The 57671-nt window shown below is 43.7% G+C and carries 40 protein-coding genes and 1 other RNA gene (1 of these 41 running past the window's edge); 26 read left to right on the top strand and 15 right to left on the bottom strand.

Annotated features, from left to right (window positions below; genetic code table 11):
• From QME03_RS01625 to QME03_RS01570, 12 genes are all read left to right on the top strand, one after another.
• Window positions 1–738 carry the 3' portion of a SpoIID/LytB domain-containing protein gene (locus QME03_RS01625; protein ID WP_281723259.1) on the top strand. 594 nt of this gene lie to the left of the window's left edge, so 738 of the gene's 1332 nt are visible here — the last part of the coding sequence; its start codon lies off the left edge, out of view; the stop codon is at window positions 736–738.
• A gap of 155 nt (window positions 739–893) precedes the next feature.
• Entirely contained in the window at window positions 894–2207 is a 1314-nt protein-coding gene (locus QME03_RS01620) for an MFS transporter (protein WP_281723258.1), read from the top strand.
• Window positions 2208–2421: 214 nt separating this feature from the next.
• Window positions 2422–3984, top strand: a complete 1563-nt coding sequence (locus QME03_RS01615) for a capsule assembly Wzi family protein (protein WP_281723257.1) — start codon at window positions 2422–2424, stop codon at window positions 3982–3984.
• Between the two features lie 77 nt (window positions 3985–4061).
• Complete coding sequence (locus QME03_RS01610; protein ID WP_281723256.1) at window positions 4062–4478, top strand: lipocalin-like domain-containing protein; 417 nt, start codon at window positions 4062–4064, stop codon at window positions 4476–4478.
• Between the two features lie 398 nt (window positions 4479–4876).
• Window positions 4877–7405 (top strand): SLBB domain-containing protein, encoded by a 2529-nt coding sequence (locus QME03_RS01605; protein WP_281723255.1) that lies wholly within the window; start codon window positions 4877–4879, stop codon window positions 7403–7405.
• Window positions 7406–7427: 22 nt separating this feature from the next.
• Entirely contained in the window at window positions 7428–8465 is a 1038-nt protein-coding gene (locus QME03_RS01600) for a chain-length determining protein (protein ID WP_281723254.1), read from the top strand.
• 5 nt (window positions 8466–8470) lie between these two features.
• Entirely contained in the window at window positions 8471–9379 is a 909-nt protein-coding gene (locus tag QME03_RS01595; protein ID WP_281723253.1) for an AAC(3) family N-acetyltransferase, read from the top strand.
• Window positions 9369–10706 carry an oligosaccharide flippase family protein gene (locus tag QME03_RS01590; protein WP_281723252.1) on the top strand — a complete coding sequence of 446 codons (1338 nt, stop codon included), beginning with the start codon at window positions 9369–9371 and terminating at the stop codon, window positions 10704–10706. The genes QME03_RS01595 and QME03_RS01590 overlap by 11 nt, the downstream gene beginning before the upstream one ends.
• A complete protein-coding gene (locus tag QME03_RS01585; RefSeq protein WP_281723251.1) occupies window positions 10703–12034 on the top strand; it encodes a hypothetical protein in 1332 nt (443 codons plus the stop codon). The genes QME03_RS01590 and QME03_RS01585 overlap by 4 nt, the downstream gene beginning before the upstream one ends.
• 253 nt (window positions 12035–12287) lie before the next feature.
• On the top strand, window positions 12288–13403 hold the full coding sequence (locus QME03_RS01580) for a glycosyltransferase family 4 protein (RefSeq protein WP_281723250.1): 1116 nt from the start codon (window positions 12288–12290) through the stop codon (window positions 13401–13403).
• The gene (locus QME03_RS01575) at window positions 13393–14187 is read left to right on the top strand and encodes a polysaccharide deacetylase family protein (protein ID WP_281723249.1); all 795 of its coding nucleotides are present in this window, start codon (window positions 13393–13395) and stop codon (window positions 14185–14187) included. The genes QME03_RS01580 and QME03_RS01575 overlap by 11 nt, the downstream gene beginning before the upstream one ends.
• On the top strand, window positions 14184–15398 hold the full coding sequence (locus QME03_RS01570; RefSeq protein WP_281723248.1) for a glycosyltransferase: 1215 nt from the start codon (window positions 14184–14186) through the stop codon (window positions 15396–15398). The genes QME03_RS01575 and QME03_RS01570 overlap by 4 nt, the downstream gene beginning before the upstream one ends.
• A 64-nt stretch (window positions 15399–15462) precedes the next feature.
• On the opposite strand, the gene QME03_RS01565 is transcribed toward QME03_RS01570, so the two are convergent.
• Together QME03_RS01565 and ssrA are read right to left on the bottom strand one after the other, a co-directional pair.
• The gene (locus tag QME03_RS01565; RefSeq protein ID WP_281723247.1) at window positions 15463–15918 is read right to left on the bottom strand and encodes a hypothetical protein; all 456 of its coding nucleotides are present in this window, start codon (window positions 15916–15918) and stop codon (window positions 15463–15465) included.
• Window positions 15919–16107: 189 nt separating this feature from the next.
• Window positions 16108–16508, bottom strand: a transfer-messenger RNA (tmRNA) gene (ssrA, locus tag QME03_RS01560).
• Between the two features lie 214 nt (window positions 16509–16722).
• Between ssrA and QME03_RS01555 the strand changes: the two genes are divergently transcribed.
• Window positions 16723–17478, top strand: a complete 756-nt coding sequence (locus tag QME03_RS01555) for a glycosyltransferase family 2 protein (RefSeq protein WP_273146816.1) — start codon at window positions 16723–16725, stop codon at window positions 17476–17478.
• Window positions 17479–17849: 371 nt separating this feature from the next.
• On the opposite strand, the gene QME03_RS01550 is transcribed toward QME03_RS01555, so the two are convergent.
• The 3 genes from QME03_RS01550 to surE form a co-directional block, all read right to left on the bottom strand.
• Window positions 17850–18950, bottom strand: a complete 1101-nt coding sequence (locus tag QME03_RS01550) for a hypothetical protein (protein WP_281723246.1) — start codon at window positions 18948–18950, stop codon at window positions 17850–17852.
• A 1802-nt stretch (window positions 18951–20752) separates the two neighbouring features.
• Window positions 20753–21928 carry a lipid-A-disaccharide synthase gene (lpxB, locus tag QME03_RS01545; RefSeq protein ID WP_273146818.1) on the bottom strand — a complete coding sequence of 392 codons (1176 nt, stop codon included), beginning with the start codon at window positions 21926–21928 and terminating at the stop codon, window positions 20753–20755.
• 223 nt (window positions 21929–22151) lie between these two features.
• Complete coding sequence (surE, locus tag QME03_RS01540; protein WP_273112481.1) at window positions 22152–22955, bottom strand: 5'/3'-nucleotidase SurE; 804 nt, start codon at window positions 22953–22955, stop codon at window positions 22152–22154.
• 303 nt (window positions 22956–23258) lie between these two features.
• On the opposite strand from surE, the gene QME03_RS01535 reads away from it, so the two are divergent.
• From QME03_RS01535 to cls, 7 genes are all read left to right on the top strand, one after another.
• Window positions 23259–24023 carry a ParA family protein gene (locus tag QME03_RS01535; protein WP_025816838.1) on the top strand — a complete coding sequence of 255 codons (765 nt, stop codon included), beginning with the start codon at window positions 23259–23261 and terminating at the stop codon, window positions 24021–24023.
• Between the two features lie 128 nt (window positions 24024–24151).
• Window positions 24152–24298, top strand: coding sequence for a hypothetical protein (locus QME03_RS01530; protein ID WP_273146821.1), 147 nt, complete (start codon window positions 24152–24154; stop codon window positions 24296–24298).
• 49 nt (window positions 24299–24347) lie between these two features.
• The gene (locus tag QME03_RS01525) at window positions 24348–25241 is read left to right on the top strand and encodes a ParB/RepB/Spo0J family partition protein (RefSeq protein WP_273112485.1); all 894 of its coding nucleotides are present in this window, start codon (window positions 24348–24350) and stop codon (window positions 25239–25241) included.
• Between the two features lie 16 nt (window positions 25242–25257).
• Window positions 25258–25992, top strand: coding sequence for a DUF5683 domain-containing protein (locus QME03_RS01520; protein ID WP_281723245.1), 735 nt, complete (start codon window positions 25258–25260; stop codon window positions 25990–25992).
• 60 nt (window positions 25993–26052) lie between these two features.
• Entirely contained in the window at window positions 26053–27408 is a 1356-nt protein-coding gene (locus tag QME03_RS01515) for a lytic transglycosylase domain-containing protein (protein WP_025816835.1), read from the top strand.
• 321 nt (window positions 27409–27729) lie between these two features.
• The gene (locus QME03_RS01510) at window positions 27730–30003 is read left to right on the top strand and encodes a RelA/SpoT family protein (protein WP_025816834.1); all 2274 of its coding nucleotides are present in this window, start codon (window positions 27730–27732) and stop codon (window positions 30001–30003) included.
• 3334 nt (window positions 30004–33337) lie between these two features.
• Window positions 33338–34762 carry a cardiolipin synthase gene (cls, locus tag QME03_RS01505; RefSeq protein WP_281723269.1) on the top strand — a complete coding sequence of 475 codons (1425 nt, stop codon included), beginning with the start codon at window positions 33338–33340 and terminating at the stop codon, window positions 34760–34762.
• A gap of 55 nt (window positions 34763–34817) precedes the next feature.
• Here cls and QME03_RS01500 read toward each other — a convergent pair whose 3' ends face one another.
• A complete protein-coding gene (locus QME03_RS01500) occupies window positions 34818–35483 on the bottom strand; it encodes a SprT-like domain-containing protein (RefSeq protein ID WP_281723244.1) in 666 nt (221 codons plus the stop codon).
• Window positions 35484–35555: 72 nt separating this feature from the next.
• Window positions 35556–36650 carry a metallophosphoesterase gene (locus QME03_RS01495; RefSeq protein WP_281723243.1) on the bottom strand — a complete coding sequence of 365 codons (1095 nt, stop codon included), beginning with the start codon at window positions 36648–36650 and terminating at the stop codon, window positions 35556–35558.
• Between the two features lie 138 nt (window positions 36651–36788).
• Here QME03_RS01495 and QME03_RS01490 point away from each other — a divergent pair, with 138 nt between their 5' ends.
• The gene (locus QME03_RS01490; protein ID WP_281723242.1) at window positions 36789–38249 is read left to right on the top strand and encodes a calycin-like domain-containing protein; all 1461 of its coding nucleotides are present in this window, start codon (window positions 36789–36791) and stop codon (window positions 38247–38249) included.
• Between the two features lie 265 nt (window positions 38250–38514).
• Window positions 38515–39609 (top strand): SGNH/GDSL hydrolase family protein, encoded by a 1095-nt coding sequence (locus tag QME03_RS01485; RefSeq protein ID WP_410521745.1) that lies wholly within the window; start codon window positions 38515–38517, stop codon window positions 39607–39609.
• A 1396-nt stretch (window positions 39610–41005) separates the two neighbouring features.
• Here QME03_RS01485 and dnaG read toward each other — a convergent pair.
• The 6 genes from dnaG to QME03_RS01455 all read right to left on the bottom strand — a co-directional run bounded on the left by dnaG (window position 41006) and on the right by QME03_RS01455 (window position 49253).
• A complete protein-coding gene (gene dnaG / locus QME03_RS01480) occupies window positions 41006–42988 on the bottom strand; it encodes a DNA primase (protein WP_273262524.1) in 1983 nt (660 codons plus the stop codon).
• Window positions 42989–43333: 345 nt separating this feature from the next.
• Window positions 43334–43753, bottom strand: coding sequence for a SlyB protein (locus QME03_RS01475; RefSeq protein WP_273116261.1), 420 nt, complete (start codon window positions 43751–43753; stop codon window positions 43334–43336).
• Between the two features lie 140 nt (window positions 43754–43893).
• On the bottom strand, window positions 43894–44517 hold the full coding sequence (gene udk / locus QME03_RS01470) for a uridine kinase (RefSeq protein ID WP_273146838.1): 624 nt from the start codon (window positions 44515–44517) through the stop codon (window positions 43894–43896).
• 69 nt (window positions 44518–44586) lie between these two features.
• Entirely contained in the window at window positions 44587–45162 is a 576-nt protein-coding gene (locus QME03_RS01465; protein ID WP_025816824.1) for a uracil-DNA glycosylase family protein, read from the bottom strand.
• 47 nt (window positions 45163–45209) lie between these two features.
• A complete protein-coding gene (locus QME03_RS01460; RefSeq protein ID WP_281723240.1) occupies window positions 45210–46262 on the bottom strand; it encodes an endonuclease/exonuclease/phosphatase family protein in 1053 nt (350 codons plus the stop codon).
• Between the two features lie 528 nt (window positions 46263–46790).
• Entirely contained in the window at window positions 46791–49253 is a 2463-nt protein-coding gene (locus tag QME03_RS01455) for an outer membrane beta-barrel protein (RefSeq protein ID WP_281723239.1), read from the bottom strand.
• Between the two features lie 302 nt (window positions 49254–49555).
• On the opposite strand from QME03_RS01455, the gene dxs reads away from it, so the two are divergent.
• The 4 genes from dxs (at window position 49556) to QME03_RS01435 (ending at window position 55514) form a co-directional block, all read left to right on the top strand.
• A complete protein-coding gene (gene dxs / locus QME03_RS01450; RefSeq protein WP_281723238.1) occupies window positions 49556–51439 on the top strand; it encodes a 1-deoxy-D-xylulose-5-phosphate synthase in 1884 nt (627 codons plus the stop codon).
• Window positions 51436–52779, top strand: a complete 1344-nt coding sequence (trkA, locus tag QME03_RS01445) for a Trk system potassium transporter TrkA (RefSeq protein ID WP_273116230.1) — start codon at window positions 51436–51438, stop codon at window positions 52777–52779. The genes dxs and trkA overlap by 4 nt, the downstream gene beginning before the upstream one ends.
• Window positions 52780–53023: 244 nt before the next feature.
• Window positions 53024–54481 (top strand): TrkH family potassium uptake protein, encoded by a 1458-nt coding sequence (locus tag QME03_RS01440; protein ID WP_281723237.1) that lies wholly within the window; start codon window positions 53024–53026, stop codon window positions 54479–54481.
• A gap of 70 nt (window positions 54482–54551) precedes the next feature.
• Complete coding sequence (locus QME03_RS01435; RefSeq protein WP_281723236.1) at window positions 54552–55514, top strand: type I phosphomannose isomerase catalytic subunit; 963 nt, start codon at window positions 54552–54554, stop codon at window positions 55512–55514.
• 406 nt (window positions 55515–55920) lie between these two features.
• On the opposite strand, the gene QME03_RS01430 is transcribed toward QME03_RS01435, so the two are convergent.
• Together QME03_RS01430 and QME03_RS01425 are read right to left on the bottom strand one after the other, a co-directional pair.
• Entirely contained in the window at window positions 55921–56301 is a 381-nt protein-coding gene (locus QME03_RS01430) for a hypothetical protein (RefSeq protein ID WP_281723235.1), read from the bottom strand.
• 81 nt (window positions 56302–56382) lie between these two features.
• Complete coding sequence (locus QME03_RS01425; RefSeq protein WP_281723234.1) at window positions 56383–56901, bottom strand: hypothetical protein; 519 nt, start codon at window positions 56899–56901, stop codon at window positions 56383–56385.
• Between the last annotated feature and the right edge of the window lie 770 nt (window positions 56902–57671).

The following is a 57671-nucleotide window of genomic DNA, read 5'->3' as shown; positions in this document are numbered from 1 at the left end:
AAGGCCACTAGCAAACATGTGGCAGAGGCAGTGCAAGCCACTCGTGGCCTGGTGTTGTTATCCGACGAGGGTATATGCGACGCCCGCTTTAGCAAATGCTGTGGTGGAATGGTTGAAGAATATCGTTATTGCTGGGAAGACGAAGACAAACCCTACCTTAAAGTGGTGCGCGACAATGCCAACGCAACGGTAGACGTAGACCTAACCAACGAGTCAAATAGCGATGATTGGATACGCTCTAACCCCGACGCATTTTGTAACACCCACGATGCACGCGTACTTTCGCAGGTGCTAAACGACTTCGACCAAACCACAACCGACTTTTATCGCTGGCGTGTGGAATACACTCAAGAAGAAGTGGGACAGCTGCTCAAAAAGAAATTGGGCATTGATTTTGGGCTTATTACTGCCTTCGAACCGCTTGAAAGAGGGAAAAGCGGCCGAATATCGCGCCTTAAAATCGTTGGAACAAAACGCACACTCGTATTGGGAAAAGAACTGGAAATACGCCGCGCACTTAGCGAAAGCCACCTATATAGTTCGGCATTCGTGGTGGATGTGGCCGAACGCGATGCCCAAGGGCAGCCCCTACGCTTCGTATTTATAGGTGCAGGATGGGGCCACGGTGTGGGACTGTGCCAAATAGGCGCCGCCGTAATGGGCGAAAAAGGTTATCCTTTCCACGAGATTTTGGCCCACTACTATCCAGGAGCCGAACAAAAACGCCTCTACCCATAAACAACACAAAGGCGCGGGAGAAGCCTTGCAACAAGTGCTTCCCCACCCTTTGCAATAAAGCCAACACCAAAGGCAATCTGCACACAAAGCATAACGCCTAAAGTGCAAACAAACAATCCTGCTAAAGCAGGTGGTATCAAGCAACAACACCGCATATGACCACAGCCAAAGAAACCCCATGGAGATGGCTGCCTACAACCTATATAGGCACAGGAACGGCACAAGCCGCCATCGCCACACTTGCACTTTTGCTTTATAAGCAACTGGGATTGGGCAATGCAGAAATAACCTTTTACACGGGCTGGTTGTTTCTGCCTTGGCTATTGCGCCCATTGTGGTCGCCATTTGTTGGACTAATACGCACCCCCCGATGGTGGATTGTGGCCATGCAACTAATGCTTGGCGTGGCTTTAGGCGGCGTAGCATTCACCATACCCACAGCCCATTGGCTGCAAGGCACATTGTTTTTTCTAGTGCTTTTAGCCTTTGCTTTAGCCATTCACGAAACCGAAGCCGACATTTTTTACCACGACACCCTAGGAAAAGACATGCGCACGGGGTTAGCAGGTATGCCAGGCATATTCCGCTTGCTAGCCTTTATCTTTGTGCAAGGCTTCTTGGTGATGGTGGTTGGCAACTTGCAATTGCTTTATCGCAACAGCATAAGCCTGTCGTGGAGTTTGGTATTCTATTCTGTTGCAGGCCTTTTTATTCTTGCTTGGCTATGGCATCGCACAGCATTACCCACCCCTTACAACGAGTCTATCCACCTTCTACGCAAACAACAGCGATGCGAACAGATGACCGAACGATGGATGGAGGTAAAAGAGCAAGTACAAACGCTATTTACACAGCACACCCGTCAACAGCTGTTGGCCGTGTTCTTTTTCACCTTTATCTTCTTATTTCCCGAAGCACTCACTTCTAAGGTGGTGATGCTCTTTCTTGTTGATGCCAACCACAACGGCGGTTTAGGACTTTCGCCACAAGAATTTGGGTTGGCCTTTGGTACGGTTGGCGTTGTAGCACTTATTGCTGGCAGTTTGATTAGTAAAAATCTCATTACCACGAAAGGCTTGGCTACATGCATCTTGCCAATATCTGCAGCACTGTTGTTCACCAATGCATTCTATATTGCGCTTAGTGAGACGCAGCCAACGAGTTTGGGAGTCATCGCCATCAGCATTCTTTTGGGACAAATGGGCTTAGGAATGGTGCTAAGTGTTTTCCACGAGGCTTTGAAAACCTTAGCCAACAAACTAGCCCAGCCAGTGACGCTGGTGCTGCTCACTTCTGTTTTGGCCTTAGGTCAAATGCTTCCAAGCATGTTTTCGGGTGCGCTACAAGAGTGGTGGGGCTACAACAATCTCTTTCTTGCTGCCTTTATATGTGGTATTATCTCGCTAGCGGGATGCTTTTGGATAAAACCCATGCTACAACATGAACACAATGAAAACAAAAAAAAATAAAAACGGTTTGGAGTTTTTTAAACTAAAACTCACTGCAGAAGGTTAAAGAGGTATAGAAAAATAAGCCTATATCCTACACCCACAGACGAAAAAGGCACTATCGGCACAATATGCCAAGAAAAAAACAACCCAAGACTAGCGCCATAAGTCTATAAAAGCAAAATAATGCTAGAATAATGAAATAACTTCAAACATCGTGCGTTATAAATATAATATGAAACACAAATTCGCCGTATTAATTTGGGCATGCCTTACGCCCGCATTTGCCATGCAAGCGCAGGTGTGGCGCGAAACAAACGAACACGGAAAAATAAATTTAGGCAAAGACTTGGGCTACACAGTAGAAGCCCAAGCAACAGCCTCTAGCGGACAAACACCCCTTTGGCTCAATGCCAACAAGCACGGACTGAGTTCGCTTGAGAAAACCAACGCCTACCTTATGGCGGGCATCGAACGCCCACTATCTACCGACTCGGTGCGAAAATGGGCCGTGGGCTATGGCCTTAATGTGGCCCTTACGCATGGCTTCACAAGCAGACTGGTGGTAGACCAAGCTTTTGTGCAGGCACGTTGGCTCTACGCCACGCTCACCGTTGGCAGTAAACGCCATCATATGCAACTAAAAAATGAGACACTAAGCACAGGATCACAGTTGCTGGGCATCAACGCTCGCGCGATACCACAGGTGCGTTTAGCCTTAGAAGACTATTGGATGTTGCCCTTTGGCAATGGCTGGCTACACCTAAAAGGACATGTGGCATATGGTAAAACCACCGACGACAAATGGCAAAAGGAGTTTTCGGGCCAACAAAGTCAATACACCGAAAACGTACTCTTTCACAGCAAGGCTGGCTATTTGATGATTGGTAACCCCGAACGCTTTGCTCCCATGTCACTTGAGCTGGGATTGGAGATGGCTTCTACTTTCGGCGGAACATCTTACACACCACAACCAGATGGCACAGTGAAGACAATACACGGACGAACCGGACTAAAATCGTATTGGAAAGCATTCTTGCCAGGCGGTGGAGACGTGGGCGAAACAACCTATCAAAACGCCGAAGGCAACCAGCTGGGTGCATGGCTAGCAAGGGTAAATTATGATGCAGACACATGGCGGTTTTCTATTTATGCCGACAAATACTTCGAAGACCACTCGTCGATGCTACAATTGGACTACGATGGCTACGAAACAGGCGAAGACTGGTTGCAAAAAAAGAAGCGGAAATTTTTGATGTACGACTTTAAAGACTGGATGCTTGGAACCGAGTTGAGTTTTAAATACGGACGATGGATTTCGGGGTTGGTACTCGAATATCTCTACACCAAGTATCAAAGTGGGCCTATCTACCACGACCATACCGCTACCATTGCCGACCACCTTGGCGGACAAGACGAGTATTACAACCACTATATATACACGGGCTGGCAACATTGGGGGCAGGTAATGGGCAACCCCCTTTATCGTTCGCCACTCTATAACACCAATGGCAACATCAATGTAGCCAACAATCGCTTTGTGGCTTGGCATCTTGGCATAAGCGGACAGCCCACAGACGACTTGAGTTATCGCCTACTTGCCACCTACCAAAACGGACTTGGCACCTACGCTAACCCCTTTGAGAAAAAAGAATATAATGTAAGCCTTCTGCTTGAAACCCGCTATCAACTGCGCAATCAATGGCAAGTTACAGCAGCCCTTGGGGCCGACATGGGACGCATATTGGGCTACAAATGGGGTGCACAGCTAACCGTGGCCAAGAAAGGACTCTTTTAAATAAGACAAAGACAAACAATATGCAACAAATAATAACCAACATATATAAGAATAAGGGCATAACAACAATGACCCTTATGACACTTATAACACTGGCGTTTTTTGCTAGTTGCCAATTAGAAATGTCGCGTAACAAAAAGCTAGACGGCTATTGGCGACTACAACAAATAGACACCATCGGCACGGCTGGTGTGAACACAATAGAGGGCATGCGCATATTTTGGGCTTTTCAACATAAGCTGCTCGAGATGAAAGATATTAACGACAGAGTATCAAAATGCCTGTTGCGCTTTGAAAGAGAAGGAGACAGCTTGCTACTTTCGCAACCCTATCTATACGATCGCGAACATGGAGACCAGCCTATAATCAACACAGACGTATTGAAATACTACGGTGTAAACAGCCTGAACGAACATTTCAGAATAGACAATCTCACTAGTTCGCGCATGGTTCTTAGTTCGCGCAGATGCAGACTGCACTTCGTTAAGTTCTAAAGGCGTAACAACGCAACACCAGTGGATAACAAAAGGCAAAAATACGCATAAAAGAAAAGAATGCAACTTTTTCTTCGTACCTTTGCAAACCAAGCAAACATGGCCTATACATGCCACTTGCCTTACATCCACAAGCAACAAAAACAATAACAAAAACAATCTTAAGGCGAAAAGAATGTAATAAAACGCCTTTTCAAGAGTTTATAAAATGGCACTTAGGCTGCAATACAGTTCAAGCAAGAAAACATCTTTGCACACCATAAAGCGCCATCACAATCAGGACAAACAAAATAAACGTTGTGACAGAAGCCATAAAAGGTGCTGACAATAAATGCATCAGCCACAAAAAAAACTATGGCACAGACTGCACAATGAGGTAAAAAACATAAAAACGGGAGATGAAAAGAAGTGTTTTACTTGTGCTGCTAGTTACCCTTTGCTCGTTAGGGCTAAGGGCACAATCATCAATGACCGACTCGCAGGTGATGCAATTTGTGCTTAAAGAACACGAAGCAGGAACTTCACAAACGCAAATCGTAACAAAATTGATGCAGCGCGGAGTTGACATACAACAGATTAGGCGCGTGAAATCTGCTTACGAACGTGTGGCAAAAAACAAGGGACTGGGCCAGGTGAGTAACAATACCGACAAGGGCATACCCACGGAAGAAGGCCGTATGCGAAAAAACAACGGCGAAAACAAAAGCGAAACGAAAAACGACATGATGGTAAAGGGCGTGCAAATAAACGAGCGCAAACAACTATCCACCACACATAACAATACCGAACATAAGCAAATGATGCTAGAGTTGGACGAGTTTATGCCCGACTCGACCACCTTATTTGAACGTGAAAGACTAAAACTCTTCGTGGGCAAGATGCATAAAAAAGTGTTTGGACGAGATATTTTTAACCGCAAAGACCTCTCGTTTGAGCCTAACATGAACATCGCCACACCCCAAAACTATCGTTTAGGACCTGGAGATGCCGTGCATATCGATATTTATGGCGCATCGCAAAAATCGGAACAGACAACCGTTTCGCCCGATGGCGATGTGATAATTGAGGGATTTGGACCAGTACAGGTAAGCGGACTAACTGTTGCCGAGGCCAATGCTCGCTTGCGTTCAACACTAGGGGCGCGCTATAGTAGTTCGCGTGTACGCCTTACAGTGGGCCAAACACGCACCATCATGGTAAACGTTATGGGCGAAGTGAAACAACCCGGCACATATACGCTATCGGCTTTCGCGTCGGTTTTCCATGCCTTGTACATGGCAGGCGGCATTAACGACCTTGGAACACTTCGCAATATTAAAGTGTACAGGCAGAACAAACTGGTTACGGTGGTAGACATATACGACTATATACTGAACGGAAAGCTAACTGGAAACGTAAGACTAGCCGATAACGATGTTGTTGTGGTTGGTGCCTACGATTGCCTGGTGAACCTAACGGGTAAAGTAAAACGCCCAATGTACTACGAAATGAAACGTAACGAAAGCGTTGGAACACTGCTAAAATACGCTGGAGGATTTACTGGCGATGCTTATACCAAGGCTGTTAGACTGGTGAGAAAGACAGGACGTGAATACTCAGTGTTTAATGTAGACGAGTTCGATTTCAACACTTTCCATCTCGCAGATGAAGACTCGGTGAGTGTAGATTCAATCTTACCACGCTTTTCAAACATGGTGGAGGTGAAAGGAGCCGTGTTCCGCCCTGGAATGTACCAGGTGGGCGGTTCTATCAATAGCGTTCGCACGCTGATAGAACACGCAGAAGGCATTACAGAAGAAGCCTTTACGGCTCGCGCAGTGATGCATCGCATGCGCGCCGACCGCACCCTAGAGGTGATACCAGTTGACATCGAAGGTATCATGAATGGCAAAGTAGCCGATATCCCCCTGCAAAAAAACGACGTGCTGTTTGTTCCCACAAAGGGCGAGATGATGCAACAGCAAACCGTAACCATACATGGAGAAGTGATGTATCCAGGCATTTATAAGTTTGCAACAAACGAAACGCTAGAAGACCTGGTGTTACAGGCAGGTGGTTTGAAAGAGTCGGCCTCAACAACAAAGGTGGATGTGGCTCGCCGTATAGTAAACCCAAAAGCCCTTAGCACCGATTCTGTGATTTCGCGCACCTACACCTTCGCCCTAAAAGACGGTTTTGTGGTAGACGGAGAAGCAGGCTTTACGCTACAACCATTTGATGAAGTGTATGTTAGAAAAAGCCCAGGCTACAACATACAGAAAAACATCTCGGTGCAAGGACAGGTGATGTTTGTGGGAACCTACACGCTTACGAGCAAAAACGAACGTCTTAGCGATGCCATCAAGCGAGCAGGAGGCGTAACCGATTTGGCTTATATTCGCGGAGCGCGGCTAGAAAGACGCATTACCCCCGACGAAAGACTACGCATGGAAACCGTTTTGCGACTGGCAGACATGCAAAACGGCAAGAAAGACACCTTAGAGAAAGAACGTCTTGACCTTGGCGACACGTACTATGTGGGCATAGAACTAGAGAAAGCATTGGCAGAACCAGGTGGCGACGCCGACTTGGTGCTACGCGAAGGCGACAAACTCATTGTGCCCGAGTACAACGGAACAGTAAAAATTAGCGGCAACGTAATGTATCCCAACACCGTGGCCTACGAGAAAGGTCGCCGACCTGCATGGTATATCAACCAAGCAGGCGGATTTGGAAACCGAGCAAAGAAAAGCAACACCTATATCATATACATGAACGGAACCGTGGCTCGCATGGGGCATAATGCCAAAATACTTCCCGGTTGCGAGATTATTGTGCCCACAAAGCCCGAGAACAATGGTAAGACACTAACCCAATGGCTCTCCGTTGGAACAACAATGGCCGGACTAGCAACTTTGATAGCCACGATTGCGAATTTGATAAAGTAACAATACACATTATATAGACAATATGGAAAACGTGGAAAACGATAAGAATGTAGTAGACCTACGCTCGTTGTTCAGAAAGATATGGATAAAAAGGATAAGCTACACAAAAGTCTTGTCAATAACCTTTATCCTTTCTTGTCTGTTTATTATCGACTATCCTCGCTATTACGAAACGGATACAAAGCTTGCACCTGAAATAGAAACGCCTGGCAAGGGGGGAGCATTGGGAAGTATTGCGTCGTCGTTGGGAATAGACCTTTCGGATATACAATCAAAAGACGCCATCACTCCATTGCTTTACCCTTCGTTGTTGGAAGACAACAAGTTTGTTTCGAACCTATTTACGATTCCTGTTCAAACGTCAGACAAGTCTATCTACACCTCCTATTACGACTATCTCGCTAATAGGCAAAAGCAAACATGGTGGGAATATGCTCTGTTTTTCTTGAAAAAGAAAGAAGAGGTGTTGCCGAAAACAGCCGTTAACCCTTACAACTTAACAAAAGAACAAAGTGTTGTAATGGAACAGATACGCCATGCTGTAAAACTAAGTGTGGACTCGAAGAATGGGGTTATTACGATAACGACACAAGCGCAAGACCCCCTAATCTGTAAGACCCTTGCAGATTCTGTTAGGAATAAACTTCAAGCATTCATCACCGAGTATCGAACAACTAAGGCGCGCAATGACATGGAGTACTATAAAAGATTGGTGCAGGAGGCTAAACTGGCATATGAAAAGTCGCGTAAGCTATATACTAGCTACTCGGACGCAAACACAGATTTGATATTGGAGAGTTTCCGGGCAAAGCGAGAAGACTTGGAGAACGACATGCAACTTAAGTTTAACACGTATACCTCGCTAGCTACACAATTCCAATCGGCAAAAGCAAAAGTACAAGAAAATACACCTGCTTTCACCATATTAAAGGGTGCGACAGTTCCTCTTAAACCAGCAGGCCCCAAGCGTATGTTCTTTGTTCTAACAATAATGCTGTTGGTTTTCGTCGTGCAATCGCTTTGGCTCTTGCGAAAAGAACTTGGCAAACTATTTAATTGATTAGTATGGGGGTTTCCATAATAACTCGATTAGGCTTATTTGTTAAGGGTATAACTGGCATCAAGGACTTCTCTTTGCTGAAAAAGAAGACGCATAAGGAAATAGGGAAGCTGGTATACCACAAAAACTACACGGCTAATGACATCGTAAGAGAGATGCAACGGTTAGGAATGAAAAAAGGGAGTGTTGTTTGCATACACGCCTCAATGATGGAGTTTTATAACTATAAGGGCACAGCTGAAGAACTGATAACTGCCGTTATGAAAGTGCTAACTCAAGAAGGCACACTCCTCATGCCTGCATTTCCCGACCCTCTTCTTCAGAAAGATGCCAATTATATCTTCGACAAAGCGACAGCTCCAACCAAGGCTGGTTATTTGGCAGAAACATTTAGAACATTCCCTGGCGTCGTTCGCAGCATCAATGTGCAGCATTCGGTATGTGCATGGGGACAATATGCTGAATGGCTCACTAAAGACCACCATAAGAGCACTAACTGTTGGGATGAGCTTTCGCCGTGGTATAGAATGACAAAGCTCAACGCACTAGTGTTCTCCATCGGTCTTCCAAAGTTTTATATTGGTACATTCGTACACTGTGTTGAGGCCATACTGTATAAAGAACATCCTTATTGGGCACAGTTTTTCACAGAAGAGAAAACTTACCGCTACATTACGTCCTCTGGCGAAGTGAAAGAATACACCTGCCTAGAGGGAAATTTGGAGCGGAGGTCTAGGGAAGGAAGAATAATTAAGAAGTTTCCCACTGACTGTTATCAGCACACTAGGCTCTCTAACTTGAGTATTAAGGTGTTCCATTCAGCCCCCTGCTTGCAGAAAATGCTTGAATTGGGACGTAGAGGCGTCACCATATATTATGTGCCATCACCTTCAAAGTACAATTTTGAACAGTAAGTTAAACGACATACGGAAGAACAAAGCTTTTGGCAACATGCTAAAGCTCTCGTTTGGTAATATCATCATGTACATATTACCATTCTTGGTGACGCCTATTCTTTCGCGTTTATACGAGAAAGAAGATTTCGGTGAGTGGGGAGTGTTTTCTTCGTTCATATCGATTGTCACCGTTCTTATATTCTTAGGATATGAGAATGCCATAGTTAAGATAGACCGCCGAGAAGAAAAGAACATTGTTGCCCTATGTCTTTTGCTTGGCTGTTCAACCACGTTATTGATTGGTGCAACGTTTGTATTAGGGAAGTCGTTAGACATTTCCTTTTTCAATAGTTTTCCCTCGTTCACGTTGTTAATGGTATACTTGTTCTTTTTTATTCTATATACAGTATGCTATAATGTAATTAACCGACACGAACAGTACGCCACATTGTCTGTTAACCACATTATTCAGGGTGGTTCACAAGGACTTTTTCGTATCATGTTTGGAGTTATCGGCCTATCTGTCGTCAACGGACTGTTATTGGGCACTGTTCTTGCCCAAGCAATAACGGCTTTTTTTCTCGTCGCATTTGTTCTGATGAAAATCAAGATGCCCGAAACAAAGCCCATCTCGTTTCTATCGATGAGGAAATGCGCCATCGAGAACAAAAGTTTCCCTTTGTATGATGCCCCAGCAAGCGCATTGTCGTTTGCTGCATTCAACTTACCATTGTTAATTCTATCTGCCTTTTTCAGTCAAAGCGTCATTGGATGTTATTCCATCATACTTCAACTGTTACTCTTACCAATGTCGTTTGTCGGGTCGGCAGTAGGCAAGGTGTATTATCAAGAGATTTGTGACACTGAAGACGAGGACAAAATAAAACATGTTACTAAAAAAGTAGTTAATGCCACCCTCATGTTGTCTGCCATTCCAACCCTTTTTATCTGTCTAGGTGGCGACAAACTCATTGTGTGGTTCTTAGGTGACAAGTGGCACGAGGCAGGTAGCATGTCGATATGCCTATCGCTTTGGGCAATGTCTACAATCCTTACGCAACCGCTCATCCCCCTTTTTAGGAGAATAAATAAGCAGCACATACTTTTACGCTACGAACTGTTGTATTTCATTGTCGGTATTGGCTGCATTCTGTTTGCCTGCAATTACAGATACAGCTTTACAACCATACTGATTTCTTATTCCGTAGGATGCGCAACGATAAAGGCGCTCATGTTTAGGAAAGTGTTAGGACTTGTACATCTTAGTTTGTCAGACTTCATTAGAAGTATTCCTCTTTGTATCCTTGCACTTCTTTTTTTTATATTTCGCACATGGGAGTTATGAGAAAGGCGATAGGTTACATAATGGATGCGAACAGTTTGTTGGGACGTATGCTATGTATAACAGTATACATCCTGACCTATAATTTCATGTTCGAGCATTTTGTCTTTAAGCTGTTTTATTACATGGGCTTAGACTATATTGAAATGGAACCGCTACCAAAGATGTTGTGGATAACATTCTCAATCTTTCCCTTTACTCTGTATAAGGGCATAAAGAGTATGTCTTCTTATTTTTGCATTTTCTTGTATCTGTTGGTTTACATCCCATTTATACACGCTTTATTCGTCACCAACGGCATAGATGCTTACAGCCTTTATTCTTACACTTGCGTAATGTGTTTGTTTTTCATTATTTACTTTGGGATGGAAAGTTGGCGAAATCTTTTCAAACCACTAGAACTACGGCCTGCATTATCTTTTCGATGGATTGAAATCATCACCTTGATTATTACGGCTATTTTCGTGTCGTCGAGGATGAAGTCGATGCATTTTGTCAACATATTCACGCAATCTGATGTCTTATACGACTTACGCAGCCAAAATTCAGAGACCATAAACGGTGGCGGAGGTTTCATCGCTTATCTTCAAGGATGGCTTTCGGGCGCATTCTACCCATTCTTATTGGTTTGTTATCTGCGAGAGAAAAAATGGCTTAAGGCGCTTGCCATACTGTTCGGCTACATTCTCTTGTTCATGGTAGACATGCAAAAGATAACCTTCGTTATGCCCTTTGTCTTGGTTGCGCTCTATTTTGTCGTGCAACTAAAGCACGAAACCATATCCCAAAGACTGCATTCGCTTATAATTGTCACCACGGTAATAATATCATTTGCGCTTTATTTTGCCCAAGATAACGAGATTCTTTTTGTTGTTGGTGCAATTGTGCTTTTAAGAACTGTCTGTGTGGCGGGTTGGCTGTCTCAGTTCTACTTGCATTTCTTTAGTGAGCATCCCTATACGCACTATTCACACATCAACATTGTAAACGCCATAACCAACGCCTATCCTTATGACGTTCCGTTGGGTGTTGTTGTTGCACATGGAACGCAAAACGCCAATGCCAACTTCTTTTTAACAGATGGTATAGCGGCTTGGGGATTGTCGGGTGTTGTTATTATAGGTGTCTTCTTCTTCGTGTTATTACAATTTATCAACGCAATAGCGTTTAGGTATGAACTGAAAGATCTCTTCGTTGTTTTTCTCCCGACGTTGTCCTTTCTGCTTAACACGTCAATATTCACAACCTTGTTGTCTAGTGGAATGTTCATTCTGCTCATTATCCTGCTGATGGTGGAAAGTCCACTGGTCAAGAACAAAACACCCACTTAATCCACCCCATGCAATGACGAATGCTCTTTATTATCCTGTTGGACATAACGTTGGTTTTAGCCTCAACATCATATTGTTAATTCGCTTGATTACCAATAGTGTGTCTAGGAAAAGCTCTCTACTTGGGTCAATTAAGAGAGACTCCCTTATAGAAATTGCCCCAAAGTATGAGCAGCCGACAAACCTTTAAATGAAATCACCGATAACAGTGACTTTATACGTATAACAAGTTCTGCATACAACAAGTTAACAGATGGATACTTCCAAATCGCTTTGTCTTATTACAAACATAGGTTCACACTACCGTTTCCCCGTCTTCAGTGCGATGGCGAAAATATTTGCGTGCCATTTTTACTTGGGCAACAAAGTAGCAACACCAATAAAGAAGTTCGATTATACCAAGCTGGAAGGCTATCGCCAGACATTGAAAAACGTTTACTTCGGTCCGTTTTATTGGCAAAGGGGTTCGGTAAGGTTGCTTTTCAAGCCCTATCGTTATTATATCATCGACGGCGAACCCTTTTGTCTTTCGTCGTGGGCCATACTGTTGCTTGCAAAACTCACCCGAAAGAAAACCATTGCATGGACGCATGGATGGTATGGCAGAGAGGGAACAATAAAAAGACTGATAAAAAAGCTCTTTTTCTCCTTGCATTCCGCGTTGATGGTTTACAGCGAATACGCCATTGCCCTGATGCAGAAAGAGGGAATACCAAGGCGTAAGATGTATTGCATCGCCAATTCGATAGATTCGGACAACGAACGAGCCATACGAGAGCGACTTATCCACAACGACATCTATCGCAAACATTTCGTTAACGACTACCCTACAATTATCTATTGTGGAAGAATACAAAAGAGAAAAAAGCTAGAAATGCTGGTAGATTGCGCTTCACAACTTAAGCAAGAAGGTCGCCCCGTCAATATTGTTTTCGTTGGAAAAGATGTTGATCAAGTTCGTATCGACCAATATGCCGAAACCCAAAACGTAGCAGACTGTATCTGGATGTATGGCCCATGCTATGATGATGAGGTTCTTGGACAGCTGTTTTACAATGCACACGTGTGCGTTTCGCCTGGTAATGTTGGCCTCACAGCCATTCATTCGCTCACTTTTGGATGCCCTGTTGTTACCCATAACAACTTTGCTTATCAAATGCCAGAGTTTGAATCTATTCGTCAAGGCGAAACGGGTTCGTTCTTCGAACAAGGCAATCCGCAAAGCCTAAAGCGCGAAATTGAACGCTGGATATGTGTCGACTCCATCAAACGCAACGAAACAAGGCGTAAGGCTTTTGACGAAATAGATAGAAAATGGAATATTCATTATCAAACGGAAATTATTAGAAAGGTAATAAATGATGTATAACCCCAACCCTTCGCAACGTCTACGTGGCTTTGTTAGACAACAAGTGCTTAACGTTTTGGGGGCTTGGGCAACCCCCGCCCCAGGTATTCACATTCTGAATGGACACAGAATTGCCCACGAAAACGAGCCACACACTTTTAAAACCTTACTACAAGAGCTGTCGCAGAAGGTTTCTTTCATCAAAATTGAGGAGGCTGTAGAGCGCATAATGCGCAAAGAACAGCCCCACAAACCGCTTGTGGCATTCACTTTCGACGATGGATTTATGGAGTGTTACGACATCTTTGCTCCACTCTTGGAGGAGTTTGGCACTAACGCACTCTTCTTTGTGAACCCCAACTATGTGGATGGAGACGCTTCTTACATCGAAAATTTTAATAATCATGTTGTTCTTACCGAAGGAAAGACGCCTTTGCGATGGTCGCATCTAAAGGAACTGGCCAAACGTGGGCACATCATTGGTGCCCACACCATGGACCATTACATGATTAATACCAACGATGAGCAAACGCTTCGCTACCAAATAGAGAATTGTAAATCGGTGATTGAGCAACAAATTCAACAGCCTTGCAACTTTTTTGCCTTTCCCTATGGTAGACTTACGCATGCTAACCAACTGTCGATAGACATTGCATGCAATACCTATAAGCATGTGTTCTCTCAATCGAACTACAAACATTACTTTTCCTTTAATGGTAAAGTAATCAATCGTAGACATTTCGAACCATTCTGGCCTATTAATCATATCACCTATTTCATCAGTTGCAACAAAACCTACAAATGAGAAAATTGCTGCAAATAAACATCACTGCCAACTGGGGTTCTCATGGAAAAATTGCTGAAGGAATCGGAATGGCTGCTATAAAACAAGGTTGGCAAAGTTTCATCGCTTACGGAAGATGGGCCAACCCCAGTGCGTCTAATCTCTTTCACATTGGTAGTAGATGGGATGAAATGCACCATGCCATTAGCTCGCGACTGTTTGACAATCACGGTCTGATGTCTAAAAAGGCTACAGCAGAATTGATTCAATACGCAGAAAGAATAAAACCCGACATCGTACACTTGCACAACATTCACGGTTATTATCTTAATTATCCGCTATTATTTCAATATCTTGCCCAAAACAACATTCCTGTGGTTTGGACTCTACACGACTGTTGGACCTTTACCGGGCACTGTGCCCATTACGAATATTGCGGATGCGAACAATGGAAAACTCACTGTTTGAAGTGTCCTCAAAAGCATGCTTACCCCAAAAGTTGGCTAACCGATCGTTCGTATCGCAACTTCGAACAGAAGAAAGAAACATTCTTATCACTCAAACACCTAACACTTGTCCCCGTAAGCCAATGGTTACAACGACAGTTACAGCAGTCGTTTTTCAAGCACACACCCACACACCTTATATATAATGGTATTGATACGGATGTTTTTAGCAAACAAACGGAAGTAAACTGGATTAAAAAGAAATACGCCATCCCTGAACATTGCGCCATCGTTTTGGGCCTAGCCTCCAATTGGTACCGAAAAGGTTTGCCCGACTTTCTTCAACTCGCATCACTCTTGCCCCCATCCATTCGTATTGTTCTTGTTGGATTAAGTAAGTCTGAACAACAATTAGCAGCACAAGCTGGCATTATTGCTATCAATAGAACAGACAACATTCAAGAGCTTTGTGCACTGTATTCTGCAGCAAATGTATATTTCAATCCCACCTGGGAAGACACATTTCCCACAACCAATCTCGAAGCAATGGCATGCGGAACACCTGTGGTGACCTACAAAACAGGGGGGAGCACAGAAGCTATAACACTCGAAACTGGGGCTATTATAGAAAAAGGTGACATACAAACAGCTGCCATCGAGATAGGACGCCTATGCCAACAACCCGCCTCAACTTTCGAAGATGTTTGTAGACAACACATTGTACGGTATTTCAACAAAGAAGAACGCTTTTTAGAATACCTCAACCTTTATGCACAATATCTATAAATTGAGTGATTGCTGTAGGCTAAAATGTTTGCTGGCAGAAAACATTTTAGCTTACAGCAACAACTCACAATACATTTTTCCACAGTTCTTTTAACCTACCTTCATATTTCGAGGCATGCGCAATGCGTATTCTCTTTAAGTACTTACCCAATTCTTTAGGCTGTATTTTCAGTAAATAGTATTCGATTAGAAAAGCCACCAAGAAGTTTTTATAATAAGGAAGTTCGTTAATTGTTCTAGGCTTTTCATCGTCAATTACTTCTTCTCCCACCGGATATTCGTCCTCTTCATCAAAATCAAGTTGCATTTTGCTTTTAACAAAAGATATAGCTTCCTCCATGTTTGTGCTTAGTAATGCCTTTAAATCTTCAATCTCAATTCGAGCAGCCACCAATCTTTCCCTGTCATAATCTAGCAACGAAAAAGGAACTATGTTATCAATCTCAACGTTCCTTTCTTGTACTGCTTTTAGAAGCGTTTCGTATAGCCCACTGTTAATAAATTCGTTTATCTTATTCATCTTCGTAATTCGCATTTATTTATAGGTATTATTAGTATAAGCTTGTATTTCTTAGAATCTTATGCCTTATACCTAGCCCCAACATGATTCGCACTCCATGCCATCAACGAATAATCGCCATAACTTATTACAGTTATAGCGATTACCTGATGTTAAACAATCTTGCTTTACCCTTATTAAGAGTACGTAATGTGGAGCTGGTGGGATTCGAACCCACGTCCAAACAGGGAAACCATACGCTTTCTACACGCTTATTCCGGCCTGCGATTTTCGTGCATTGGCAAGACCCGGACCACCAACCAATGCCTTATCCCCTAAAATTTTATCTAGTGAGCGAGGCCTCACTAAACTATTTCCGATTTATCTGCACCGCTTTATCAGCTGGCTTCGGAACAACAGCCTCTGAGCGATGTCTCGTTCCATTACCTTGTAACGGAATAAAGCCCGAAATCTACTATACTTCGATTAGGCAGCGAGAGCGTAATTTCTTTCGCCAATTAAATTTTTGATAACTGGGATTATGGAGCCAGCCACCTACGCTCCGCGTGCTTACATACCATTTCATCCCGCTGTCAAATCCAGTCAACCCCGATTTTATGCCTTTCGCGCTTCTGTTGTTTTGTTAAACACTGCAACATTCCACGCTTTGGGCATGGCGAAATGCCATGAATTAGTTTGCAAAATTACATAATAATCTTATCACCTGCAAGTTTTAAGCCCTAATTTTACACTTTTTGATTATCTTACATCGTATCATGCAATAAGACGCCACATTCTTCGTTTAAGGCTATAGTTAATTCATCTATGAAGGTAAGCATAATAACAGTGGCCTTTAACAGTGCTGCAACTATTGCACATTGTATGCAATCGGTGTTAGACCAGTCGTATTCTAACATCGAATACATTGTTGTTGACGGACTTTCCAAAGACAACACGCTCAATATTGTTCGCGAGTTTGAACCTTTGTTCGCAGGCAAAATGCGTTGGATTTCCGAAAATGACAATGGCATATACGACGCCATGAATAAGGGTTTGCACATGGCTACTGGCGATGTGGTGGGCATTTTAAATTCCGACGACTTCTTTACGGACAACGATGTTATTGAAAAGGTGGCACAGGCCTTTACAGATGATAAAATCGATGCTGTTTATGGCGATGTGCATTTTGTGCGCGAAACCAACCTTTCTCGATGTGTTAGATATTATTCTTCGGCTGGTTTTCGCCCTTGGTGGCTTCGTTTTGGCATTATGCCGGCTCATCCCTCATTCTATGCTCGCAAAGAAGTGTTTCAAAAGGCTGGACTTTACAAAACCGACTATAAAATAGGTGGAGACTTTGAAATGATGGTTAGACTTTTCAAACGCTTCGACATCAAGACCAAATACCTACCCATGGTTTTTGTCACGATGCGTATGGGTGGCGCTAGCACCAAGAATGTGGGTAGCCGACTAACCTTATTGCGCGAAGACACGCGTGCTTGTAGGGAGAATGGTGTGTACACGCATCCGTTGCTTATCTGTTTAAAATACTTTTATAAGGTACTCGAATTTAGGTTTTAGCCTTATGCTTTCTATTCGCTAATAAACTTTTAAGGTGTGCAACAGCACAATTCACACCGTTATACATTTCCTAAACCCTTCTTAACTACATTTGCTAGAGCGAATTTCGCTCAATTTACATGCAAAAAAAAAGGTATGCTTTATCTCAAAGCATACCGTCTATCATTAACAACTCTCTTTTCTTTATTCGTATCCTATAATCTTTACTTTCAAAATGCTATACCTTATTTGAGAATTTTTTCCTAAATCAATCTTTTACCTTAGCGAGGATAAGTGGTGAGGGAGGGCTATTGGCGAGCGGCCAACATTGTCGCCCCACCCTGTTACTTAACCTACGGGCCTATGGCATAGCCCCTATACCTATTTAATGTTTATCTTCGTCCGCCAAAGTGGCCACCACCCGAATTGCCATTTTGTGGGTTGGCATTGTTGTTATGTGGCGTATAAGTTGAACCTGAGTTACCACCACCGCCAAACGAGCGACCTGAAGTAGAGGGTGTTGAACCTCCCGAGCCCTGTGAGCGTGTAGAATTGAAGGGCGTTACGCTTTGTTGTGTGTTGTTGTAAGACGAACCACCAGTGTTTCCGCCGAACGAACGGCCAGAGGTTGATGGTTGTGAACCTTGCGAGCGACTAGGACTGAAGGTGTTGTTTGGCACATCTGCCGAACTTCCTGCTCCTGAGTCATTGTAATAACGTGCTCCGCCAAAATGTCCGCTACCATAGTTTTCGTTGTAATCACGATTTCTGCGAGCTGTGCTCCTGGTGCTACTTGGGCGATCGTAACGGTCATCCCTGTCGTATCCGTATCCAAAATCGCGTCCCGAACGTCGTGACGAGGAACTTCTATTATAGTTGTCATAGTCGCGACCTTGGTTCGACCATTGTCTTGAGTCGTAACCATAACCATAGTTATCATAACCATTGTCGTTATATCCGCCAAATCTGTAGCCCCGTCCATAATCGCCACGTTGGAAACCATCTCGCATACCGTAACTGCGTGAGCCTCCGAACTGTCTTCCACTGTATCTACTAACGCCGCCGTTTATATTCCAGCTGCTTGTTCCACGATAAGTGTTGTAGAAAGTTGGTCTTCCAAAATAGTAATAGTCGCGATAAGGATAGCGAGCATAAATACGGAATCGCCAATAACCAGTGTCGTAATACAGTGGGCGGTAGAAATAATTGGCTTGACAGTAAGCCCTATATTGCCAATCGTATAGAATATAACCCAAATCTTGGTTGCGTCGGCGCCAATAGATACCATAAAGGTCGTCATAATGGTCGATGCTAAGCAAATAATCGAGGTTTATTTCGTAGGCTGCCTCATACTGGTCGTCGGTGAGGTTCAGCTCGTATGCCATCTTATCTGTAAGGAAGAGGGCTTGATGCCGTGCTTGTTCGAAACTCATTGCCTTAGCTTGAAAACCAAAAGCCAAGAGCGTAAGCAGGGTTAATAATAGCTTCTTCATAATTGTTCGTTTTAAAGATGTTTATAACTCGATTCTAATTTTTTGGAGACCAGCGCAGTCTCTTTGATTTTATTCTCTCTCTCGTAGTTTTGTGGAGGCCGTGGCCGTCTTTTTTGGGAGATGCCTTTTGGCCTTCGTTCCCTTTTTACAATTGCAAAGTTAGCGCAAATACGCCCCCAACCAAAAGGTTTTTCCCTAAACACGAAAGGAAATCCCCTACCAGACATCTTTCGCAATGCTGTGAGCTTGCGCTTTTCTTTGGTACTAAGCGCTAAAAGCGTGGCTACACTGTGCATCTCAAACACACTTAACATGCACATTTACATCAATTTAATTTTCGTGCAACCTTAATTCTGTAATATTATTTCCCTGATTAGGCATATAGTAATAAGCATGTGTTCGTGCGCGTAGGCCAACAACAAAAGATGATTTTGGCATTCGTTGCATTACACATTTGTGTTGTCTTTTGGTAGATTTTAGTAGCAAAAAATTCTTTTCGTGGGGATAACAATGCTTGCTTATTTTAATTACAAATACTGGCAAACAAAACACTAATGCTAGTATTTTTCTATTATATATATAGTACGCATTTGTTAAACTGGTAAATTTATTTTACAAACACCCATTTACATACCGAACCATTCTAGACAAACAAACCACGTAAAACACATATAAAATGCGAAGAAAAGACAAAAACCGCAACGCAACAACTTGCCTTTTAGGTCCACTTTTTGTCATTTATTGCGCTTTAACACTTCTTTTTTAAGAAAATTGGCGCACATTTGGTGCCCGAAACAACATAAAAATGCAATTTTGAAGAGGTGGAAATTGCAAAATATACACCTTTTAGCAGACTTAAACGCAGTAATTTCTTTGCTAAATGCAGCAAAACGCAGCGCATTTAGCACCAAAACGCAGTGCATTTAGCACCAAAACGCAGTGCTATCTGCAGCAAAACGCAAGGCTAAATGCAGCAAAACACAATGCTAAATGATGCAAAACGCACGATTAAGAGAAAAAAAGCGCGCTCAACAGCACTATCATTATGATAGATAAATCAAACAAATCACTCACAACAAGTAATTATTATCACTATTTGGCTCACTTGATGGCAATACATACTCAGAAAACATAAACAAAACGCCATCATTAAACTGAAAAATAACAAACAACGAACAGCTGTTTTACAAGTGTGCTTTTTTAGCTTCGTGAGCCTTGCACCCTATTTGCATGCAAATACAAGCGCATTTACCACAAATCAATACAGACACAAGTAAACCAGCAAGTTACAAACTTTAAAAATACAAGCAAAAATACGCCCTTCGGTCGGATTTTTTCCAGAGAAGACACTCACAATGTTAAATTTTAGTACATTATTTTTACAACACATCGCATCAATTGGCATGACATAAAGCGCGAATTAAAGCCAAATAGGTCATTAGAGTCTAAACAGATTTTGTTTTATTGTCGAGCAGATTGCCTATATTTGTAACGCAGGCATAGCGGGCTACGTCAAATTTCAAAGACAAGCAAGATGCAGACCTGAAAATAAAAGATGTCAGGAAACAACATCCAAACAAGAATTCTAGAAACATTGTGGTCTAATAAGCGATTTGAGTTAAATACAACAAACAAAACCTACTGCTAACTGGCAAAGGCAAAGATGCAAGCAACAACACACTAAAAAGGGTGCTTTTGCAGATGTAAGAACACTTGGCATGAAGTAAAAGTAAGAAAACAACAAGTTGATATTAGCCTTACCACTCCTACATCCCCCCAACACTTACGCCAAACAAAGTGATTTAGTTGAGTGCAGTAACGTTTTTATCACCCGTTTCAGATTTCTTAAGCAAGCCAACCATCATCTTTGCGGCATTATCAGACGCCACATCGCTACCCAAGATATGACGAAGTTGGGCATAATTATCAAGCATCTGTTGACGCAACTCGCCCCCAGGCAAGAGTGCTTGTAAGCAATTAGAGATATTGTCTACAGTAAAACGGTCGGCAAACAGCTCGCTAACCACCTCTCTATCCATAATAAGATTAACGAGCGAGATATAATTAACCTTTATAATATGGTTGAAAGCAAAACGAATAAGGCGAGGAACAGGAGTTTTATAACACACCACTTGAGGTACATTAAACAAAGCCGTCTCGAGCGTTGCTGTACCACTAGTAACCAATGCAGCAGTGGAATGAGCCAAAAGCGGATAGGTTTTATTTTTCACTAAACGCACTTGCGTTCCGTCAATAAACCGCTGGTAATACTCATCGGCAATAGAAGGCGCACCCGCCAACACTACTTGATACTGCGGAAAGCGTGCAGCCACCTGCATCATTGCAGGCAAATTGTCTTTAATTTCTTGCGTTCTGCTGCCTGCTAGCAAGGCCAATATGGGCCTATCTGTAGGCAAATTGTGGGTTTGGCAAAACTGTTCGAACCCTTCATGATAAGTGGAAAGAAAATTACGCACTTCGTCGGCCGTTGGGTTTCCCACGTAGTGTATGGGGTAGTGATGTTTTTGCTCAAAAAAATTCACCTCGAAAGGTAAAATAGAAAACAGCTCATCAACATCACGCTTGATGTTTTTGATGCGATATTCTTTCCACGCCCAAATCTTCGGCGATATGTAATAATACACGGGTATCGTGGTGTTCTGCTTCAGAAACTTAGCAATATTGAGGTTAAACCCAGGATAATCCACCAGTATTACCACATCGGGCGCCCACTCCACAATGTCTTTTTTGCAGAAAGACATATTGCGAAAGATGGTTCTTAGATGCAACAACACAGGGATAAATCCCATGTATGCCATTTCTTTAAAGTGCTTTACGCGCGTTCCGCCTACGGCTGTCATAAGGTCGCCACCAAAGAAACGAAAATCTGCTGATTGGTCTATTGCCTGCAACGAACGCATAAGATGCGAGGCATGGAGGTCGCCTGAGGCCTCTCCCACGATGAGATAATAACGCATAGAATTTTAAATATAGTTGACAAGCTACCCATTAACTGCCATAAAATCGAATAGACTAATAACCTACAAGGATTAAAAGAGTGGTCAACCGTTGACAGTTAAGAGCGGTAATCGCAACCCAACAAGACAAAACGAGTAGCGAACGGGAGTGTAGTATATAGCCACTATTTCACTTACGTCTTAACCCACTCCACTCTATTATTTACCATCCACGATACAAAGACTATCCCTGTATTTCTTTTTCTACTAAACAGTCGTCGTTTTCCCACGTCTTCATACGTTGCAACGAGTCGTAACAAGTAACGTCGACACGTGTGGGAACAATGGCCACATAATCATTTTTCAAAGCCCAGTAGTCAGTATCAGTCGCTTGAGGCTCATCACTTTGAAAATATCCAGCCATCCAAAAATAGTTGTAACCATGCGGATGAGTTCGCTTCTCGCATTCGTTCACCCATGTTCCCCTATTCATTCGACACATCTTAACCCCTTTGAAAGATTGTGTGCGTGGAAAATTAACATTGAGGCACACTTCTTTGGGCAAGCCCTCGGCTAACACGCGCTTTACAATGCCACGCACATAAGGGCGCAAAGGTTCGAAATCGGCATCTTCATTGGGGTCGGCAAGCGAGAAACCCACCGATGGCACACCCTTCAAACAACCTTCGATAACCACTCCCATCGTACCCGAATAGTGCACGTTAACAGCAGCATTGTCGCCATGATTAATACCCGAAAGAATAATATCAGGTTGGCGTTGAGCGAAAAACTCGCTAAAAGCAAGTTTCACACAGTCAACAGGCGTGCCGTTACTCGACCATACCGTGGCGCCCGCCACATCTTTTCGCCTTTTTATCTGCAAGGGTTTTGCCACCGAAAAGGCGCCAGCAAAACCGGAACGACCAGCATCGGGAGCGCAAACCACAACCTCGGCAAAATCGGTGAGCATACCCACCAACGAACGAAGTCCTTTTGCATGATAGCCATCATCGTTAGATACTAATATAAGCGGTTTCTTTACTTCCATCTTTCACCTTCTTTTTATTTCCCAAATTATTATTCAGACCCCAGCAAAAAGCCCTTTTTACAAGCAAAAGTGTGATAGCAGACATCGCCTACAGAGCCTAAGAACCAATGTGTTAACCTTTTCTAAAAAAACTAACAGGCAACCGTAAACAATACGTTGAAATGTATTTACAAATCGTGTTCACAACATTGGCAAAGCCTAAATATTTACATGCAAAAGTACGAAAAAAGCTTTAATATAGTGCTTTTTCGTCTAAAATATGTATCTTTGCATTCTATTAAAAACAACCAGGAAAAAAAGGTTATGGGAAAAATTATTGCATTAGCCAATCAAAAGGGCGGTGTGGGGAAGACAACCACCACAATTAACCTTGCTGCTTCATTGGCTACATTAGAAAAAAGCGTGTTGGTGGTAGACGCCGACCCACAAGCAAACTCTTCAAGTGGTCTTGGAGTGGACTTGAATGATGTGGAATGCTCGCTTTACGAATGCATCATAGACCATGCTGACGTACGCGACGCCATCTACACTACAGACATCGACGGTCTGGACATCATCCCTAGCCATATCAACCTTGTAGGTGCAGAGATAGAACTGCTCAACATCGAAAACCGTGAACGCGCATTTAAAACACTGCTCGACGGCATCAAGGGAGACTATGACTACATACTCATTGACTGTTCGCCATCGTTGGGACTTATTACCGTTAACGCCCTCACTGCGGCCGATTCGGTTATCATCCCCGTGCAGTGCGAATATTTCGCGCTTGAAGGTATCAGCAAGTTGCTCAGCACTATCAAAATCATTAAGAGCAAGCTTAACACAAAGCTGGAAATTGAAGGTTTCTTGCTCACAATGTACGACAGCCGTCTGCGTTTGGCCAACCAAATCTACGACGAAGTGAAGCGCCATTTCCAGGAACTTGTATTCAAAACGGTGATTCAACGCAACGTTAAACTGAGCGAAAGCCCAAGCCACGGCTTACCCGTTATTCTTTACGACGCTGAGTCGACAGGTAGTAAAAACCATTTGGCTTTGGCAAAGGAAATTGTGGAGAAAGGCAACTAAAACGCCTTTTGCACAAACGACCCAACGCTGTGACACAACAACCTATAGCCAGCTACGATAAAAGCAGGCTAAAAGGCCGAAGAAGCCTAACGTGGTAAATAAAACCAAAGCGCAAAGACATACCACGTGTGCCACAAAAAGTAAAACAACGACAAGGCGTTTCCCACAGCATCCTTGCAAAACTTGGAAAATGGGGAAAACGCCTTGCCTACAACTATCAAGACATGGACTACAAGCTCGACGAGATGCCTAAAACCGAGGCGCTTAGCAAGTAAAAAACATCGCCGACTTGTCTATATGTCAATCATAAACGAATATTTCTAAATGGCAGTACATAAGAAATTTAACGCCTTAGGCAGAGGGCTCGACGCACTGATTTCAACCGAAAGCGTGCGCCCACAGGGTAGCTCCACCATCAACGAAATTCCACTTGAGCAGATTGAGGCTAACCCCAATCAGCCTCGAAGAGAGTTTGACGAGGAGGCTTTACAAGAACTTGCCAATAGCATTAACGAAATTGGTATCATCCAACCCATTACCCTGCGACAGGTTGCGGAAAACAAATTCCAAATCATTGCCGGCGAAAGACGTTGGCGGGCATCTCAATTGGCTGGACTGCAAGCTATACCTGCCTACATCCGAACCATCAAAGACGAAAGCATTATGGAACTGGCACTGGTGGAAAACATCCAGCGCGAAGACCTTAATGCCATCGAAATTGCTTTGGCTTACGAACATCTGCTTTCTGCAGAGGGTATGACGCAAGAACGCGTTTCTGAGAGAGTGGGAAAAAGCCGCACAGCCATCACCAACTATTTGCGCCTACTTAAACTTCCGGCACAAGTGCAAATGGCTCTGCAAAAAAAAGAAATAGACATGGGACATGCACGCGCACTGCTAGCCATAGACAGTCCGTCGCTGCAAATTAAACTCTTCCGCGAAATACAAAAACACGGCTACTCGGTGAGAAAAGTGGAAGAACTGGCCCAAAAACTGAAAAATGGCGAAGACATTCAGAGCGGAAAGAAAATTATTGTCACAAAAACACCTATGTCTGAAGAGGTAACTAGGATTAGACAAAGGCTTTGCGACTTTCTTGATGCCAAGGTGCAAATGACCTGTTCGCCTAAAGGTAAGGGTAAGATTAGCATCCCCTTTGCCAACGAAGAAGAACTGGCACGTATCATGGCCACGTTCGACAAACTGAAAGAAGAATAAACATAAAGTTGATAAAATGAGCGTGAAGATTTGTAAATTGTTATTGACGATGACCTTGTTGGCGCCCTTTGGCTGCATTGCATCCATGGCACAAGGACACTTCGATGGCCCAAAGAATGCCCAAGAACAGGGCGACACGCTCACAACAACACTTTACAACAACCAGCCCGCATACCAACAAGACAGCCTCAACACCATGCTCGTGCCAAAAACACAGAAGCATAAGGAAAAAAAAGACTGGAATGCATGGCGCCCAAATCCCAAACGGGCTATGTGGCTGGCCATCGTTCTGCCTGGAGCAGGACAAATATATAACCGCAAATACTGGAAACTACCATTGGTATATGGTGGTTTTGTGGGTTGTGTCTACGCCATGCAATGGAACAATATGATGTTTCGCGACTACTCAAAAGCCTACCAAGACATCATGGACACCGACCCAACAACACAAAGCTACAACCAGTTTTTGCACTTGGGCACAAGAATTACCGATGAGAACAAAACGCAATACCAAAACATCTTTAAAAGCAGAAAAGACAAATACCGCCGTTGGCGCGACCTTAGTTTCTTCTGCTTGTTAGGCGTTTATGCCCTCTCTATCGTTGATGCTTATGTAGATGCATCGCTATCCGAATTCGATATATCTGATGATTTGTCGCTTCGAGTTGAGCCTGCCGTAATGAATAGCCCTGCAACGGGCATGGCATTTAAACCTTCGGCCATTGGTTTGCACTGCAGTCTCACATTCTGATACACAACAATCGCACATAAGCACCTATAGTATTGAACAATAAGAACAATGAAATACAGCATGAAAAGAGTTAACTTTCTGCTAATCACCGTGATGTTGGGCTGTGCAACAACCGCATTCGCACAGCAAAACAAAGACGATAAGGAAATCACCGTGACTACAGCAAACGGCAAAAACGAAGTGATAGACTTGCCAGAGGGCATGACCTACGAACTTGATAGTCTGCTCAAACAATACAATGCGGAGAAATATCTCAGGCCTGCAACCGATTGTAACATGCCTAACGTGAATCCCACTTTCCCCAAAGAGGTGTATATCGACAGGCTTAGTAGAATACCATCGGTTATTGAAATGCCTTATAACGAAGTTGTACAGAAGTTTATCGACCGCTATAGTGGCAAACTTCGTCGCTCGGTGAGCTATGTTGTGGGGGCTAGCAACTTCTACATGCCCATCTTCGAAGAAGCTCTTGAGGCTTACGGATTGCCTCTAGAACTGAAATACCTGCCCGTTATCGAGTCGGCGCTTAACCCTAGAGCCGTGTCAAGAGTTGGCGCAACTGGTCTTTGGCAGTTTATGTTGGCCACTGGAAAACACTACGGTCTAACAGTAAACTCGCTAATCGATGAGCGTAGCGACATCGCAAAGTCGTCTTACGCCGCCGCTCATTATCTTAGCGACCTCTATCGCATCTTCGGCGACTGGAATTTGGTTATTGCAGCCTACAACGCTGGTCCTGATAACATCAATAAAGCTATACATAGAGCTAAAGGCGAAAAGGATTATTGGAAGATTTATCCTTACTTGCCACAAGAAACAAGAGGATATGTGCCGGCATTTATCGCAGCCAACTACATCATGAACTATTATTGCGAACACAATATCTGCCCCATGACGGCTACTCTACCGATAAAGACCGATACTGTGGTTGTTAATCACGACATACACTTTAACCAAGTGGCTGGCGTGCTAGGCATAGATGTTGCCGAAATAAAGGCACTCAATCCTCAATACCGTAAAGATATTGTGTGTGGAGCTTCTGCACCTGCATCGCTTCGATTGCCCGCTAGCATGGTAAACAAGTTTATCGACAAACAAGAAGAGATATTTGCATACAGCAGCGAAGACTTACCCACTAAGAGAAGAGAAGTTGAGGTGGCCGAAGCTCCTGTTTCTTATTCTTCTTCGAGGAGTTCAAGCAGAAGTTCAAGCAGAAGACACGAATCGAAAAAAGAAAGACGCAAACGCGAACGACGCGAACGCAATAGCGCAGGTGGAAAGAGCATTATGATTAAAGACGGAGATACACTCTCTGAAATTGCAAAACGCAACCACACCACCGTGCAGAAGCTTAAAAAGCTGAACAAAATCAGTGGTTCGAGCATCAGAGCAGGAAAGAAACTAAAAGTGAAATAAAGGCATACAACGTCCTTTATCACTAAGGATTAGCACATGAAAGGAGTTCTGTCAGATAGACAACCGAGGCCTTGGAAACACGGCTTGGCTATGCAACACGTCTGGCCGAACTCCTTTTGACGTTACACGCTGGGCAACAATAAAACCAAACGGGCAACACCCAACAAACAAATAGAACGATATTTCGGGATAACAACACTGCACATAAACACTGGCAGCAATGCCTAACGCATGCTTGAACACCCGATTTTAAAACTCCATACAGCTAATAAACGTTCATTTTCATTACACAATAGGTTCATTTACATAACTTGCAGCGATATGTCAGACCAAATTACGAGAGATAAAGAAAGAGAACAAACGGAAGAACAGATGGTGAACAAGGCGTTCAAACACCTGCTAGAAACCTATATGGCCTCGCCACACCGAAAAAAAGAAGAAATCATCACCAAAGCCTTTAACTTTGCAAGAGAGGCGCATAAAGGTGTGAGACGACTCTCGGGCGAACCTTATATCATGCACCCCATCGCCGTTGCTCAAATCGCGTGCGAGGAAATGGGACTGGGTTCCACCAGTATCTGCGCTGCATTGCTGCACGACGTGGTTGAAGATACCGACTATACTGTTGAAGATATCGAGAATATTTTCGGCGCAAAAATCGCACAAATCGTAGACGGACTCACCAAAATATCTGGCGGAATATTCGGTGATAGAGCTTCTGCACAAGCCGAAAATTTTAAGAAACTGCTGCTAACAATGAGCGACGACATCCGTGTTATACTCATTAAGATATGCGACCGACTGCATAACATGCGAACGCTTGAAAGCCAAGCGCCTAACAAACAATACAAAATCGCAGGCGAAACGCTTTATATCTACGCGCCATTGGCTAATAGACTTGGTCTAAACAAAATTAAAACCGAACTTGAAAACCTCAGTTTCAAGTTCGAACACCCAGAAGAATACGCCATCATTCAAGCAAAACTGGCTTCTACTCAAGAACAACGCGATATTCTTTTCCAACAATTCACCGACCCTATACGACAAGCACTCGACCCTCTAGGTATTCAATACGAGATAAAGGCACGCATCAAAAGTCCCTACTCTATCTGGAACAAAATGCAAACCAAACATGTGGCATTCGAAGAGATTTATGACATCCTGGCTGTACGCATCGTTTTCACACCAAAAAATCGTGAAGAGGAAATTAACGAGAGCTTTAAGATATACGTAAAGATAAGTCAACTCTATAAATCGCACCCTGATAGACTCCGAGATTGGCTCAACCACCCGAAAGCCAACGGGTATCAAGCCTTACATGTTACGCTGATGAGCAAACAAGGACGATGGATTGAAGTGCAGATTAGAAGCGACCGTATGGACGAAATTGCCGAACAGGGCTTTGCTGCTCACTGGAAATATAAGGAGGGCGAAGAGGTTACTGAGGACGATGGCGAACTAAACGACTGGCTAAGAACCATCAAAGAAATTCTCGACGACCCACAACCCGATGCAATGGACTTTTTAGATGCCATCAAATTGAACCTCTTTGCCTCGGAGATTTTCGTGTTTACACCCAAAGGCGAAATCAAAATGCTGCCTGCTGGATGTACCGCACTCGACTTTGCTTTTCAACTTCACACTTTCCTTGGTAGCCATTGCATCGGCGCTAAGGTAAATCATAAACTCGTCCCGCTTAGTCATCGACTGCAAAGTGGCGACCAAGTGGAAATTCTAACGTCTAAATCGCAGCACGTTGATCCCTCCTGGATCAACTTCGTATCTACTGCTAAAGCGCGTGGAAAGATTCAAGCCATACTTAGAAGGGCTAACCGCGAACTACAAAAACAAGGCGAGAACATCCTAAAGGAATGGCTCAACACGCATGGATTAGAACAAACCACGTCGATATTAGACAAGCTTTGCGAACTACACGAACTGCAAAAACCAGAAGAATTGTTTCAGCATCTAGGCGACCGCACGGTTATCTTGGGCGAAAAAGACCTCGATGAGATTTTAGGAAAGAAGAAAAGCAATGGTAGTTTCAGCTGGCTAAAACGCATGCCCTTCATGGGACGTGAGAAACGACGCAATAAGACGGGAAAAGACGAAAAGAACCTGCTGGTGGTTGGCAAAGACTTTAATAAAAAATTGCCCTGTATCATCACAGAAACGTCTATCGAACGATACATTTTCCCAACGTGTTGCCACCCCATTCCTGGTGACGATATCTTAGGATATATCGATAACAAGGGACGTATTGAGGTGCATAAACGCGCATGTCCTGTTGCCAACAGACTGAAATCTAGCTACGGAAACCGCATACTCGACGCAAAATGGGACATGCATGGTAAGATGCTCTTCGATGCTACCATTGAAATTAGGGGTATTGACCGCCATGGTCTACTGCGAGATGTGGCTGATGTTATCTCTGGACAACTGAATATTGACATGCGAAAGCTTGTTATATCAGGCGAAGAGGGTGTGTTCGATGGAACAATCGACCTACGTGTGCACGACAGAAACGAAACGCAAGAGATTGTGGATAAGTTGAAAGACATCGACGGCATTCACGAGGTGCAACGCATTATCTAACCCATAGACTACATTTTCTTTCTCTAAGGACCGTTTTTTGAGCCACAAGAATGCGTTTAACATGCTAATCATGAAGCGAATGGTTGCACAAACCACTGCACGCGCAATCAAACAGAAAGTCATCAGTAGTTAGTGACAATGGATCTAGACGTTGATACCACCTCACGTACTATCTAATGGGACGGCATCAGCAAGGCCAGCCAAACTTAAACCACACAGATAATCTTGCTATCAATGAGGGATAAACTCGTTACAGATTGCTCATAATGATGATTTCTATCATTTGTACCAAGGTTATCTTGTTATTTGTAATAAGACTATCACACGTCGGTTGGTAGGATTCAACGCCTTCAACAACTCTAATCACTAGACAACATGGTGCAGAAAGGCAATCGAAGAGCATCAACACATGGCCGATGAAGTTTAGAAAAGCTCAGACCAACACATAAAAAAGACCGCTGAGACATCTCGTCGCAGTGGTCTTCTGTGTTCTCTTGGTTATTAGGATTATGTATGTGTTCCCTGTCCGCACCCTAGAGAGTCAAATGTAGGTACAGCTTAATCCAACACACCCCACTGGGCAGTGGTAGATGCGAACAGTTGCATAAAGACTGCAGTCCCAATGTGCATTCAAACAGACTGCATCTTTTAAAAAATCAGTTTTCTTAAATCATTCTTTTGTTACCATCACAGACTTTCACAAGCCCAATTTCCATTTTACACAAATGGATTTTTCCTTGGGTTAGGGTGCATAATGCATCCCTTGTTCCTTTTTTTCAACGTTTCTGCATAACAATGTATATGTTTCAGAACGTTACACCGTTAATGGTTAGGCGTTAAAAGCTCATTGAAGACAAAACCATCAAGGGCAAGCGCCTCCATATTATCATCATCATTTTGCTGTTAATCTAACGCCGACACCATCATTTCGCCATCTCTCACTTTTGCCATCAGTGTTAACTTCTGGCAAATCCCCTACCTCACATTCAATCATTTCAACGCTGGGTTAATTCATTCCCAAACATTCCATTAAATCTTTTTCATCTTCCACTACATCCCTTGGCTAGCTATTCAATATCTCTTCACACCATCTAGCGACAGTTTTTTCAGAAGAAATGCAAGCATAAGCTATGGCAAGGTTTGCTAATTCTGTATTCCCTAATCTCTGTTTCCTGGTTCGAACAACTAGTTGTCCGCCCAATTATCCGAGCGAGAACAATGAATGTGTATGGCCGAGAGGCGAACATATTAATCGGAACAATGTAACAATCTGCAGCGAATGTAAGCATTTTGGCCACACTATAGTAGCAGTTAAATTGCTTGATAGCCATTACAAACAACTTAAAGCTAAGCCATGCACAACCGATTTGTCAGCCTGCAGAAGCCATAAGGCTAGCAAAGCTTCATTGGGTTACTCACTTTAGGTGAAGAAAAGGAGGTATTGTGCTATCCATAGGAAACTATCCCGATAGCATAACGCATTTTAAATGCAACAACTTCTCCACCTAGCGCCTTGGGTTAAACCTTCAAACGCCAACTGTTACTAAGCCCGATTATTCGTCGTCTTCATTATTTCATTTAGAGCTTTATGTTTTCATGGTCACTTAAACATCGAGTTTTCATGTCCCACCATTCAGTAGAGAGGTACAAAGTCTCCATTGAACATTTTATACATATTGGTACTATCATGTATAGAATATTTACGCTCCTTATATTAGATATCGTTAATCCTTCACTTAGGACGAACTACGTAACGCCTAATTAAACATAATAACACACAAGTACTTATGCATATACATCTTTATCAGACGCATGGCAAAGTTAGATATTAATCTTTAAATTCGCAAGTAAAATGTAAATTATTTACATAAACATGTCGAAGAACATAAAAGAAAACCTTATCTCTTCTTTTTACAAAGATTAAAGTTCATAAAAAGAAAAAAGCATGGACGAGTTAACACATGCTCGTCCATGCCCAAAGGGTTGTTAGCATTCCTCTCAACTAACAGTTGCATCAGGCAGTGATGCCTCTTGTCACCACCCTAGCAGTATCACTGTTGTTGTTACTCACAACACTTTATACTCTCTTTTTCTCTCATGTCGGTTGTCTTACCCGCATATTAACCACATTTTGATTTCAAAGATATGTATGTTGTACGCGTTTAGAGCGAACATTATTCCTTATACAGTGCAATGAAAGTCTCACATCAACCTCCATTCGTTGCGTCATGCCATCCCTTTACAGTTTAGCTTCGGGGGCGAGCATTACACACGACCTTAAATCACTGTACCAATAACACGAAAGAAATTATCTAATTTTCCTTGGTATTTATCGTTAACATTTTGCTTGCAGCACCACTGGACACTTATTCCACATGATATCATCCCTGCCTTATACTTATGCTAGGAACAAACCATGCACCTTTGTGTCTTGACTGTAAAACTAAAATGTTGCTATATATATAATGTGCAGTTCTGGTATTTGCTTGTGTTTTCATGGGAGCCTTACTCCTTTTTAATATCTGTTTCTCTCAACTGTCAAAAGTTTTCCTCTAAGCATCTTATCAAACGCTTTATCAAGCGTTGCCCTCAGCCTTTACTATAGCCAGTTAGTAACAGTTATTATCTACACGCACATAACATCTCACGGTCTACTTTCACGTGTTTACATTTCCATCTCGACTGCAAAGTTAATAAAAAAGTAAAGAACAGCGAAAAGAAAAGTAATATTTTTTCAATTATTTCTAAAAACTTTTTATTTATCATTAATAGAGAACAGCCACCAAGCGAAACAAAACATACTAACAAGTACTATTAAAACATTGACCATTGTATACAATAGCTTTTTATACACCACTACTAGAGCAACCATTTTTCAGCAGGACACCCACTAGCTACCCTCATCACAGTCTTCTTTATTTACACATTAGTAAAGTTTATCACATCTATACTTTATCACATGCGCTTGAATTCATGTTTAAAAGAAATTGTATTGCTTTGTAATTTTACCTCATACCTGCAAAAAAACAAATACTTCATAACCCAATTACACAGAACCCAATCGCAAAAAACGGGGCGATTATGCCCCACTCCATCACTATTGCCTCTTTACCACACGCATTTATACCACGATTATTTTGTAATTCTAAAAACAATGTGTATTTTTGCGCATACAGAAAGAATTGGAAAACGGTACGAACCCTCATACAAAAACAAGAACAACGATGCCCAAACACCACTAACACGTGGCCTTGACCGTGCTCAACGCACAGTTTAGAGACTTAAGGGCGCTATATTAAAGTTGTATAAACTGCCTAGTGGCACAAGCGAGCCTATGCAATACGTCCACAACATTATCATCGCTTTATACATCATCATCACCTTAGGTGTGATGGTGCGCGTATTGATGGACCATAGACAACCCGCACAAACCATGGCGTGGCTGCTTGTGCTTACTTTTGTGCCCCTAGTGGGCATTATCTTCTACTTTTTCTTCGGACAAAACACCCGTAAAGAAAGACTAATCAGTCAAAGAAGCATGGACCGACTCACCAAACGGAGCATGCTTGAATATGCCGAGCAAGGCGAATTGCAACTGCCCAACGCCCACAAAGAACTTATCAACCTCTTTACCAACCTAAGTTTGGCTCTCCCTTACAAAGACAACGAGGTGGAAATATTTACCAATGGTTACGATTTTTTCTTGGATTTGCTTGACCAAATAGGCAATGCGCGCCACCATATTCACCTTGGTACCTACATTATTGAAGATGATGCTCTGGGTCAACTCATCGCCGACGCGCTCATTGATAAGGCACAGCAGGGCATTGAGGTACGATTAATCTACGACGACGTGGGATGTTGGAGCGTAAAAAGCAAGTTTTTCGAACGCATGATGCATGGCGGTGTTCAAGTTCAATCGTTCATGCCTGTGCGTTTCCCTATGTTCACCAGCAAGATGAACTACCGAAACCACCGCAAACTCTGCATTATAGACGGGCAAACGGGTTACATAGGGGGGATGAATGTGGCCTTGCGCTATGTTAAAGGAACGCGCAAACAAGAGTGGCGCGACACCCATTTGCGCCTTCGTGGCGGTGCTGTGTATGGCATTCAGCGCGCATTCTTGGTGGATTGGTATTTCGTCTCGCGCACGCTTATCACCGATAAGGCTTATTATCCAGTGCTTTCGCCACTCATTCGCAACAATTGTATTGCGCAAGTGGTGACCTGCAGCCCAGTATCGCCTTGGCCCGACATCATGCAAGGCTACATGCGCATATTGCTCGAAGCCAAGAAATACGTTTATATGGAGTCGCCTTACTTCCTGCCAACCGAACCTATACTCTTCGCTATGCGCACTGCTCGACAAGCTGGAGTTGACATTAGACTGATGCTCCCTGCGCGAACCGACTCTAAAATCATTGAGTGGGCTGGTCGTTCCTATGTTCAGGCTGCTTTAGAAGCGGGTGTTATGATTTCGTTTTATTGTGCAGGATTCAATCATAGCAAGCTTTTGGTATGCGACGACAGCCTTTGCACCTGTGGTTCAACCAATGTAGACTTCCGAAGTTTTGAAAACAACTTCGAAGCCAATGTGTTTTTCTACGATCGCGACATGGCTTTAAGAATGAAAGAGGTGTTTTTAGCCGACGAAGCCGAATGCATTGTGCTGGATAGTCCTGAGATTTTCGCCCATCGCCCTTTCTTTGCCCGTCTATGGGAGTCGCTCATCCGCCTGCTTTCGCCTTTGCTTTAAAAGGGCTTTACGCGTACATAGCACGGTTAAACATCTTTTTAGCCAAGCACAATCATTACTCAGAAATCACCAGCTTCGTCATTGTTTTCAGCATATTTTCAAAAAAATCAGGGGTCACCTCCACTCCTCGCAGGGTTCTCACTCGAGGATAAGCATTGAAATACACGTCGCTAGACACATACCAGCCATAACTTTCAAGTTCTTTTACCCGTTTAACCTGCTGGTTAAGCTTCCGAAAACTAGCAGGCGTCACCACCGACAGAAATCGCTTTCCATTGCTAAGCACCAGTGCCAACACCAGAAATTCGCGCCTGGGTAGACGTTCTTGGGCTACTTGCAATGCTTTTCCGCTTTCAGAAACCTTCATACTCCAACCATATTCGCTATTAAGTTGGTTCATCATCTTTCTAAAAACAACCCCATGCGGCGAAGTATCTTGAATATTGTTATAGGCAATATAATAATGTATCATCTCGTGTAGCAGCACATTTTTATAACCCAGCTCATCTTGTTTAAACATGATACTCACACGGATGCTATGGTCGAAGGTTTCCATCTTTCCCATTTTAATGCATCTTTTAAAACGCATTGCCCCTAACTGCGTTTTCGAGTGCGAAAGCGCAAGCTTAGGTTGCGGCAGTTTAGCCTCAAAATAATCGCGGTTAAACTGCGCAAACCATGTTTCCAAATGCCTCTTAGTTAGCTTAAATTCGTTTTCCATTCTCGCTTTCACCCTCGTTTTCCATCGTTCAGCGTCTGCCTTATCATCTCCATACAAGCAGTTATTCGATGGTTAAAAACTCTTCGTTATGGTAGCCACAAGATACTCGCTTCGTGTGCCAATTCTGAATTTTCCACCCCAAATACCCATTCCACTAGTAACAAAGTATCGCGTATTTCCCTTCGTTAGTGGGCCGTAAGCTTTCTCATACATCGCATCTTCAATCCATGAGATAGGCCAAACTTGTCCGTAATGCGTGTGCCCGCTAAGCTGAAAATCCACTCCAGCCCTTTGTGCCTCTTCCAGATGGTAGGGTTGATGGTCAAGCAAGATGGTGTATTTTTGTGGATCTGTCTTCCCCATCAACGCTTTAAGCGAAGTTCTTCGGCGGTTGGTTCTGTCGTCTCTTCCCACAATATTTAGGTCCATCACTTGCACAACGCTGTCGCGTAAGAGGTTAATTCTAGCCTCACGATAAAATCTCTCAGCCTTTTCTTCCCCACTCATATACTCGTGATTTCCCAAACAAGCATAGATAGGAGCCTTTATGCGGCGAAATTCTTCGGCCACATTCTCCTCCTCCAGTGGTCGGATGCTGATATCGATGATGTCTCCAGCAATGAGCACAAGGTCGGGGCGCTCTGCATTTATCAAGTCAACCCATCGTGCAAATTCAGCCCTGCGATTGTGATAACCCAAATGCAGGTCGGACACCATCACCACTTTCAATGCCTTACTCACATTCTTCGAAGTATTGAGGTTAAGTTCTTGGCGTTGTTTATGGTGATAATGAATATTGCCATACACAAAGACAGCCACCAACACACCCACCACGGCAAGTGTTCCTGGCCAGCTGTTATATAAAAAATGCTTTGGAACAAGGCGCGCCAATCTACCCAAATCGAGCAGAAGAAACAGCATCACGGCATACAAAAGCACAAAGATAGACGATGTGCCAAACTCGTAAATATACGTAGCACACTTAAACGGCACGATATTAAGGCCTACGCTGAAGCCAAATATCAAGGCCACAACACCCATAGAAAGCAACACTAGCAATGCTGCCCTATACCAATTATTTAGCGGAACAATGTTCCAAACATGCCAAAACACATACACATGCCCTATAATAGGGATGAGCAAAATCAATAACATTCCAAGTTTCATACTGCGAAGTTACATAAAATATGGCACATAAAACATTGAAACTTAAACAGAAAATACGCCATATCAAAAAAAATGCTTAGCTTTGCATTCTGTTTAATCGGGCGAGCCGAATGGTATTCGCCACATCAACTTAATAGTATGAAAAGATTTTTTACTTCTTTATTCGTTGCACTAGCTGCCTGCACGGCATTTGCTAAAAGCTACACAGGAAAACTTGTGGTCATGGTTAATGGTGAAACACTTAGTAACAAGACCGCTTCTATAGACGTAGACCAGCAAGGCGACGGTACTTACAAACTCTCTTTGGCCAACTTCTCCATAAATATTGGTGGCCAAGAAGTAAATGTTGGCACAATCAACATCCCTGCCACTCCCTACACTGTGGGCAATGTGCGTTTGCTGCAAGCCAATAGTCCTGTGCCCATTAACGGACTTGGCAATGTGCCCATCAACCTGATTGCTCAAGAAACAGCCGACAAGCTGAACGCCAACATCGCCATCGATTTTGGCGGAATGACCATTAAGGTGCTCTTTGGCGAAGGTTTCCAAGTGCCCAACAGCGATTTCGAGGTGTTTGGTGATAGCAAAGAGCCCAAACGCTGGCACTCTTTCCAAACCGTTACTGGCTCGTTTGCAAACTCTGCACAAGACGAATCGGCTGTTAGTAGCACCGAAAAACGTCCTGGCTCTAAGGGCAAAAGTAGCGTTTTAATTAAGTCGAGAAAGATAGACTTTTTCTTTTTCAACATTATTGCTAACGGCACATTGACGACTGGCAGACTGAATGCAGGGTCATCAAACGCTTCTAACGCCAAGAACCATTCGTTCCTCGACCTCGCCAACAACGACAAAGACACAAATGGCGACCCTTTCTACGCCGAATTGATTGGCCGTCCCGACACGCTTACATTCTGGGTGAAGTTTAAACAAGGCGTAGCCACTCCCAAAGCACCCTATGCCAGTGCCAATGCAGTAATCACCGACGGCACTCGTTACCAATTACCCGAAGACAAAACTTACACCAATAAAGTGGCCGAGGCTAGCACCAACCAGATTGCCGACACCAAAGGCACATGGTATCGCTACTCTATTCCCTTTGGTTATGGTGCCGACAACGCCTTAGAGCCCAAGGCCATCCTCGTTACTTTCTCTACCAATGCCAAGCCAGGAGAAGGCAGCGGAAGCGATGAATTGTATGTAGACGATATGGAATTGATATATAATTTTGGCATTCAGGGCATTCTTATCAAGGATAAGCTACTTCCTAACTTCAATCAAGATGTCACAGAATACAACTATTCTTTAGCCAACATCACGGCCGACGACATTAAAGTACCAACATTAGGTCAAGGCATGAAGGTGGCAAAAAAGGTTGAAAACGGCAAAGCCACCATCCTTGTTGTAAGCTGCGACTTAAGCCAATACCGCATTTACACCATCAATATTACCACTGGCATCAACAACCTGCCCAGCGTTGAAAACAACAAAGAAGCTGAAATCTACACTCTAGACGGCGTTCGCGTTAACAACACCAACCGCAAAGGCGTGTATATCATTAAAGATGCTCAAGGCAAAACACGCAAGGTGGTGAAAAATTAATCTGCAAGAAAGCATGGCGAGAATATCAACGGCATGCACAATGCTCGTTCAACTCTCTCTCGCCATCCTAAGAGCTAGGCTTTCTTGATAAACAAAAAACATTGCCTGCGGTTGTTTTAAACAGCTCCAGGCAATGTTTGTTTCAATGCATACCAAGTCAATAACCACAAAACAAATACATAACATCAATATGAACCCCATTTGCAACACCAACGCAACTTACGATAAAACAATGACAACTGTTTCTACACGCACCTTAAGCGTGATGAAAAAGAGGCTTACTGCGTTGTTCTTTATCTGGTCTGCACTAGCCACGCTCACCCTGAAAGCCGCCAACGACAATCAAATTAAGGCCACCCACAATGCCATTCAGTACATTGGGCGCGTGGAACACAACTCCACCGCGGGCACTGTGCGCTACGACTGGGTGGGAACACACCTCCGCACGAGCTTCTCGGGCACGCAAATAAGTGTACTTATCTCAGACGAAGGCGAGAGCTACCACAACGTTTTCATCGATGGCAAGTGGGTAAAGAAAATAAAGGTGAAAGGCAACACCCCTCAACGCATAGTGCTAGCAACAGGCTTGAAGGCCGTACAACACCAATTGGAACTGCAAAAGTGCACCGAAGGCGAATACGGATGCACCACGGTGCATGCCTTTATCTTGCCCAAAGGGGCGTCGCTGCATACCGTTGATGCTCCCAAACGCCTCATCGAGGTTATTGGCGACTCGTACACCTGCGGCTATGGTTCAGAAGGAAGTAAGGCCACAGAGCCTTTTAAACTTGAAACCGAAAACTGCAACAAAGCCTATGCCTGCCTGTTGGCGCGCTATTTTGATGCCGACTATGTGCTAACCGCCCACTCGGGCCGTGGCATGGTACGCAATTGGGGCGACAGTGTGCAGATTTCTAAAGGCAATATGTCGCAACGCTACCTGCAACTCTTCGACCATCATGGCACCACTCCTTACGACTTCAAAGCCTATCGCCCAAATTTAGTATTGATTAACCTGGGTACAAACGATTATTCGCCCATCATCACACCCACCATTGAACAATACGTAGGGGCTTATGTACGACTTATCGAACTGGTTAGAAAAAATTATGGCCCTGTGCCTGTTATCTGTATCCGCCCGCATTCGGCTGGCGCTTACCTTTCTGCAAGCTTTAAAGTGCTGCAACAGCGCATGGCATCGCACAAAGATGTGCATTTTGCAGAGTTTATGCCAGGGATTATCACGGTTGAAAAAGACCTTGGGTCTAACTATCATCCCAACTTGTCGGGACAACAAAAAATCTGTATGACCCTTGCACCGCTTGTTTCTGCGGTGATGGGATGGGACATTGTTAAGTAAGTTTTATTGCACATGGGGTTGTTAGGCGATAGTTGGTAAGTACAACAGCAAGAGCTTAACAACCCTTTTTCGTGTTTATCCTTGACCCATAAGCCTTATCTCTGCACTTAAACCAAATTGGTTGTTAGACCGCTTATCACCTGTTTTTAATTTGTTTTCATTGCTCCAGTGCATTTTGCCTTTGCTTGTGGGCATCTTGCCGTTATTATTCGCTGTTTATATTTAGCCCTTCGCCCCCTCTTGTTCAAATCAAACGCCAGCATATAACCCACCACTAGGCACACAACTGCACACCCTAGCAGCGCACTTACTTAAACCCAAGTTAATCCCTAAAAAGCATATAAACATCAAACAACACTTGCCACCAATTAATTGCGCGGTGAAGCACGCTACCATAACTGTAAAATATTTGTACTAAAATTTAACATTATGAGTGCCAACGGCGAGAAAATACCGAGCCTCGGGCGTATATTCTCGCGTATTTTTTAAGTTTATAACATCTTGGTTAGCAATAAGTTATAAGAAGAAATACGCAAAACACACCATTTTTAGCGCAAAAAACACCCTTAAGGTATAATTATTCGTATTATCAAATACAACTATGAAGCCTGCATCCGCAACAGGCAAATAGCTTATAAAATCGAATTTTTAGACCACTTTTCGCCTATTTCAAGTGCTATTTGCTACAAATAGCATCGCGTTTTGCTGCAAATAACCTTGCGTTTTGGTGCTAAACGCACTGCGTTTTGATGCTAAATGCACTGCGTTTTGGTGTAAAACGCAATTCGATTTTATGCATATTGCAAGTTCACTGCAAGTATTTTGTTGCATTTTCTTGTCGTTGCGGATAGAAAATTAGCGCAACTTTTCTCGAAAGAGAAATGCAAAAGCATAGTAAATGGCAAAAAACAGAGTGAGTTAGCGTCTAAATCCAGGTTATTTTTTATCCTTCAGCTGTGTTTTATATAGCTTTTACAAGGATTTCTGTTCTAGAATGAGCAAAAAGAAAATAGCCTTTTGTAAAATATATTTACCAAATTAACAAATCATCAATAGATGATTTTCAAAAAACTGTTCAAGAAAAACTTCTATGAGATACCTTGGGCGATAGGTGTTGTTTCTTGTTTTAGATTAAATCGCTATCGGTTGTGCTACCACTTATCAAAGAATACAATCCAAATCCCCCCATTAGAACTGGCACTGCCCTGAGCTAAGCCTTATGTTTCGCCCCACATGCAGCCTTTATATTAATTACCAATCTATGCCGTGGCACGTTTTTATGCGTGCTAGCAAGTATTTCACCATTTGCAAAGCCCCAACAGCCATCACCGCTTACAAGCAAAAACCCAAACTCCCTAGACCTCGCCCAAGCCTGGCAAACAGTCTTGAAGCAAGTTTAAATTAATATTTCGCTGCCCAACCTTCGCGCCAACTCGTTTCTAATCACCTGCATGTCTTTAAATTCGCCCATCAATTGCATCATCTTGTCGGGTTCGTTGGCAGCTTGAGCAATCTCAGATTGCAGCGTTTTGAGTCGATGTTCCACATAATCAAGTCGGAAATCAAGTAGCAAATGCACAGTTCGTTGGCGTAATTCCTCCTCTTTCTCCTTCTCCTTTTGTCGGATTTCTTCCTCGTCGAGCGGACGAACAGGTTCTACTTGTTTCAGTTTGAGGTATTGATAGGGGTCCATACACAGTTCGGTAGCAATTTTGCTCACCTCAATATCTTCATGGTGCACAAAAAAAGCCTCGGCCTTAAAGTTTGGTTGCAGGCTTCTTTCGGCAGCCTCTTCCAATATGCGATTAAATATTGGATGCTGAAACGCCAAGCCATCTTGCAAAAAATCGTATTGAATATATTGTGCCACGGTGAGGTTTAGCAAGTTTCCCTCTTCGTCTTCCACATTGCGCAACACAATTCTTTCGCCAAATCTCACCACCTGTTCCACCAACATTCGTTCCACCTTAGCAGCTTGTTGCAGGGGTGTAACCGTCTCAATGATGGGTTTGGGAGTGGCAAGTCCAGGCTGGTTATCGGCTCTTGCCGTTTCGGTCGACCTGTTTTCTCGGCTTTCGCGTATATATTTGTTCATGCTGTTGATGAGCGTAGCCTCGGCCACTCCCAATCGTTGAGCACAATCGTGCAGGTAAGTATCGCGCAGTATGGGGTTGGGAATAACCGAAACGCTCTGCACGATAGACGATATTGCCTCAGAACGACGTGTGGGGTCGGTAACTCCATTGAGCAAAACACGCGTTTTAAACTGAATAAAGTCTGTTTGGTTGTCGGCGATATATTGCCTAAACTCTTCCGCGTTGTGCTTTCGTGCAAAGCTGTCGGGGTCGTCTCCATCGGGAAATAGCAACACCTTAACATTCATTCCCTCGCCCAACAACATGTCAGTTCCGCGCAAAGCGGCATGAATGCCCGCCTCATCGCCATCATACAGTAGCACAATATTAGACGTAAAACGGTGCAATGTGCGTATCTGATGTATGCTAAGAGCAGTACCAGAGTTGGCCACAACGTTTTCAACCCCACACTGATGCATCGATACCACATCGGTGTAACCCTCCACCATGTACACACAATCTTCTTTGGCAATGGCTTTTTTGCCTTGAAAAATGCCATAAAGCTGTTGTTCTTTGTGGTAAATGTCCGAGTCGGGCGAGTTAACATACTTTTGTTGAACGCCTTTTGTGCGCGAGTCAAGCAGTCTTCCGCCAAACCCCACCACCTTTCCGCTCACGCCAAACCAAGGAAAGATAACACGCCCAGCAAAGCGGTCCACATAACGACCATCGTCGGTGTGATAGCAAAGCCCAGTTTTCACCAAGAAATCCACGTTGTACCCCTTGTCGGTTGCCGTGCGAGCCAGTTGCTCGCGGTCGTTAAGGTCGAAGCCCAACCTAAACTTCCGAATGATATCATCCCTAAATCCGCGACTTCTAAAATACTGCATGCCGATAGCAATGCCATCTTCATGATTGTGTAAGACCTCTTCGAAGTGGGCTGCCGCCCATTCGTTAATGATGAACATGCTTTCGCGTTCGTTCTGTTCACGTCGTTCGTCGTCGCTCAGTTCGCGTTCTTGTATCTCAATATGGTATTTGTTGGCTAGCCATCTCAATGCCTCGGGGTAAGTCATTTGTTCGTGTTCCATGATAAAGGTAACAGGATTGCCTCCCCTACCACAACCAAAGCAGTGACAAATGCCACGAGCTGGCGACACCATAAACGACGGTGTGCGCTCGTTATGAAACGGGCACAACCCCTTATAGTTCGCCCCTGCTTTACGAAGGGTTACAAATTCGGACACCACATCCACGATGTTGGCTGCCTCTTGTATTCTCTCAACGGTTGCTCTGTCTATCATGTTTTGCTCTATACTGACTACTTGCTAGTGCAATGAAGTCGCTATAACCAACTGCGAAATTATAAAAAAAGACTGAAACGGGCAAGTATGCCGGGGTAAGAGTGTACTAATAACAGGCAACAACGCACCTGTCACGCACTAAACATCGAGCCAACTTCAAGCCAAAGAAATAATATAACTGCGGTGACGCCTCACTAGTTACGCACGAATTATGAACCTAACACCCTGCCAACTACCCTGCTGTGCCTTAACCACTTGCGTAGAATACAAAAAAAACAGGGCGAGAAATGTTCTCACCCTGCCTTTTTCTATTGCAGTGCAAAAGCGTTTTAACGCCTTTATGCATTATCTTACAAATTCAACTCTTTGTTTCAGCTTATCAATTTGGATCTGAAGTTTTTCGATTTTCTTCTGCAATCCTTCTATCTTCTTTTCGCCTTTGGCAAGCTTTTTATTTATCTTAGCCACCTCTTTCAGCATTTTAACTCTATCGTTAGCAGCCTTTGCAGTGGCAGCAGCGTCTTTTGTGCTTAAGCCAGTAACCACAGAAGAGTTGGCTTCGATATTGATTTCTACAGCTCTTTTGCGTAAGCTTTCCAGCGAAGCCAATTCTTTTTCGTATTCCAACTGAGTGTTAGTAAGCTTAGTTTGCAGTTTCAACGCCTTTTGTTGGTTCTTCAAGTCGTTGATTTGTCTGTTATCACCTGCAAAAACTGTTACCCCCAATGTAAGCATCAACAAGGATGCAAGTATAAATCTCATCATAGCTTAACTTGTTTTTAATTATAACTTCGTTTTCTCTAATACGTGACAAAGATACAATAAAAGAACAGAAATTGCAAAAAATAGCACCAAAAAGTTTTACTTTTGCTATTTTCTTGACCTATAGCAATAATACCGCCACGCTATTCCAACGGTACAAGCCCCTCAATATAGCGACACAAAATGCCAATACCCTTTTCGTTTTCACCACCTTGAGGTATAATTAGGTCGGCATAGCGTTTAGTGGGTTCGATAAACTGTTCGTGCATGGGCTTAAGCACCTCCAAATAGCGATCTACGACCATCGAAACCGTTCGTCCGCGGTCGATGGTATCGCGTTGAATATTGCGTATCAATCGTTCGTCGGGGTCGGTGTCAACAAATATTTTCAGGTCCATGATGTCGCGCAGCTTCTTATTCAGCAAAGTCATAATGCCCTCAATGATAATCACAGGCTTAGGTTCAACATGTATTGTTTCTTTTAAGCGGTTGCAAAGCAGATACGAATAAGTGGGCTGTTCGATTGCCACACCGTTGCGCAAATCGTTTACATGCTTTGTAAGCAGTTTCCAATCAAAAGCGTCGGGATGGTCGAAGTTGATGGCATGTCGTTCTTCATCTGTCATTTCCGACGTGTCGTTGTAATACGAATCGAGTGGCACCACAGCCACATAATGTGGAGGTAAGGCCTCTGCAATCTTTTTAACCACCGTTGTTTTGCCAGAACCAGTTCCGCCGGCAATACCTATTACCGTTGTCTTTTGCATCTTGTGATATATTATATGTGTGGATGTTGTATTTTGTTTTATTGTTATCGTGCTTATTATCAAGGCGAGTTATAGAGTTTCGTCGAACATAGCACGATAAAATTGAGCCTTCTTTTCAACCTTTAGTGGATAGGCTCTCGACGAACTTGGCATGCGATAGAGCCGCATTTGGCGGCCATCGGGTTGGAAGATAAAGGGCACATAAGTCCCCACCTTGGGTTGTTGGGCAATGTTGAAGTGTGCTCTAAGCACATCGGCAGCCAACTGTCCTGTCACCACAACGTTTGTACAATCGGGTACTTTCAGCAAAAGGGCATCAAGATCTGTGGGTTCTATCACCTCCAAATCTTTATCGGCAGCAGTGCCCGTGGTACGATTAACAGCTGTAGCCGTATCGTATAGACCCACTCCCTTTACTGTTAAGAAGGCTTTAAGCTCATCTAGTTTGAACGTTTTGTTGGCCTCGTCAACAAAATGAGCTTTATCATCGAAGAACGCTAAGCCAAAGATGCGCCACATATCGTTGATGAAATTGGGATAGAAAAAGTTCATACTCCACCGCTTTTGCGAGGGAGGGAAACTGCCCAACATTAGTATTTTGCAACCGTTGGGCAAGAATGGTTCTAGAGGATGGCGTTCTATCATCGTTGTTGAATGACGAGTGTAACCCGCAGAAGCGCGTCACAACCCTGTTATTGTTTCTCTTTCACCAAATAAACCACCACGGGAAGGTGATCGCTAAAGCCATCGAGCCACACGCCACCAGCAGTGGTTCGCTTAGGCATTCCCTTATACTTGCCTTCGGTTTGGAAAAGATAGTCGCGCTTAAAAATCTGGTTTTTCCAATATTTAAGCGAAGAATAGTCTTTCGAGCCATTGGCGTTGAGCAGGTTTTTAGATAGCAGAATTTGGTCGAAAAGGTTCCATGAGCCTTGGTACTGCAAGGTTCCAGCGCCCTCTTTTGCTAGCACGTTGTACCAAGGATTATACATATCGCCCTCGCCCACTTCGTTGATGTTGGCCTTACCTCTTAATGCTTCGCTCATACTTTTGTCTATTGGGTCGTCGTTCATGTCGCCCATAACTAGCACTTTGCAATCTTTATCTTCGCGTTGAAGCGAGTCGCGAATGGCCAACACCTGCTTAGCGCCCTGCTCACGATAGAACGAATCGCTAAACCTACTAGGGAGATGGCACACCACCACTGTTACATGTTCGCCTGCCAGCGTGCCACTCACAGTGAGAAAACCACGAGTATAGAAGGCGCTATCTTTCTCTAAAGTTTGCACATAGGGTACAAGTTTTACATTTCGCACTTCGAAAAGGGCGGGATTATAAAGCAATGCGCAATCAATTCCGCGCCTGTCGGGTCCTTCTACATGGCAAAACTTATATCCGCGAGTAGCTAAGGCAGGTTGAGCAGTGAGGTCGTTGAGCACTTTTGTATTCTCCACCTCAGACAATCCAATGATAGCACAGCCCACACCAGGCAACACATCGGTACCCATATCGGCCAACACGCGTGCCATATTGTGCAGTTTGTGAGTGTATTTCAGGCCATTCCACTTGTACGAACCATTTGGAAGGAAGTCGTAATCGCGCTTACCCTCATCGTGGCAAGTGTCAAAAAGGTTCTCTTGATTGTAAAATCCAGCGGCATAGACCGCGAATTTCTTTTGTGCCGCTGCCGTTAAGGATAGCACTATAAAGGCTGCCAGGGCGAGCGTTTTTTTAAAATAGCTCATGTTTTTATGTAATGTTGTTGTTATTCTTTTCTTTCTATGTGTGCATCTTGTGTTAAAACAAGGCCTAAGGTGGCAGTTGGCTGCACAACAAAGCATGTTTGTGCGCTTATTGATGGTGAGCACTCTGTTTGCAATTGGGTTATCTTTGCACGTTTATTTGGCAGTAAGTCACCACAATTGTTTAAGAAATAAGCAAAACCAAAACAGATAAAGCACCTAAAACCCCAAGAAAGATTCTCAGAATCGGCCTTTATTTAATTTGCAAATATCGTCATTTTATTTCAAAAACAAAAGTTCTATCCCGCATTTTAACGTGCAAAAGTTTGGTTGGGAAGGTTATTTTGTGTCGTTTATCATGGCTGATAACGAGTCATTGGCTTGCAATCGCAACGCATTTCGGCTCTATCACACCACCGCCATCCACAAAACAGCATAACACGATAAAGATTTATCAACACAAATTGGCCAAACCTGCAAAGCCATCTATCACCATCCCCTTTGCAACAATGGTGTAAAGGGCGCAATTGGTTAGCCACGGTTCTCCTTTTTCTTGATATTAAGCTGATAGCTAAACGACAAAAGCACGTAGCTTTTAATCACGGGGTTATAGCTTTCGCTAAACCCTGTGGCCGAAGCGTTGCGATGTAGGCTTTGTCTTCGGTTTAGAATATCGTTCCAACTAAGGGTTACCGTAGCCTGTTTTTCGCGTAAAAAGCTCCAAGCCAGGGCCATATTCCACAGCCATTGGTCGGCATCACTATTGGTCATTGTGCCTCGATGCAGGTAACAAGAGGCGTCGGTAGACAGCTCTAAATTATAAGGTAGGTCGGCCATAGCATTGAGGTTAAAAACAAAGTCGTGGTTTTGGGTGCGCGTTTGGGTGTCGTCGTTGTGCGAAAAGCGCGGTTGCCATCGTGCGCCCATGGTTATATCGCCCCATTTGGGAACAAATCCACAGTGCAAAGCCATTTCCCCTTCACGCATTTTTGTAATACTCTTGTTCACTTCGGTCGCTGTAGCATCGTCGTTTAGCAGCACTTCGTGTCGCCACGACATGGAACAATCAAGCCCCAAGTTCCATAATCCCATTTGTTTATACCAGGCCATATTGGTGCTAAGGCTGTTGTTACCATTGATATTAACTTGTTTGTAATGCCTAGCACCAGTCTTTCGGTCGAGCTTCATCTCTTCAGCGAAATCATTCAGCGCTGTTTGATAGTTCAGGCGGAGCGTAAGTCCCAGACGTTCGTGTTCCCATTCCAGCCCAAACAAGTTGTTAAACGTGGGCTTAAGGTTAGGATTGCCCTCTCGAATAGCCAAAGGGTCGGTGGTGTTTCTAAACGCCAGCAACATTTCAGCACTGGGTTGCGAGGTGTATCCAGTGTAATCAAGTCGCACATTCATGCCCTTAGCCCGCCATCTAATATTAGCCATGGGTCTGAAGTCGGCGTGTCGCAACGTGGTATCTCGTGTTTCTCCATTATATCTTTGATGAAATCGTTTGCGTTGAGGCTGCAAAGTGAGTCCACCATTGGCCCTTATTTGTTCGCTATCATAGCTCAATGTAAGTTTCACTTCTTGCCCCAAAGAATTGAGTCGGCTTTCATTACTCAAGCTATCCACCCACATTCCGTTCGTTCGAGCCTTATCGTAGGTGTCTTGTTTGCGATGATTATTAGACATAACAACACCCCAACCAGCTTGCAAGCGTACTTTTTTGCCCAAAGGTTGTGTAAGAAGTGCCGAGAGAGACGTATGTTTCGACTGTGTGGGCGAAAGCTGTTGCAAGTTCCGAAGCTGCAAAGAGTCGGTTCCGGCGTTGTTCCTCAGTTGTCGATAATGTGTTGTACTATTAGAATTACTAGTGCTTCCAGAGTTATTAGCATCCATTCGAGCCACAATACTCAATGCCGTTCCCCCTTCAGAAAAGGAGTGCGTGAAGTCGGCAGATACACTAAAGCTATTGGAATGGTTTCTAGAGAGTGAGCGTTCGTAACCCACGGTTACGGTGTCGATGCGTGCGCGCTTATCAAAGAGTTGAGTTTCGCTTTGGCTGTCGCTCTTTCCACCAGTGATATTTCCCGAGAGGTTTACATTAAGTTGTGTTCTTTTAGATAGCTCATAGTTAGAAGAAGCCCACAATGTGCCATTGGTGTTTCGCCCATGCATATTATTAGCGGCGGCTTCGGCTCGAGTTCCAGTAGTGAGATATTCTTCGTTGTAACTTGTTCCTTTCATTTCATGATGAAAATCCATGAGCGAAACACTACCATTAATCTTCAGTTTCTTGCCCAAATGTTTTGTTCCGTCTATCGAAAACATATTGGTATAATTGCCATTTCCGGCAGTGGTGCTCTCCAAATTGCTACTTGCAGCGCCCAACGACATGCTTTCACCATTTGAACGCAGCCAATTGAGCAGCGCACTGTCGTTGCGTCGTCCCTGAGTTCCATGTTCAGCCTTCACATTTGTAGTAACAGCGCCGTTAAATTCGGCTTTTGTCTGGATGTCTAATGTTAGTTCCTGTAAACCATCGGTAACACCTGTGGCTTTCTCCAATGTAGAAAGCAAGTCGTAGATTTTGAGTTGCGACACAGCTTCGGCAGGCATAGCGGCCAAAGCTCGCGCAATGTTATTGCCCATGAATGTAGAACCGTTAAGATTAATCTTAACAAGTGGTTTTCCATTATAGGTAAGTCTACCCGTAACACGGTCGTAGCGCATGCCTGGAACCTTACGCAACAAGTACTCCAAACTTCCCCCGCGCTTGGTATGCAGCGAACCAACGTTGAGAAAAGTGGTGTCTTTTCTTATCTGAACCAGCTTTCTTCTAGCCACCACAAGCACTTCGCCAAGGTCTTTTCCTTGACGTAACGTATCTGCAGAGCAAGCCAAATTGCGTGCGTTATTCAATGCAACAACACGTGTAGGCCATGCAAGAAGGACCAACAAAGCGGTGGCCATACAGATAAGGTATGAACTTATGCGCATAATCTTAATTTTATTCTAGTAGCAAGGCTTTAAAAAGTAAGCCCTTGCAAAGGTAATTCTCTCTCCTGTTTCTTGCAACAAAAAAGCCATTTATTTTACAAAAATTGCTTCAATTCTAACCTTTTAAACAGCAACAACGAAGGAAACACCAACAAAAGCACGTTTACAAGAAGCCAAACACAAACCCAACTAAAAACGAGCCCTACGTAAAAAAAACCAAAAGGCAGTCGAAATATGAATGTAGCGTTACAGATATTCGATTAAAAGCCGTACCTTTGTAGCCTAATTGAACAAGATGTATTGTGGGAGAAAACAGTTTCGAACTATTAGATAAGATAAAATACCCAGAGGACTTGCGCAAACTAGACGTTGAGCAACTGCCACAACTGTGCCAAGAACTACGCCAAGACATCATCGAAGAGGTATCGGTGAACCCTGGACACTTCGCTTCAAGTCTAGGAGTAGTTGAACTCACCGTTGCGCTTCATTACGTCTACAACACGCCCGAAGACCGAATTGTATGGGATGTGGGCCATCAGGCATACGCCCATAAGTTGCTTACGGGAAGGCGAGAGCAATTTTTCACCAACCGAAAGTTGGGTGGTATACGTCCTTTCCCCACTCCATTAGAGAGCCATTTCGACACATTTGCGTGCGGACATGCCTCAAACTCCATCTCGGCTGCACTTGGAATGGCTGTAGCAGCTAAGTTAAAAGGCGAACAGCGACATGTTGTGGCTGTTATTGGCGATGGTGCTATGAGTGGCGGACTGGCTTTCGAGGGACTAAACAACGCTTCATCTACCAACAACGACTTGCTTATCGTACTTAACGACAACGACATGAGCATAGACAGAGCTGTGGGTGGCATGGAGAAATACTTGCTTAACCTCGACACAAACGAAACCTACAACCGCCTAAGATTTAAAGCCGCACAGTGGCTACACGCCAAAGGCTGGCTCGACGACGACCGCAAGAAGGGTATTTTGCGACTGAACAATGCCTTGAAATCGGCCCTGAGCCACCAACAAAATATTTTTGAGGGCATGAATATTCGCTACTTCGGCCCTTTCGACGGCAACGACGTTACCGAAGTGGTGAAAAAACTAAAACAACTGAAACTGCTACGTGGTCCTAAGCTGCTTCACCTGCACACGATTAAGGGCAAAGGCTATAAGCCCGCCGAAGAGTCGGCCACCATTTGGCACGCTCCAGGCAAGTTCAACCCTGCAACTGGCGAACGACATGTGAGCAATAACACTGGTGAACCACCCAGATACCAAGACGTTTTTGGCGAAACATTGGTGGAACTGGCACAAGCCAACCCCAAAATTGTGGGCGTTACGCCTGCCATGCCCACAGGTTGCTCGCTCAACATCATGATGAAAGCCATGCCCAACCGTGCTTTCGACGTGGGCATTGCCGAAGGACACGCCGTAACCTTCTCTGCTGGCATGGCTAAAGATGGACTAATGCCCTTCTGCAACATATATAGTTCGTTTTCGCAACGTGCTTACGACAACATTATACACGATGCTGCATTGCTAAACTTACCCATGGTGCTCTGCCTAGACCGCGCTGGACTGGTGGGCGAAGATGGCCCAACACACCATGGTGCGTTTGACATAGCTGCTCTGCGCGCTGTGCCTAACCTCACCATTGCATCGCCTATGGACGAACACGAACTGCGAAACCTGATGTACACCGCGCAATTACCCAACAAAGGTACGTTTGTAATACGCTATCCTCGAGGCAACGGCGTACATGCCGAATGGCGAACGCCCATGAAAGAGGTGGCCGTGGGCACTGGCCGATGCCTGAGAGAAGGCACCGAACTGGCCATCATAAGCTTTGGCCCAATAGGTAACGAAGTGGTAAAAGTGCTTGATGAGATGCCAACAACAAAAAGCGTAGCCCACTACGACCTGCGTTTTGTAAAACCACTAGACGAAAATATGATACAAGAAATTGGTAACAGGTTTAAGAAAATCATCACAATTGAAGACGGTGTACGCAATGGCGGCATGGGTTCTGCTGTGCTGGAATGGCTTAACGACCACAAGTTTTACCCACAAATGATACGAATGGGCCTACCCGATGCCTTTGTTGAACATGGATCTGTGGCTCAACTGAGACAATTAGTAGGTCTTGACGCCGACTCGATAAGAAAGGAGATAGAAGCATGAAAATAATCATTGCCGGTGCTTACGACATCGGAATATACTTGGCAACACTGCTGTCGCATAGCCACGAAGACATCACCCTCATTGATGAAGACGAAGAACGACTGGATAGAATGGGCGCAGAAGCCGACATCCTATCGCTGCAAGCATCGCCTAGCAGCGTGAAAGCACTTAAAGATGCAGGTACACAACACGCCAACTTGTTTATCGCCGTAACGCCCGACCAACACCTGAACCTCAACATCTGCATGATTGCAAAAGAACTGGGGGCAAAAAAAACGGTGGCTAAGATAGATGATGTGCAACTTACCGAACCTGGTGTGGCCGAACTATTCGAACGTTTGGGCGTTAGTTCGCTCATCGTTCCCGAGATTCTGGCTGCTACCGACATCATCAACGGACTGAAAATGTCGTGGGTGCGCCAACGTTGGGACGTGCACAATGGTGCACTTGTGATGCTAGGCATCAAACTACGAGAGGGCTGCGAAATACTTAACCAACCCCTAAAACAACTCTGCGGACCAGACGACCCCTATCATGTGGTGGCCATCAAACGCGGATACGAAACCATTATCCCTGGAGGTAACGACGAACTGAAACTCTACGACCTGGCCTATTTCATGACTACCAGGCAATACATACCCTACATTCGCAAGATTGTAGGCAAAGAACATTATGTTGATGTAAAGAATGTGCTGTTCATGGGCGGCGGAAGCACCTGTATAAGGGCGGTTAAAAACCTACCTAGCTACATGGAAGCGAAGATTATAGAGAAAAGCGAAGAACGTTGCGAGGTGCTTAACAACGAACTAGATGAAAACAAGGCCCTAGTGATACATGGCGACGGGCGCGACATTCAGCTGCTTAACGAAGAGGGAATTATGAACACCCAGGCCTTTGTGGCACTTACAAGAAACACCGAAACCAACATCCTCGCTTGCCTAACTGCTAAACGAATGGGCGTGAGAAAAACCGTTGCCATGGTTGAAAACATGGACTATGTGAGCATGGCAGACAGTTTGGACATTGGCACTATCGTTAATAAGAAAGATATTGCAGCAAGCCACATCTACCAAATGATGCTTGATGCAGACGTGTGCAATGTGCGTTTTCTTACCATGGCTAATGCCGACGTGGCCGAATTTACGGCTCAAAGCGGTTCGAAGGTAACAAAGAAACGTGTATACGAACTGGGATTGCCCAAGGGAGTAACTATCGGCGGACTTGTTCGAAATGGTGTTGGCGTGCTTGTTTCGGGTGGAACACAGATTGAAGCAGGCGACAGCGTGATGGTGTTTTGCCATAACACCAATATGCAACAGATTGGAAAGTTCTTCAACTAAATACGCAAAATGCTACACAAACTCACTTGCTTGCACAAAAAAAACGGGGTGCTGCCAAAATTTCTTTGTATACGGGGTACACCTTATTATATAAAGAGCAAGATTAAAGGCTGCTATACAACGACAACAAATGTCCTTAACAGCCTAAAAGAACAAAAAAACAAAACAATAAACGAACAAATAAAAACGCCCACAAAGCAAATACCCCCTCTAGCCTTAGAGAAGGGGTTGGGGTGAGGCTCCTATGATAAACTATCGCACCATATATAAAGTCATCGGGTCGCTGCTTTTCATCGAAGCAGCCTTGATGTTATCGTGTCTGGCGATGGCCATTTACTACGCGGAAGACGATGTCTTGGCCTTCCTTGTATCTATTATCGCCACCTTATTTTTTGGACTTACATTTCGTTTTCTGGGTAGAAACTCAGACAACACCATGGGAAGGCGCGATGCCTGTTTGGTGGTGAGCCTCTCATGGGCTATCTTTAGCGCCATCGGCACCATGCCTTTCATGATAGGCGGATATCTACACAGCTTCACCGATGCCTACTTTGAAACCATGTCGGGCTTCACAACAACTGGCGCAACCATCATCGACGATGTAGAAATTCTACCCCACGGCATCATTTTTTGGCGTTCGCTCACCCAGTGGATTGGTGGTTTGGGTATCGTGTTCTTCACCATCGCCCTGCTACCATCGCTCGTTGGTGGGTCGGTAAAAGTGTTTTCGGCCGAAGCTACAGGCCCCATAAAAAGTAAGTTGCACCCCAAACTCAGTACCAGTGCCAAAGCTATTTGGGCAGTTTACCTCACCTTATCGGTGGCCTGCACGCTTTGTTACAAGTTCTTAGGCATGGGCTGGTACGACAGTCTTAATTATTCCATGACCTCTTTGGCCACAGGAGGCTTCTCAACCCACAACTCCAGTGTGGAGTTTTTCCACTCGCCTACCATCGAATATGCTGTTACATTCTTCTGTTTCATCTCTGGTGTGAACTTTACCTTGCTATATTTCACAGCCACCAAACTAAAAGTTCGCCAACTGTTGCGCAATTCAGAGTTCAAACTCTATCTTTGGTTAGTGTTAAGTTTCACGGCCTTCATCATGGTCGAACTTATCATCCGCAACCAATACGAATTGGAAAAAGCTTTTCGCGTGGCCATCTTCCAAGTGGTATCGTTCATCACCACCACTGGACTTTTTAGCGACGATGCAGCCCGTTGGCCACATGTAACATGGGTGGTGTTGGCCGTCTGTATGTTCATTGGTGCTTGTTCGGGTAGCACGAGTGGCGGTTTTAAGTGCATTCGTGCGGTAATGTTGCTCAAGATTATACGCAACGAGTTTAAACAACTGCTACACCCCAACGCTGTTTTACCACTAAAGATTGACGGGGTAAACGTCTCTACGCAGAAACGTGTAACACTTTTGGCCTTTCTCACCGTAACATTGGTGATGTGCTTGTTCTGTGCATTCTCTATGATTGCTGCAGGAATAGACAACACCAATGCCATCACCATCACACTTAGTGCACTGAGCAACGTTGGACCAACACTGGGAATAGAGATTGGCCCAACCATGTCGTGGGCGCAACTGCCCGATCTGGCCAAGTGGCTTTGCTCTATCTTGATGCTCATGGGGCGTTTAGAGATATTCACTGTGCTAGTGATCTTCACCCCAGCATTCTGGAACGACAGATAGTTTTTTGAGAAGTTAAGGAGTTAACTCAATAAAAAACTCATAAACTCGTAAACTCATAAACTCAAATAACATGCAACCACTAAAATTTAAACCCTTATTAAAGCAAACCATTTGGGGCGGAAACAAAATCGTGTCCTTCAAACATCTCGATTCAAACCTGCAAAATGTAGGCGAAAGTTGGGAAATATCGGGCGTCCCTGGCGATGAAACCATCGTTGCAAATGGAGAATACGAAGGCAAAAGCCTAAACGAAGTGCTGAAAGAACTGCAAGGAAAGTTGGTGGGCGAAAAGAACTATGCACGCTTTGGCAACGAATTTCCACTGCTCATTAAATTCATCGATGCCAACGACGACCTCTCTATTCAGGTGCATCCCACCGACGAACTGGCACAAAAACGCGGTAAAAGTCGTGGCAAAACAGAAATGTGGTATTTGATGGAGTCGGACCCTAAGGCTTACCTTAACTGCGGAATGAAAACCGCCATCACACCTCAACAATACAAAGAGATGGTAGCTAACAACACCATTTGCGACGCCATCAGCAACTATAACGTAAAACGTGGCGACAGCTTCTTTATACCTGCAGGACGTATTCATAGCATTGGTAAGGGCTGTTTCATACTAGAGATACAGCAAACTTCGGATGTAACCTACCGCATCTACGACTTTAACCGTAAGGATAAAGACGGAAACACACGCGAACTACATACTGAAGAGGCTGCCGAATGCATCAACTACACAGTGGAAGAGAACTATCGCACCAACTATGTGCCCGCTAAAAATATGGGCGTAAACCTCGCCACCTGTCCGTTCTTCACCACCAACCTCTACGATTTGGACAAACCAATAACCATCGACCTTTCGCAACTCGATAGTTTCGTTATTCTTATCTGCACAAATGGTAAGGGAACTATTACTGATAACGAAGGTAACACGGTGGAAATGCAAACAGGTGACTCGATTCTTGTTCCGGCTACCACACAAAACGTGAAGGTGGAAGGCGTTATCGAGTTGGTACAAACCTACGTTTAATCCTGCCGCTAACATTACTGCCTTGGCCCTTCTGCACCTTTTCATTTCATGTTTTGGTGCAAGTTGCTACACGACCGCTTTTTCCAGCTACGCTCGAAAAAGCGGTCGCGATACCACTCAGCGGCAAGACCATCATCAGCATTCTATTTCTTATTGACATAATGTTTTTAGTTGTAATGCAAGCTTGTATCGCAAATAAAGTATTGGAAAAGATGAAAATTAGCTTTGTCTTCGTTGCCTTAATCGGGCTTACTTTTAATGTTATACCCCAAAAGAAATAGTATTGGCAATAATATCATGAAACAAAGGATACGTGTCTTCTTAAATCTACCTTCCACAATGATGCCAGGATTATTATAAAAAAGCGCAATCATTCCTATCAACATTCAGGGATTAAACAAATTTATCAAGTATCAGGAATGTACACTCTAAGATACTTGCCCGTATAACAGTAATACCTATGCTTAACGATTACCGTGTTATATACATGTCTTTTATTCCCACCTTCCTTATCTATTACTACTTTCTTTCCAACATATATTTCTCTCCTTTTGATTATATAAACATAATCTCTCATCAAACTATCCTTTTCCACTTCCGAAGACGTAAATAACAAAAGACCCTCACTTTTATAAATTCCTACATTTTGGAGCGTTCCCTTTCTATACTCTTCATATAAGAAAGGCATGTAATACTTCCCTCTCCACTTCATTCTCTCGTCAGAGTAATGATAATCAGAAGAAACAAGCCTATAACTTATCACTCGAAAGTTCTCAAGCCTTTTCATAGCAGAGCCTTTTGCACAAATAAGACTCATCAAAAGCACTAAATAATATAAGTTCATATACTAAAAGATTACTATTATTACCTATCTAAAACCATCGCTATTACCATCATACTCCAACATTCTTTCAAAAATCATTCGCAGGTCTTCAACAAACTTTAACCCCAACCGTTGGTCGCATTTTAATAATTCAGGAAAGAAATGGTATTCATTTTTTCCTTGTTTTAAAATTCTTATCACATACTCATTCTTTGTTACACAACCACAGCGGCTCCAATCAGGTTTCTCTAACCTACTCAGGTTTATTACTGTTAGATAATGCAGCAAGTTTACTATTTCCTGGTCGTTAACTTTCCTTCTTTTCTTATGCGTTAAATCATCAACAGCCAATAACAAACTATCATTAGCATAATAATAAACACGATCATGTTCCAACGATATGGCTGTAATTGAATTATAACACAACTCGCCATACGTAATTCTATAAACATAGATGTTCGCATTCGCATCTATGACCCAATTTCTTCTTACATATTGATGATAGCAAGAGGTTAGAAGTAGCCCCATAGCCAACATGGTAAAACAGAATATTTTGTTAATCATTATATTATATTTCCTTCTTCTCCTTTTGAACTCGCAGTTTTATTGGGCGTAATCGTCGGCCCTATCGTATTGCAAACCTAGATTAGCACTGCCTGCAGGTACGAATATTGGACAAATTTACATAAAAATCGCGATTGATAAGCCTATGCAGGTAAAATTTTATCGGTTTTATAAAGGATAGGTACAACAAAATTTGAATCCCTTACCCATCCATCAGCAACAAAATGCGATTATGTTTTAACTATATCTACTGAAAAGACATTGAGTGATTGCTTTATAAACCCAAGACATGATTTAACTTATCAACTCGTAAACAGGTGTTCTGTTAACTCGTGAACTGGTGTTCTTGTTAACTCACCAACTCGTAAACTTGTTAACCCGTCAACTTGTCAACTGCCCATCTAACCTCCTTATCACCTCGTCCATCCACCAGTTTTTGTCTATTTTTCAGTAAGAATTTTAACATTATGAGTGCCCTTGTAATCCACCAAACGTCCACCCGACCGCAAAAAATCGATTCTTGCGAAGGTTTGTTCTGATGCAAAAAGGGGTTAGTGGTAAATGCAAGCAAAATGAATACACATTGCATAAAACCACAATTGGCGCCAAACTTTGAGCTATTTGTTGCTAAATAAAGTGCATTTTGGTGCTAAACGCAGTGTATTTTGGTGCTAAACGCAGTGCGTTTTGGTGCTAAACGCAGTGCGTTTTGGTGCTAAATGCAAGGCGTTTTGGTACAAAATGCAAGGCAAAATGCTGCTAAATGCAAG

The organism is Hoylesella shahii, from assembly GCF_937990675.1.
In the GTDB taxonomy this organism is placed as follows: domain Bacteria; phylum Bacteroidota; class Bacteroidia; order Bacteroidales; family Bacteroidaceae; genus Prevotella; species Prevotella shahii.
The sequence above is the reverse complement of the archived record's forward strand: the minus strand, read 5'-3'. Positions and strand labels throughout refer to the sequence as shown.

Bases quoted from the DNA above. Each gene is read 5' to 3' on its own strand.
- QME03_RS01620 (WP_281723258.1), top strand. From the start codon at position 894: ATGACCACAGCCAAAGAAACCCCATGGAGATGGCTGCCTACAACCTAT.
- QME03_RS01615 (WP_281723257.1), top strand. From the start codon at position 2,422: ATGAAACACAAATTCGCCGTATTAATTTGGGCATGCCTTACGCCCGCA.
- QME03_RS01610 (WP_281723256.1), top strand. From the start codon at position 4,062: ATGACACTTATAACACTGGCGTTTTTTGCTAGTTGCCAATTAGAAATG.
- QME03_RS01605 (WP_281723255.1), top strand. From the start codon at position 4,877: ATGAAAAGAAGTGTTTTACTTGTGCTGCTAGTTACCCTTTGCTCGTTA.
- QME03_RS01600 (WP_281723254.1), top strand. From the start codon at position 7,428: ATGGAAAACGTGGAAAACGATAAGAATGTAGTAGACCTACGCTCGTTG.
- QME03_RS01595 (WP_281723253.1), top strand. From the start codon at position 8,471: ATGGGGGTTTCCATAATAACTCGATTAGGCTTATTTGTTAAGGGTATA.
- QME03_RS01585 (WP_281723251.1), top strand. From the start codon at position 10,703: ATGAGAAAGGCGATAGGTTACATAATGGATGCGAACAGTTTGTTGGGA.
- QME03_RS01580 (WP_281723250.1), top strand. From the start codon at position 12,288: ATGGATACTTCCAAATCGCTTTGTCTTATTACAAACATAGGTTCACAC.
- QME03_RS01575 (WP_281723249.1), top strand. From the start codon at position 13,393: ATGATGTATAACCCCAACCCTTCGCAACGTCTACGTGGCTTTGTTAGA.
- QME03_RS01570 (WP_281723248.1), top strand. From the start codon at position 14,184: ATGAGAAAATTGCTGCAAATAAACATCACTGCCAACTGGGGTTCTCAT.
- QME03_RS01565 (WP_281723247.1), bottom strand. From the start codon at position 15,918: ATGAATAAGATAAACGAATTTATTAACAGTGGGCTATACGAAACGCTT.
- QME03_RS01555 (WP_273146816.1), top strand. From the start codon at position 16,723: ATGAAGGTAAGCATAATAACAGTGGCCTTTAACAGTGCTGCAACTATT.
- QME03_RS01550 (WP_281723246.1), bottom strand. From the start codon at position 18,950: ATGAAGAAGCTATTATTAACCCTGCTTACGCTCTTGGCTTTTGGTTTT.
- lpxB (WP_273146818.1), bottom strand. From the start codon at position 21,928: ATGCGTTATTATCTCATCGTGGGAGAGGCCTCAGGCGACCTCCATGCC.
- surE (WP_273112481.1), bottom strand. From the start codon at position 22,955: ATGGAAGTAAAGAAACCGCTTATATTAGTATCTAACGATGATGGCTAT.
- QME03_RS01535 (WP_025816838.1), top strand. From the start codon at position 23,259: ATGGGAAAAATTATTGCATTAGCCAATCAAAAGGGCGGTGTGGGGAAG.
- QME03_RS01525 (WP_273112485.1), top strand. From the start codon at position 24,348: ATGGCAGTACATAAGAAATTTAACGCCTTAGGCAGAGGGCTCGACGCA.
- QME03_RS01520 (WP_281723245.1), top strand. From the start codon at position 25,258: ATGAGCGTGAAGATTTGTAAATTGTTATTGACGATGACCTTGTTGGCG.
- QME03_RS01515 (WP_025816835.1), top strand. From the start codon at position 26,053: ATGAAAAGAGTTAACTTTCTGCTAATCACCGTGATGTTGGGCTGTGCA.
- QME03_RS01510 (WP_025816834.1), top strand. From the start codon at position 27,730: ATGTCAGACCAAATTACGAGAGATAAAGAAAGAGAACAAACGGAAGAA.
- cls (WP_281723269.1), top strand. From the start codon at position 33,338: ATGCAATACGTCCACAACATTATCATCGCTTTATACATCATCATCACC.
- QME03_RS01500 (WP_281723244.1), bottom strand. From the start codon at position 35,483: ATGGAAAACGAATTTAAGCTAACTAAGAGGCATTTGGAAACATGGTTT.
- QME03_RS01495 (WP_281723243.1), bottom strand. From the start codon at position 36,650: ATGAAACTTGGAATGTTATTGATTTTGCTCATCCCTATTATAGGGCAT.
- QME03_RS01490 (WP_281723242.1), top strand. From the start codon at position 36,789: ATGAAAAGATTTTTTACTTCTTTATTCGTTGCACTAGCTGCCTGCACG.
- QME03_RS01485 (WP_410521745.1), top strand. From the start codon at position 38,515: ATGAAAAAGAGGCTTACTGCGTTGTTCTTTATCTGGTCTGCACTAGCC.
- dnaG (WP_273262524.1), bottom strand. From the start codon at position 42,988: ATGATAGACAGAGCAACCGTTGAGAGAATACAAGAGGCAGCCAACATC.
- QME03_RS01475 (WP_273116261.1), bottom strand. From the start codon at position 43,753: ATGATGAGATTTATACTTGCATCCTTGTTGATGCTTACATTGGGGGTA.
- udk (WP_273146838.1), bottom strand. From the start codon at position 44,517: ATGCAAAAGACAACGGTAATAGGTATTGCCGGCGGAACTGGTTCTGGC.
- QME03_RS01465 (WP_025816824.1), bottom strand. From the start codon at position 45,162: ATGATAGAACGCCATCCTCTAGAACCATTCTTGCCCAACGGTTGCAAA.
- QME03_RS01460 (WP_281723240.1), bottom strand. From the start codon at position 46,262: ATGAGCTATTTTAAAAAAACGCTCGCCCTGGCAGCCTTTATAGTGCTA.
- QME03_RS01455 (WP_281723239.1), bottom strand. From the start codon at position 49,253: ATGCGCATAAGTTCATACCTTATCTGTATGGCCACCGCTTTGTTGGTC.
- trkA (WP_273116230.1), top strand. From the start codon at position 51,436: ATGAAAATAATCATTGCCGGTGCTTACGACATCGGAATATACTTGGCA.
- QME03_RS01440 (WP_281723237.1), top strand. From the start codon at position 53,024: ATGATAAACTATCGCACCATATATAAAGTCATCGGGTCGCTGCTTTTC.
- QME03_RS01435 (WP_281723236.1), top strand. From the start codon at position 54,552: ATGCAACCACTAAAATTTAAACCCTTATTAAAGCAAACCATTTGGGGC.
- QME03_RS01430 (WP_281723235.1), bottom strand. From the start codon at position 56,301: ATGAAAAGGCTTGAGAACTTTCGAGTGATAAGTTATAGGCTTGTTTCT.
- QME03_RS01425 (WP_281723234.1), bottom strand. From the start codon at position 56,901: ATGATTAACAAAATATTCTGTTTTACCATGTTGGCTATGGGGCTACTT.